52 protein-coding genes and 1 pseudogene (2 of these 53 only partly in view) are annotated in these 55,900 nt (G+C 71.4%); 34 read left to right on the top strand and 19 right to left on the bottom strand.

What is annotated here, in order from left to right; all coding sequences use genetic code 11:
• Positions 1 to 662, top strand: partial view of an ABC transporter permease gene (locus tag ACIRP7_RS16185; RefSeq protein ID WP_403658951.1) — the 3' portion only. 115 nt of this gene lie to the left of the window's left edge; only the last 662 of its 777 coding nucleotides appear in the window; the start codon falls outside the window, past its left edge; it ends in the stop codon at positions 660 to 662.
• Between the two features lie 106 nt (positions 663 to 768).
• Here ACIRP7_RS16185 and ACIRP7_RS16180 read toward each other — a convergent pair whose 3' ends face one another.
• Together ACIRP7_RS16180 and ACIRP7_RS16175 are read right to left on the bottom strand one after the other, a co-directional pair.
• Positions 769 to 1,614, bottom strand: a complete 846-nt coding sequence (locus ACIRP7_RS16180) for a siderophore-interacting protein (RefSeq protein WP_403658948.1) — start codon at positions 1,612 to 1,614, stop codon at positions 769 to 771.
• A 93-nt stretch (positions 1,615 to 1,707) separates the two neighbouring features.
• Positions 1,708 to 2,637: a 5'-3' exonuclease H3TH domain-containing protein gene (locus tag ACIRP7_RS16175; protein WP_403659575.1), complete on the bottom strand. Its 930-nt coding sequence runs from the start codon at positions 2,635 to 2,637 to the stop codon at positions 1,708 to 1,710.
• A gap of 194 nt (positions 2,638 to 2,831) precedes the next feature.
• Here ACIRP7_RS16175 and ACIRP7_RS16170 point away from each other — a divergent pair, with 194 nt between their 5' ends.
• The 4 genes from ACIRP7_RS16170 to ACIRP7_RS16155 all read left to right on the top strand — a co-directional run bounded on the left by ACIRP7_RS16170 (position 2,832) and on the right by ACIRP7_RS16155 (position 8,059).
• On the top strand, positions 2,832 to 3,881 hold the full coding sequence (locus tag ACIRP7_RS16170; RefSeq protein WP_403658945.1) for a glycine betaine/L-proline ABC transporter ATP-binding protein: 1,050 nt from the start codon (positions 2,832 to 2,834) through the stop codon (positions 3,879 to 3,881).
• Entirely contained in the window at positions 3,874 to 6,483 is a 2,610-nt protein-coding gene (locus ACIRP7_RS16165; RefSeq protein WP_403658942.1) for an ABC transporter permease/substrate binding protein, read from the top strand. Before ACIRP7_RS16170 ends, ACIRP7_RS16165 begins: the two co-directional genes overlap by 8 nt.
• Before the next feature lie 293 nt (positions 6,484 to 6,776).
• The gene (locus ACIRP7_RS16160; RefSeq protein WP_403658940.1) at positions 6,777 to 7,346 is read left to right on the top strand and encodes a helix-turn-helix domain-containing protein; all 570 of its coding nucleotides are present in this window, start codon (positions 6,777 to 6,779) and stop codon (positions 7,344 to 7,346) included.
• Complete coding sequence (locus ACIRP7_RS16155; protein WP_403658937.1) at positions 7,343 to 8,059, top strand: helical backbone metal receptor; 717 nt, start codon at positions 7,343 to 7,345, stop codon at positions 8,057 to 8,059. Before ACIRP7_RS16160 ends, ACIRP7_RS16155 begins: the two co-directional genes overlap by 4 nt.
• Here ACIRP7_RS16155 and ACIRP7_RS16150 read toward each other — a convergent pair.
• Positions 7,971 to 9,095, bottom strand: a complete 1,125-nt coding sequence (locus tag ACIRP7_RS16150; protein ID WP_403658934.1) for a TDT family transporter — start codon at positions 9,093 to 9,095, stop codon at positions 7,971 to 7,973. The two genes, ACIRP7_RS16155 and ACIRP7_RS16150, sit on opposite strands and share 89 nt — an antisense overlap.
• Positions 9,096 to 9,165: 70 nt before the next feature.
• Between ACIRP7_RS16150 and ACIRP7_RS16145 the strand changes: the two genes are divergently transcribed.
• Positions 9,166 to 10,092: a LysR family transcriptional regulator gene (locus ACIRP7_RS16145; protein WP_403658931.1), complete on the top strand. Its 927-nt coding sequence runs from the start codon at positions 9,166 to 9,168 to the stop codon at positions 10,090 to 10,092.
• A 66-nt stretch (positions 10,093 to 10,158) separates the two neighbouring features.
• Here ACIRP7_RS16145 and ACIRP7_RS16140 read toward each other — a convergent pair whose 3' ends face one another.
• Positions 10,159 to 10,848, bottom strand: a complete 690-nt coding sequence (locus ACIRP7_RS16140) for a gamma-glutamyl-gamma-aminobutyrate hydrolase family protein (protein ID WP_403658928.1) — start codon at positions 10,846 to 10,848, stop codon at positions 10,159 to 10,161.
• Positions 10,849 to 10,915: 67 nt separating this feature from the next.
• Complete coding sequence (locus tag ACIRP7_RS16135; protein WP_352390088.1) at positions 10,916 to 11,653, bottom strand: FCD domain-containing protein; 738 nt, start codon at positions 11,651 to 11,653, stop codon at positions 10,916 to 10,918.
• A 95-nt stretch (positions 11,654 to 11,748) separates the two neighbouring features.
• On the opposite strand from ACIRP7_RS16135, the gene ACIRP7_RS16130 reads away from it, so the two are divergent.
• From ACIRP7_RS16130 to ACIRP7_RS16115, 4 genes are read left to right on the top strand one after another with little or no spacing between them, the layout of a single operon-like run.
• Positions 11,749 to 13,107, top strand: coding sequence for a glutamine synthetase family protein (locus tag ACIRP7_RS16130; RefSeq protein ID WP_403658925.1), 1,359 nt, complete (start codon positions 11,749 to 11,751; stop codon positions 13,105 to 13,107).
• Positions 13,108 to 13,118: 11 nt separating this feature from the next.
• Positions 13,119 to 14,501 (top strand): aldehyde dehydrogenase family protein, encoded by a 1,383-nt coding sequence (locus ACIRP7_RS16125; RefSeq protein WP_403658921.1) that lies wholly within the window; start codon positions 13,119 to 13,121, stop codon positions 14,499 to 14,501.
• A complete protein-coding gene (locus tag ACIRP7_RS16120) occupies positions 14,498 to 15,289 on the top strand; it encodes a 3-oxoacyl-ACP reductase (RefSeq protein WP_403658918.1) in 792 nt (263 codons plus the stop codon). The genes ACIRP7_RS16125 and ACIRP7_RS16120 overlap by 4 nt, the downstream gene beginning before the upstream one ends.
• Before the next feature lie 21 nt (positions 15,290 to 15,310).
• Entirely contained in the window at positions 15,311 to 16,060 is a 750-nt protein-coding gene (locus ACIRP7_RS16115) for a DUF2510 domain-containing protein (protein WP_403658915.1), read from the top strand.
• A 1-nt stretch (position 16,061) separates the two neighbouring features.
• On the opposite strand, the gene ACIRP7_RS16110 is transcribed toward ACIRP7_RS16115, so the two are convergent.
• A complete protein-coding gene (locus tag ACIRP7_RS16110) occupies positions 16,062 to 17,264 on the bottom strand; it encodes an amino acid deaminase/aldolase (protein WP_403658911.1) in 1,203 nt (400 codons plus the stop codon).
• A gap of 414 nt (positions 17,265 to 17,678) precedes the next feature.
• On the opposite strand from ACIRP7_RS16110, the gene ACIRP7_RS16105 reads away from it, so the two are divergent.
• Positions 17,679 to 19,445: a hypothetical protein gene (locus ACIRP7_RS16105; RefSeq protein WP_403658908.1), complete on the top strand. Its 1,767-nt coding sequence runs from the start codon at positions 17,679 to 17,681 to the stop codon at positions 19,443 to 19,445.
• Positions 19,442 to 20,626, top strand: coding sequence for a type VII secretion-associated serine protease mycosin (gene mycP, locus ACIRP7_RS16100; RefSeq protein ID WP_403658905.1), 1,185 nt, complete (start codon positions 19,442 to 19,444; stop codon positions 20,624 to 20,626). The genes ACIRP7_RS16105 and mycP overlap by 4 nt, the downstream gene beginning before the upstream one ends.
• A 4-nt stretch (positions 20,627 to 20,630) precedes the next feature.
• Here mycP and ACIRP7_RS16095 read toward each other — a convergent pair whose 3' ends face one another.
• Positions 20,631 to 21,593, bottom strand: coding sequence for a serine hydrolase (locus tag ACIRP7_RS16095; protein ID WP_403658902.1), 963 nt, complete (start codon positions 21,591 to 21,593; stop codon positions 20,631 to 20,633).
• 150 nt (positions 21,594 to 21,743) lie between these two features.
• On the opposite strand from ACIRP7_RS16095, the gene ACIRP7_RS16090 reads away from it, so the two are divergent.
• A complete protein-coding gene (locus ACIRP7_RS16090; RefSeq protein ID WP_403658899.1) occupies positions 21,744 to 22,475 on the top strand; it encodes an SseB family protein in 732 nt (243 codons plus the stop codon).
• A 1-nt stretch (position 22,476) separates the two neighbouring features.
• On the opposite strand, the gene ACIRP7_RS16085 is transcribed toward ACIRP7_RS16090, so the two are convergent.
• Positions 22,477 to 22,842 (bottom strand): DUF1844 domain-containing protein, encoded by a 366-nt coding sequence (locus tag ACIRP7_RS16085; protein WP_352390079.1) that lies wholly within the window; start codon positions 22,840 to 22,842, stop codon positions 22,477 to 22,479.
• Positions 22,843 to 23,188: 346 nt separating this feature from the next.
• Here ACIRP7_RS16085 and infC point away from each other — a divergent pair.
• From infC to ACIRP7_RS16035, 10 genes and pseudogenes are all read left to right on the top strand, one after another.
• Positions 23,189 to 23,885: pseudogene (gene infC, locus ACIRP7_RS16080) on the top strand (translation initiation factor IF-3).
• Between the two features lie 109 nt (positions 23,886 to 23,994).
• A complete protein-coding gene (gene rpmI / locus ACIRP7_RS16075) occupies positions 23,995 to 24,189 on the top strand; it encodes a 50S ribosomal protein L35 (protein WP_003977225.1) in 195 nt (64 codons plus the stop codon).
• Between the two features lie 101 nt (positions 24,190 to 24,290).
• Positions 24,291 to 24,674 carry a 50S ribosomal protein L20 gene (gene rplT, locus ACIRP7_RS16070; RefSeq protein WP_352390078.1) on the top strand — a complete coding sequence of 128 codons (384 nt, stop codon included), beginning with the start codon at positions 24,291 to 24,293 and terminating at the stop codon, positions 24,672 to 24,674.
• A 95-nt stretch (positions 24,675 to 24,769) separates the two neighbouring features.
• Positions 24,770 to 25,615, top strand: coding sequence for an RNA methyltransferase (locus ACIRP7_RS16065; protein ID WP_352390145.1), 846 nt, complete (start codon positions 24,770 to 24,772; stop codon positions 25,613 to 25,615).
• Positions 25,616 to 25,664: 49 nt separating this feature from the next.
• Positions 25,665 to 26,783, top strand: a complete 1,119-nt coding sequence (locus tag ACIRP7_RS16060) for an ATP-binding protein (RefSeq protein WP_403658894.1) — start codon at positions 25,665 to 25,667, stop codon at positions 26,781 to 26,783.
• Positions 26,784 to 26,922: 139 nt separating this feature from the next.
• Positions 26,923 to 28,044, top strand: coding sequence for a phenylalanine--tRNA ligase subunit alpha (pheS, locus tag ACIRP7_RS16055; RefSeq protein ID WP_403658891.1), 1,122 nt, complete (start codon positions 26,923 to 26,925; stop codon positions 28,042 to 28,044).
• On the top strand, positions 28,044 to 30,542 hold the full coding sequence (gene pheT, locus ACIRP7_RS16050; protein WP_403658887.1) for a phenylalanine--tRNA ligase subunit beta: 2,499 nt from the start codon (positions 28,044 to 28,046) through the stop codon (positions 30,540 to 30,542). Before pheS ends, pheT begins: the two co-directional genes overlap by 1 nt.
• Positions 30,543 to 30,688: 146 nt before the next feature.
• Positions 30,689 to 31,828 carry a PP2C family protein-serine/threonine phosphatase gene (locus ACIRP7_RS16045; protein WP_403658884.1) on the top strand — a complete coding sequence of 380 codons (1,140 nt, stop codon included), beginning with the start codon at positions 30,689 to 30,691 and terminating at the stop codon, positions 31,826 to 31,828.
• Between the two features lie 47 nt (positions 31,829 to 31,875).
• Positions 31,876 to 33,216 carry a transcriptional regulator gene (locus ACIRP7_RS16040; RefSeq protein WP_403658882.1) on the top strand — a complete coding sequence of 447 codons (1,341 nt, stop codon included), beginning with the start codon at positions 31,876 to 31,878 and terminating at the stop codon, positions 33,214 to 33,216.
• A 75-nt stretch (positions 33,217 to 33,291) separates the two neighbouring features.
• On the top strand, positions 33,292 to 33,837 hold the full coding sequence (locus ACIRP7_RS16035; protein WP_352390072.1) for an NUDIX hydrolase: 546 nt from the start codon (positions 33,292 to 33,294) through the stop codon (positions 33,835 to 33,837).
• A gap of 23 nt (positions 33,838 to 33,860) precedes the next feature.
• On the opposite strand, the gene ACIRP7_RS16030 is transcribed toward ACIRP7_RS16035, so the two are convergent.
• Complete coding sequence (locus ACIRP7_RS16030) at positions 33,861 to 34,118, bottom strand: hypothetical protein (protein WP_031056219.1); 258 nt, start codon at positions 34,116 to 34,118, stop codon at positions 33,861 to 33,863.
• A gap of 209 nt (positions 34,119 to 34,327) precedes the next feature.
• Positions 34,328 to 35,227, bottom strand: coding sequence for a 3-hydroxybutyryl-CoA dehydrogenase (locus ACIRP7_RS16025; RefSeq protein ID WP_403658878.1), 900 nt, complete (start codon positions 35,225 to 35,227; stop codon positions 34,328 to 34,330).
• Between the two features lie 157 nt (positions 35,228 to 35,384).
• On the opposite strand from ACIRP7_RS16025, the gene ACIRP7_RS16020 reads away from it, so the two are divergent.
• The gene (locus ACIRP7_RS16020) at positions 35,385 to 36,647 is read left to right on the top strand and encodes a glycoside hydrolase family 10 protein (RefSeq protein WP_403658875.1); all 1,263 of its coding nucleotides are present in this window, start codon (positions 35,385 to 35,387) and stop codon (positions 36,645 to 36,647) included.
• Here ACIRP7_RS16020 and ACIRP7_RS16015 read toward each other — a convergent pair.
• Both ACIRP7_RS16015 and ACIRP7_RS16010 read right to left on the bottom strand, forming a co-directional pair.
• Entirely contained in the window at positions 36,616 to 36,816 is a 201-nt protein-coding gene (locus ACIRP7_RS16015) for a DUF1918 domain-containing protein (protein ID WP_352390068.1), read from the bottom strand. The two genes, ACIRP7_RS16020 and ACIRP7_RS16015, sit on opposite strands and share 32 nt — an antisense overlap.
• Positions 36,817 to 36,911: 95 nt before the next feature.
• The gene (locus tag ACIRP7_RS16010; protein WP_403658872.1) at positions 36,912 to 37,823 is read right to left on the bottom strand and encodes a DMT family transporter; all 912 of its coding nucleotides are present in this window, start codon (positions 37,821 to 37,823) and stop codon (positions 36,912 to 36,914) included.
• Here ACIRP7_RS16010 and ACIRP7_RS16005 point away from each other — a divergent pair.
• Entirely contained in the window at positions 37,822 to 39,255 is a 1,434-nt protein-coding gene (locus ACIRP7_RS16005) for a PLP-dependent aminotransferase family protein (RefSeq protein WP_403658869.1), read from the top strand. The two genes, ACIRP7_RS16010 and ACIRP7_RS16005, sit on opposite strands and share 2 nt — an antisense overlap.
• Here ACIRP7_RS16005 and ACIRP7_RS16000 read toward each other — a convergent pair.
• Together ACIRP7_RS16000 and ACIRP7_RS15995 are read right to left on the bottom strand one after the other, a co-directional pair.
• Entirely contained in the window at positions 39,252 to 39,734 is a 483-nt protein-coding gene (locus ACIRP7_RS16000; protein ID WP_403658866.1) for a DUF6461 domain-containing protein, read from the bottom strand. The genes ACIRP7_RS16005 and ACIRP7_RS16000 overlap by 4 nt on opposite strands.
• Positions 39,735 to 39,871: 137 nt before the next feature.
• Positions 39,872 to 40,162, bottom strand: a complete 291-nt coding sequence (locus tag ACIRP7_RS15995) for a DUF6461 domain-containing protein (RefSeq protein ID WP_403658863.1) — start codon at positions 40,160 to 40,162, stop codon at positions 39,872 to 39,874.
• Positions 40,163 to 40,256: 94 nt separating this feature from the next.
• Here ACIRP7_RS15995 and ACIRP7_RS15990 point away from each other — a divergent pair, with 94 nt between their 5' ends.
• Both ACIRP7_RS15990 and ACIRP7_RS15985 read left to right on the top strand, forming a co-directional pair.
• A complete protein-coding gene (locus ACIRP7_RS15990; RefSeq protein ID WP_403658860.1) occupies positions 40,257 to 40,697 on the top strand; it encodes a GNAT family N-acetyltransferase in 441 nt (146 codons plus the stop codon).
• A gap of 73 nt (positions 40,698 to 40,770) precedes the next feature.
• Positions 40,771 to 41,364, top strand: a complete 594-nt coding sequence (locus tag ACIRP7_RS15985) for a histidine phosphatase family protein (RefSeq protein WP_403658857.1) — start codon at positions 40,771 to 40,773, stop codon at positions 41,362 to 41,364.
• A 409-nt stretch (positions 41,365 to 41,773) separates the two neighbouring features.
• Here ACIRP7_RS15985 and ACIRP7_RS15980 read toward each other — a convergent pair whose 3' ends face one another.
• Positions 41,774 to 42,280, bottom strand: a complete 507-nt coding sequence (locus ACIRP7_RS15980; RefSeq protein WP_403658854.1) for a DUF6314 family protein — start codon at positions 42,278 to 42,280, stop codon at positions 41,774 to 41,776.
• Positions 42,281 to 42,428: 148 nt separating this feature from the next.
• Between ACIRP7_RS15980 and ACIRP7_RS15975 the strand changes: the two genes are divergently transcribed.
• A complete protein-coding gene (locus ACIRP7_RS15975; RefSeq protein WP_403658851.1) occupies positions 42,429 to 44,906 on the top strand; it encodes an alpha-L-arabinofuranosidase C-terminal domain-containing protein in 2,478 nt (825 codons plus the stop codon).
• Here ACIRP7_RS15975 and ACIRP7_RS15970 read toward each other — a convergent pair.
• Positions 44,893 to 45,330, bottom strand: a complete 438-nt coding sequence (locus tag ACIRP7_RS15970; RefSeq protein WP_403658849.1) for a carboxymuconolactone decarboxylase family protein — start codon at positions 45,328 to 45,330, stop codon at positions 44,893 to 44,895. The genes ACIRP7_RS15975 and ACIRP7_RS15970 overlap by 14 nt on opposite strands.
• Positions 45,331 to 45,513: 183 nt before the next feature.
• On the opposite strand from ACIRP7_RS15970, the gene ACIRP7_RS15965 reads away from it, so the two are divergent.
• From ACIRP7_RS15965 to ACIRP7_RS15940, 6 genes are all read left to right on the top strand, one after another.
• Positions 45,514 to 48,096 carry a YfhO family protein gene (locus tag ACIRP7_RS15965; RefSeq protein ID WP_403658846.1) on the top strand — a complete coding sequence of 861 codons (2,583 nt, stop codon included), beginning with the start codon at positions 45,514 to 45,516 and terminating at the stop codon, positions 48,094 to 48,096.
• A gap of 65 nt (positions 48,097 to 48,161) precedes the next feature.
• Complete coding sequence (argC, locus tag ACIRP7_RS15960; protein ID WP_403658843.1) at positions 48,162 to 49,190, top strand: N-acetyl-gamma-glutamyl-phosphate reductase; 1,029 nt, start codon at positions 48,162 to 48,164, stop codon at positions 49,188 to 49,190.
• The gene (argJ, locus tag ACIRP7_RS15955; RefSeq protein WP_403658840.1) at positions 49,187 to 50,338 is read left to right on the top strand and encodes a bifunctional glutamate N-acetyltransferase/amino-acid acetyltransferase ArgJ; all 1,152 of its coding nucleotides are present in this window, start codon (positions 49,187 to 49,189) and stop codon (positions 50,336 to 50,338) included. The genes argC and argJ overlap by 4 nt, the downstream gene beginning before the upstream one ends.
• Positions 50,335 to 51,243: an acetylglutamate kinase gene (gene argB / locus ACIRP7_RS15950; RefSeq protein WP_403658836.1), complete on the top strand. Its 909-nt coding sequence runs from the start codon at positions 50,335 to 50,337 to the stop codon at positions 51,241 to 51,243. The genes argJ and argB overlap by 4 nt, the downstream gene beginning before the upstream one ends.
• Positions 51,240 to 52,424, top strand: coding sequence for an acetylornithine transaminase (locus ACIRP7_RS15945; protein WP_403658833.1), 1,185 nt, complete (start codon positions 51,240 to 51,242; stop codon positions 52,422 to 52,424). Before argB ends, ACIRP7_RS15945 begins: the two co-directional genes overlap by 4 nt.
• A gap of 19 nt (positions 52,425 to 52,443) precedes the next feature.
• Positions 52,444 to 52,989 carry an arginine repressor gene (locus ACIRP7_RS15940; RefSeq protein ID WP_069761381.1) on the top strand — a complete coding sequence of 182 codons (546 nt, stop codon included), beginning with the start codon at positions 52,444 to 52,446 and terminating at the stop codon, positions 52,987 to 52,989.
• A 95-nt stretch (positions 52,990 to 53,084) separates the two neighbouring features.
• Here ACIRP7_RS15940 and ACIRP7_RS15935 read toward each other — a convergent pair whose 3' ends face one another.
• The 3 genes in view from ACIRP7_RS15935 to ACIRP7_RS15925 are tightly spaced (at most 28 nt apart) and all read right to left on the bottom strand, a layout consistent with a single transcriptional unit that may run on beyond the window.
• A complete protein-coding gene (locus tag ACIRP7_RS15935) occupies positions 53,085 to 53,885 on the bottom strand; it encodes an FAD:protein FMN transferase (RefSeq protein ID WP_403658830.1) in 801 nt (266 codons plus the stop codon).
• On the bottom strand, positions 53,878 to 54,666 hold the full coding sequence (locus tag ACIRP7_RS15930; protein ID WP_403658827.1) for an FMN-binding protein: 789 nt from the start codon (positions 54,664 to 54,666) through the stop codon (positions 53,878 to 53,880). Before ACIRP7_RS15930 ends, ACIRP7_RS15935 begins: the two co-directional genes overlap by 8 nt.
• A gap of 28 nt (positions 54,667 to 54,694) precedes the next feature.
• Positions 54,695 to 55,900: the 3' portion of a ferric reductase-like transmembrane domain-containing protein gene (locus tag ACIRP7_RS15925; protein ID WP_403658824.1), read on the bottom strand. The gene runs 177 nt beyond the window's last position; 1,206 of the gene's 1,383 nt are visible here — the last part of the coding sequence; its start codon lies off the right edge, out of view — the gene reads right to left on this strand; it ends in the stop codon at positions 54,695 to 54,697.

Genomic DNA, 55,900 nt, shown 5'->3' with positions numbered 1-55,900 from the left:
TGTTCGGCAGCCTCTTCCGGAAGGTCGTCGAGCTCGGTGGCTTCGGCACCACCTCGTACCTCGACTACCTGGTCCCGGGGGTGGTCGTGATGAGCGCGCTCAGCTCCAACATGTGGGCGGGGATGACCACCCTGGACGAGATCCAGCGCGGCACTCTCAACCGCTTCCTGACCACTCCGGTGAGCCGGGCAGCGCTGATGAACGGCAACGTCGTCAACAACGGCCTCGTCACCGCCTTCCAGTCGGTGGTCATCGTGCTGCTCGGGCTCCTCGGGGGCGCCGACTACCCGGGCGGCATCGCGGGAGTCGCCGTCCTGGTGCTCGCCTCGGTCCTGCTGGGCACCGTCTTCGGGGCGCTGTCCAACGCGCTCGGCATGCTGGTGCGGGAGCGGGAGTCGATCATCGGGATCAACACCTTCCTGCTGCTCCCGCTCACCTTCCTGTCCAGCGCCTTCATGGCGCCCTCGCAGATGCCCTCCTGGATGCGGCACGTCGCCGACTTCAACCCGCTGAACTGGGCGATGGTGGCGGGCCGTTCGGCCCTGTCCGCGGACCCGGACTGGGGCGTGGTGCTGGGCCGCGGGGGAGCGCTGCTCGGGCTGGCGGTCGTGGCGGTGTGGCTGTCGATCCGGACGTTCCGGTCGTACCAGCGGTCGGTGTGACCCCTGCCGGACGCAACTCCGGACATCGACTCCGGACACGGCGAAAGGGCGGCACCTTCGAAGGTGCCGCCCTTTCGCGTATGCATGAGCGACCGGGAACGTATGCCTACGCGGCCGGTGCCGCCCCCTCCTGCTCCGCCTCGATGCGCGCGTTCCAGTCCCGCTTGGAGGCCTGCCAGCCGTCCTCGTTGTGGCCCAGGCGCCAGTAGCCGGAGATCGACAGGTGCTCGCGCGGGACGGCGCGTTCGACCCGCAGGAGATGGCGCAGCTGCTTCACGAAGTGCGCCTCGCCGTGCACGAACGCGCACAGCCGGCCCGCCGGGAACTCCAGTGCGCGAACGGCCTCGATCAGGGCCTCGCCGACGGGGCGGGAGCCGCGGTGCAGCCAGACGACCTCCACGTCGGAGTCGATCTTCTGCTCCTCCTCGGGCCCGGAGACCTCGATGAAGGCGTGCGCCCGGGCGCCGTCGGGCAGCGACTCCAGGGAGCGGGCGACCGCGGGCAGGGCGCTCTCGTCACCGACGAGCAGATGCCAGTCGGCCTCGGGGTCCGGGGCGTAGGCGCCGCCCGGGCCCATGAAGCGCACGGTCTCGCCGGGCTGGACGCGCATCGCCCAGGGGCCGGCCAGGCCCTCGTCGCCGTGGATCACGAAGTCCAGGGTGAGCTCGCGGTGCTCGGCGTCCCAGTGGCGCACGGTGTACGTGCGGGTCACCGGCCACTGCTCGCGCGGGAACTCCTCGCGGATGCGCTGGATGTCGAAGGGTTCGGGGTAGGTCGCGCCCTCGGCCGGGAAAAGGATCTTGACGTAGTGGTCGGTGCAGGTGTCCGCCCCGAAGTCGGCGAGTCCGTCGCCGCCGAGCACCACGCGCTGCATGTGCGGGGTCAGGCGTTCGGTGCGGACCACCTGTACGGAGTGGGGCTTGCGCGGCTTGCGTCCCGGTCCTTCTGCCATGGCGGCCTCCCAGTTCCCTACGCTTAGGCTTACCTAAGTTAGCACCCGCCCCCTTGGCGACGGCGTGCCACTCGTGGAAAGCGAGGGCAATATTTACGCGCCGAGCGTCGCCACCAGTCGGTGCAGCGATCCTCCCAGTCCCCATCGCTCCGCCAGCTTCTCCAGCGCCACGGGATCGCGCGGCGCACGCGGAACCGCGGTCTCCACCTGCGGCAGCGGGACGTCGCCGGCCACCCGCACGACCTTCGGTGCCACGGCCAGGTACGGCCGCGACTCGTCCAGCCGCTTGCGCTGCGACGGCGTGAGCTTCGCCTTCGGATCGTCGACCGCGGCCATGATCCCCGCCAGGTCGCCGAACTCGGCGAGCAGCTTGGCCGCCGTCTTCTCGCCGATGCCGGGCACGCCCGGCAGACCGTCGCTCGGGTCGCCGCGCAGCAGCGCCAGATCCGCGTACCCTCGGCCGTCGACGCCATACTTCTCGCGCAGCCACGCCTCGTCGGTCAACTGGAGCGTGCCGACGCCCTTGAGTGGATACAGCACCCGGATCCGGCGCTCGTCGTCCACCAGTTGGTACAGGTCGCGGTCGCCGGTGACGATGTCGACGGGGCCCGTCGCCTGAGCGGTGAACGTGCCGATCACGTCGTCCGCCTCGTAGCCGGCCACTCCCACGCGCGCGATGCCGAGCGCGTCCAGGACGGCCTCGATGACCGGCACCTGCGGCGACAGGGTGTCCGGCACCTCCTCCTCGTCCGGGCCGCTCTCGTGCTCCTCGGCGACGCGGTGCGCCTTGTAGGAGGGGATGAGGTCGACCCGCCACTGGGGTCGCCAGTCGGCGTCCATGCAGGCCACCAGGAGGTCGGGGTGGTGGTCCTTGACCAGGCGGTCGATGAATTCGAGGAGGCCGCGCACGGCGTTCACCGGGGTGCCGTCGGGTGCCTTCACCGAGTCCGGCACGCCGAAGTAGGCGCGGAAGTAGAGCGAGGCGGTGTCGAGGAGCATCAGTCGTCCGGTCACGTCTCGCATCATGCCGTACCCCACTGACACCGGCCGTCGACCCTTGACTCGTTCGGCGGTGTGAGCGTCCTGTGAACCAGGACACGGGTGTGTTTGGCCCAGAGACGTATGGGCAGGCGCCGCCCCGGAGCGGGGCAGGTTGCACTTTCAACTGTTCGCGGCCCTTCGTCTCCCCCCAGTGGTCGAAGAGACGAGAGGCACGCGTGTCAGCAAGGCTTAAGGCAGAACAGCTGTACAAGGTCTTCGGAAGACGCCCGCACGAGGCGGTCGACAGGCTCCGCGAGGGCGCCGACCGGGAGGGACTGCGCGCCGAGGGCACCACGGCGGCGGTGATCGACGCCTCCTTCACCGTGGACCCGGGCCAGATCTTCGTCGTCATGGGCCTGTCCGGCTCCGGCAAGTCCACGCTGCTGCGCATGCTCAACGGCCTCCTGGAGCCGACCGCGGGCCAGGTCCGTTTCGACGGCCAGGACCTCACCGCGCTCACCGACCGCGAGCTGCGCGCCGTACGCGCGAAGAAGATCAGCATGGTCTTCCAGCACTTCGCGCTCTTCCCGCACCGCAGCGTCCTGGAGAACGCCGCCTACGGCCTCGCCGTCCAGGGCGTCCCCAAGGCCGAGCGCATCGAGCGGGCGACGAAGGCCCTGGAGCTGTGCGGCCTGGGCGGCTGGGCGAAGTCCTGGCCCGACGAGCTCTCCGGCGGCATGCAGCAGCGCGTGGGCCTGGCCCGCGCCCTCGCCACCGACGCCGACCTGCTCCTCATGGACGAGTCGTTCAGCGCGCTCGACCCGCTGATCCGCCGGGACATGCAGGACCAGCTCCTGCAGCTCCAGCAGACCTTGAAGAAGACGATCGTCTTCATCACCCACGACCTCAACGAGGCCATGCGGCTCGGCGACCGGATCGCCGTCATGCGCGACGGCAGGATCATCCAGACCGGCAGCGCGGAGGACATCCTCGTGCGGCCCGCCGACGACTACGTCGCCTCCTTCACCAAGGACGTCGACCGCTCCCGTGTCCTGACCGCGTCCGCCGTCATGGACACGGACGTCAGCGGCGTCGAGACCGACTGCGGCTGCGCGGGCGACTGCGAGACCGCGACACCCGAGACACCGTTCACCGAGCTCTGCGCGATGAGCGCCCGGTCGACGCACCCGGTGGCCGTCCTCGACGAGCACCGCACCCTCGTCGGCGTGGTCCCGCAGCAGCGACTGGTCGCCTTCATGGGCGACGCGGAGGTGGCCCATGCCTAGGATCCCGCTCGGCGACCGGGTCAACGACACCGTCGACTGGCTGCTCGACCACGTGGCCTGGCTCTTCGACTTCCTCAAGACCGTCTTCACCGGCACCTACGACGGTATCGACGCCGTCCTCCAGGCGCCCCACCCCCTGCTCCTCGCAGGGATCTTCGCCGTGATCGCCTTCTGGCTGCGCGGCACCCTCGCCGGGGTCCTCACCTTCGCGGGATTCGCCTTCATCGACTCCCTCGAACTGTGGGAGGACGCGATGACGACCCTCTCGCTGGTCCTCGTCGCCACGATCATCGCGCTGGTGACAGCCGTGCCCGTGGGTATCTGGGCGGCCCGCTCGAACCGGGTCAGCGGCATCGTCCGTCCTGTCCTGGACTTCATGCAGACGCTACCCGCGATGATCTACCTCATCCCGGCGATCCTGTTCTTCGGCACCGGCGCCTCCGCGGGCATCGTCGCCACCCTGATCTTCGCGCTCGCTCCCGGTGTCCGCATGACCGAGCTCGGCATCCGCCAGGTCGACAAGGAGCTCGTCGAGGCCGCCGAGGCGTTCGGCACCACCCCCCGCGACACCCTCCTGCGCGTCCAGCTCCCCCTGGCACTGCCCACGGTGATGGCCGGCGTCAACCAGGTCATCATGCTCGGCCTGTCGATGGCCGCGATCGCCGGCATGGTCGGCACCGGCGGCCTCGGCGGCGACGTCAACGAGGCCATCGGCCAGCTCAACGTGGGCCTCGGCTCCGAGGCCGGTGTCGCCATCGTGATCCTCGCGATCTACCTCGACCGCATGACCGGCGCGCTCGGCACCCAGGTCTCCCCGCTGGGCCGCCGCGCCGCCGCCAAGGCCCGCGCGTCCCAGGGCGGGCTGAAGATCTGGTCCTACCGTCCCAGCCCCCAGATCGCCGTGATCGGCGTCGTCGTCCTCGCCCTCGTGGCGGGCGGCATGGGGATCTTCGGCGGCACCTCGGGCCAGGCCACGGCCGTCTCCGGCGGCAAGGACGTCGGCCAGGGCAAGAAGATCAGCATCGGCTACGTCCCCTGGGACGACGGCGTCGCCTCCACCTTCCTCTGGAAGGAGATCCTGGAGGAACGCGGCTACCAGGTGGACGCCAAGCAGTTCGACGCCGGGCCGCTCTACACCTCCCTCGCCTCCGGCAACGCCGACTTCATGACCGGCGCCTGGCTGCCCACGACCCACGAGCAGTACTGGAGGAAGTACGGCGCCAAACTCGACGACCTCGGCGCCTGGTACGACAAGACGTCTCTGGAGCTGAGCGTCCCCTCGTACATGAAGGACATCAACTCCCTGGCCGACCTCAAGGGCAAGGCCTCGCGGTTCGGCGGGAACATCACCGGCATCGAGTCGAGCGCCGGCGAGATGGCCCTGCTCAAGAGCAAGGTCCTGAAGGCGTACGGCCTCGACAAGGAGTACAAGGTCGTCGACAGCTCCACACCCGCCATGCTGGCCGAGCTGAAGCGGGCGTACGCCAAGAAGGCCCCGGTCGTCACCACGCTCTGGTCGCCGCACTGGGCGTACAACGACTACGACCTGAAGAAGCTCAAGGACCCCAAGGGCGCCTGGGGCTCGGGCGACGGCATCCACACGGTGGCCCGCAAGGGGTTCACGGACGAGAACCCGGTCGTCGGACAGTGGCTGAAGAACTTCAAGCTGGACGAGAAGCAGCTCACCGGCCTGGAGGCCGAGATCAACAAGGCGGGCAAGGGCAGGCAGCAGGACGCCGTACGCTCCTGGCTGAAGCAGCATCCCGGCCTGGTCGACAAGCTGGCGCCCGTCCAGAAGACGGCGGCCGAGACCAGGCGCCCGGTGAATGTGGCCTGGTTCCCCTGGGACGAGGACATCGCCGTCACGTACCTCTGGAAGAACGTGCTCGAGAACCGCGGCTACCGGCTCAACCTCAAGCAGATGGACGTCGGCCCGGTCTACACCGGCCTCGCCTCCGGAGACCTGGACCTCAACTTCGACGCCTGGCTGCCGTACGCCCAGAAGAACTACTGGGACAAGAGCAAGGACAGCCTCGCCGACCTCGGCACCTGGTACGAGCCGACCTCGCTGGAGGTCGCGGTCCCGTCGTACGTCAAGGGCGTGAAGACGTACGAGGACCTCAAGGGCAGGGCCGCGGAGTTCGACGGGAAGATCATCGGCATCGAACCGGGCACCGGCGAGATGAACCTTCTCAAGAACAAGGTCCTGCCGGGGTACGGCCTCGACGAGGAGTACGAGGTCGTCGACGGCTCCACGCCCGCGATGCTGGCCGAGCTCAAGCGTGCCTACGCCAGGAAGCAGCCCGTCGCGGTCGTCCTGTGGTCCCCGCACTGGGCGTACAGCCAGTACGACCTGACCAAGCTGAAGGACGACAAGAAGCTCTTCGGCGAGGGCAACACGATCCGCACCATCTCCCACGAGAAGTTCCCCGGGCAGTACCCCCGGCTCACCAAGTGGATCAAGGGCTTCCGGATGAGTGAGGACGAGCTCGGTACTCTGGAGAGCGAGATCAACCGGTACGGCCAGGGGCGCGAGGAGCAGGCGGTCGCGGCCTGGTTGAAGAAGCACCCGGAGATGGTCGGGCGGATGACACCGTCATAACCGCTCCGGGCACACGGTAAGGATCCGGCCAACCACATAGAGCTACGCCCTCGCCCGAACTCTCATGCCGACGAGGGGACTTGGGCGGCCCGCAGCGGACGGGTGTCCGAAACCCGGCCCCCTGGCTCTCTCCAGGGGGCCGTTCGGCTGGCGCGAACTGTGAGGTACCGTCGCACGCCGTATGACATGGATGTGACGGCCGCGTGAAACGGTTTGCCGAACATGCGTAGGGTGCAGACAACTCATCAGGGGACGTGTCACAGGACCGACGAGCGGAGGAGGGAGCCGGAGCCATGGGCGACCACAAAGAACAGCCCCTTCGGGTCGGCGCGGCCGTGCGCCGCAGGCGCCGCGCGCTGGAGCTCACCCTCGCCGTCGTCGCCGAGCGCAGCGGCCTCTCGGTCCCCTTTCTGAGCCAGATCGAGAACGAGCGCGCCCGCCCCAGCCGCAGCTCCCTGGAGAAGGTCGCCGACGCCCTGCGCACCACGGCCGTCGAACTCCTCGCCGCCGCCGACCCGGCGTGCAGCGTCGACGTCGTCCACGCAGAGGACCCGGAGCCGGACGGTGAACCGCGGATGCGCTCCCTGGTGCGCGGTCACCACCAGATGCACGCTCAGGAGTTCACCGGCGACCATGACGCGGGCCGTGAATTCCAGTACCGCAACGACCAGTTGCTGTACGTCGCCGACGGCGCGGTGGACGTCGAGGCCGAGGGCCGCGCGTACCGGCTGGGCCGCGGCGACACCCTGTACCTCACCGGCGGGGTGCGGCACCGCTGGCGGGCGACCGTGGCGGACACCCGCGTGGTCGTCGTCGCCGTGGCCGAGCACGTCGAGGCGGCCTGGGACCGGCCCCGGCAGTGAGAGTCGTCTCCCTGGTCCCCTCGCTGACCGAGGCGATCGCCCGCTCGGCCCCCGGCGCCCTGGTCGGTGCCACCGACTGGTGCACCCACTCCGCCGATCTCGACGTCCCGCGCATCGGCGGCACCAAGAACCCGAAGCTCGACCGGATCGTCGCCCTCGCCCCCGACCTGGTGATCGCCAACGAGGAGGAGAACCGCGAGCCGGACCTGCTCGCTCTGCGCGAGGCGGGCCTGCGGGTCCTGGTCACCGAGGTCCGGGACGTCCCGCAGGCCTTCCGTGAACTGGCCCGGGTCGTCGAGGCCTGCGGCGCCGTACGGCCGCGCTGGCTGGACGAGGCAGAGGACGCCTGGTCGGCGCTCCAGCCCCCGGTGCGCCGTACGACGGCGGTCGTGCCGATCTGGCGGCGGCCGTGGATGGTGCTCGGCCGGGACACGTTCGCGGGCGATGTGCTGTCCCGGCTCGGTGTGGACCATGTGTACGCCGGTCACGCCGACCGTTATCCGCGGATCCCGCTGGAAGAGCTGCGGGCGGCGGCCCCGGACGTGGTGGTCCTGCCCGACGAGCCGTACCGCTTCACCCCCGACGACGGCCCGGAGGCCTTCCCCGGTCTGCCCTGCGCCCTCGTCAGCGGACGGCACCTGACGTGGTACGGGCCGTCGCTGGCCGAAGCACCACGGGCACTGGGCGAGGCCCTGCGAGCAGCGCTCCGCTGACGATCCCGCGCGCGGTGTGCAGGGCGGCCGTGGTCCAGGCGGCGACGAGAGCGACGTAGAGACCGGTGGCGAGCCAGTCGTAGACGACCAGTCCCGTGTGCCGGGCCAGTGCCTCGGCTCCCGTGACGCAGGTGCCGACCGGGAAGGTGAACGCCCACCAGGTCATCGAGAACCGCATCCCGTGCCGACGGGCGCGGACCACATGCGCGGTGGCGAGCCCCAGCCACAGCAGGGCGAACCCCATGACGGGAACGCCGTAGAGGACCGCGAGGACACCGAAGCCCTGGCTGTAGGGGGCCGGTACGACACCGGGGGCCACGTCCGCGAACTTGCCGACGGCCGTGGTGGACTGGCCGAGCGGGCCGAGCACCAGGAAGAGGGTCGGAGTGAGGGCGAGGGGGAGCGGGCCGCCGGTGACGATCCGGGTGAAGACGAGCGGCAGCATCAGCGAGGTGGCCAGAAGGCTGAGCCCGAACATCGCGAAGCAGGCGAGGAGAAGGGTCTCGCGCGGCTGACCGGCGGGGAGATACGGCACGAGGAGCGGCCCGAGGGCGGCGGACACCATGGGCGCGACGAGGGGCAGCAGCCACACGGGTGTGGCCTGCCCCGGCTCGGCCCGCTGTCGTACGGCCATGAGGTACGGCACGGTGATCGCGGCGGCCAGACCCACGGCCGTACCGGCGCTGAACAGCACGGCGTCGAGAGCGACCGCGGCCGTCGTCCCGATCCAGTACCGGCCGGCGGTGAGGGCACCGCCGCCGACGGCCAGCAGGGCCATGGCGAGGCAGCCGTAGAAGGGGGCCGTGGCGGGGTCGCGGAGGTGGGCGCGGGCCTGGTCGGCGTGGTGGCGCCAGTGCAGGGCGCGGGCGCCGAGCAGGGCGAGCAGCAGGGCGAGGGACAGGAGCCAGACGGCGGCGCAGATCGTGCGCAGGCCGGGGAGGTGCACGGGGAGCGCGGTGCCGGCGGTGGCGACGATCGCGGTGCCCATGACGCAGGCGTACCAGTTCGGCCCGAGGTGACGGACGGCGGTGACCATGACTCCACGGTGCCGCCGGGAAACGGCCGCGACCAGGGAGTACGGCTCTATGAGGGCATAAGCTGGTCTTATGAGCGGTGAGGAAGAGGTTCGGCCGGCATTGGGCGGGATGCTGGCGCACCGGGTACCGGATCTCGGGGGCCTGGAGCTGCTGCTGGCCGTGGCGCGGCTCGGGAGTCTCGGCGGGGCGGCGCGGGAGCTCGGCATCACCCAGCCGGCGGCGAGCAGCCGGATCCGCTCCATGGAACGGCAGTTGGGGGTGGCCCTGGTCGACCGCTCGCCCCGGGGCTCCCGGCTCACGGACGCCGGAGCGCTGGTGACCGACTGGGCGCGGCGGATCGTGGAGGCGGCCGAGGCCTTCGACGCCGGGGCACAGGCACTGCGGGTCCGCCGGGACTCCCGGCTCCGGGTGGCGGCGAGCATGACGATCGCGGAGTACCTGCTGCCGGGATGGCTCCTGGCCCTGCGCGCTGGGCGCCCGGACACCGCGGTGTCGCTGCACGCGGGGAACTCGGCGACGGTGGCGGAACGGCTGCTGTCGGACGAGGCGGACCTCGGCTTCGTGGAGGGCCTGACCGTCCCCTCCGGCCTCGACTCGGTGGTGATAGCCCACGACCACCTGATCGTGGTGACGGCCCCGGGGCATGCCTGGGCCCGCCGCCGACGTCCTCTGGAAGCCGCCGAACTGGCCGCGACGCCGCTGATCCTCCGGGAGAAGGGCTCGGGCACCCGTCAGGTCCTGGACGCGGCTCTGGGCGGCCTGGCCCGCCCCCTGATCGAGCTCTCGTCCACCACGGCGGTGAAGGCGGCGGTGGTGAGCGGGGCGGGTCCGGCGGTCCTGAGCGAACTGGCCGTGGGCGAGGAACTGTCGATGCGCCGGCTGGTGCGGGTGCCGGTGGACGGGGTGTCGCTGGCCCGGGACCTGCGGGCGGTGTGGCCCACGGGCCACCGCCCGGTGGGCCCGGCGAGGGACCTGCTGTCGCTGACGCGGGCCTAGGGTTCTTCTGAGGGGTCTCCGCAGAAGACGCAGCGGCGTTCGGTGCGTGCGATCGCCGTGCGGGGCCTAGGTACGGCCGGCCGCCGAGACCAGTCCCCGCATCACCCGCAGGTCCTCGCCCATCTCCGGATGCCACTGGACTCCCAACACCCAGTGCGGGCCGGGCAGTTCGACCGCCTCCACTGTGCCGTCCGACGCCTGCGCCGACACCAGGAGGCCGCTTCCGAGGCGGTCCACCGCCTGATGGTGGTAGGTCGGCACCGAGGTCTCCTCCGGGGCGAGGTCGCCGTAGACCGTGCCCGGTACCGGCTTGACCGGGTGCCGGCCGAAGACGCCCGGGACCTCCGCGTGGCCGTCGATGTGCTGGGTGAGGGTGCCGCCCAGGGCGACGTTCAGCAGTTGCATGCCCCGGCAGATCCCCAGCAGCGGGACGCGGGCCGCCAACGCCGCCTGGATCAGGGCCAGTTCCCAGGTGTCGCGGGCGCGAGCGGGTGGGCCGGTGCGGGGATCGGGGGTGGCGCCGTAGTGGACCGGCTCCACGTCCGGGCCGCCCGCGATCACCAGGCCGTCCAGGCGGGCCACCGTCGCCGCCGCGTGCTCCGGGGCGTCCGGCGGGAGCATCACGGCCAGACCGCCCGCCCGCTGCACCAGACGCGGATACCCCGCCGGCAGCAGCACCGCCTCCAGCTCCCAGACGCCCCAGCGCGCCCCGGCCTCCAGATACGTGCTGACGCCGATCAGCGGTCGTACGGTCACTCGGCCCTCCCAGGCTTGCAATGGCGCACACTCATACCTTTGCCCCCGGAGGCCACCGGCGGCAAGGTCACGCCAGAAATCCCCGCAGCAGCGCCGCCGTCCCCCCGCAGTGCTCCCGCATCATCTCCCGCGCCCCGTCGGCGTCCCCGTCCAGCACCGCCTCGACCAGCGCCGCGTGCTGCCGCTGGGAGTGCTCCAGGTTGCGCACCAGCAGCGGGATGCAGTCCAGGAGGTCGTTCACCGAGGCCCGCACCGCGGCGTACTGGGCGGTCAGCGTGGGCGAGCCGCACAGTTCCGCGAGCGTCAGGTGCAGCAGGGTGTCCAGGCGCCGGTAGTCCGCCAGCGGCGCCTCCTGCGTGGCCGCCAGTGCCTCGCGCAGCCGCTGTGCCTGCTCGTCCGTGAGGCCGTGCGCCGCGCACAGGCCCGCCGCGCCCACCTCCAGAACCTCCCGGAAACGCAGCACGTCCTCGATGTCCACCTCGGCGATCCGGCGCCGCAGCTCCTCCTCGCCGACCGCGGCCCGGGCGCGGGGCAGTACGAACGTGCCCCCGTACCGGCCCCGCCGCGACTCCACCAGCCCCTGGTCCTGGAGCACCTTCAGCACCTCGCGCAGCGTCACCCGGCTGATCCCGAGCCGCTCCGCGAGCTCCCGCTCGGCCGGCAGCCGCCCGCCCCCCGGCACCAGCCCGAGCCGCACCACCTGCAGGATCTGCTCCAGCGCCTCCTCGAAGCCGTTGCCCGCCCTGACCGGCCGCAGCACCGGAGTCAACCGGTCGTCCGGGCCGCCGTCAGCATCCACCGACATATGGCCGAGCCCCCTTCCCAAGCAATGGTTCAGAGCAATACCTTATGGCTCCCGGCCCGGTCGGAAAAACGCGCAGCAGCCGAAGGAGCTCTCCCGTGGCAGACCGCACACCCCCGCTCAGCGTCGAGGAGCTGCACACCCTCGTCGCGGGCGGTGAGATCGACACCGTCGTCCTGGCCTTCCCCGACATGCAGGGCCGGCTCCAGGGCAAGCGGTTCGCCGCCCGCTTCTTCCTCGACGAGGTACTCCACCACGGCACCGAGGGCTGCAACTACCTGCTCGCCGTCGACACCGAGATGAACACCGTCGACGGCTACGCGATGTCCTCCTGGGACCGCGGCTACGGCGACTTCGCCATGCGCCCCGACCTCGGCACCCTGCGGCGCGTGCCCTGGAACGCCGGTACGGCCCTGCTGATCGCCGACCTCGCCTGGGACGACGGCTCCCCGGTCGTCGCCGCGCCCCGCCAGATCCTGCGCCGCCAGCTGGAGCGGCTCGCCGAACTCGGCTACACCGCCCAGGTCGGCACCGAGCTGGAGTTCATCGTCTTCAAGGACACCTACGAGCAGGCCTGGGACGCCAACTACCGCGGGCTCACGCCCGCCAACCAGTACAACATCGACTACTCGGTGCTCGGCACCGGACGGATCGAGCCCCTGCTGCGCCGCATCCGCAACGAGATGGCCGCCGCCGGGCTCACCGTCGAGTCCGCCAAGGGCGAGTGCAACCCCGGCCAGCACGAGATCGCCTTCCGCTACGACGAGGCCCTGACCACCTGCGACCAGCACGCCGTCTACAAGACCGGCGCCAAGGAGATCGCCGCCCAGGAGGGCGTGTCGCTCACCTTCATGGCCAAGTACAACGAGCGCGAGGGCAACTCCTGCCACATCCACCTCTCACTCGCCGACGCCGCGGGCGACAACGCCATGGCCGGCCCGGACGGCATGTCGGACGTGATGCGGTACTTCCTCGCGGGGCAGCTCGCGGCCCTCAGAGACTTCTCACTCCTCTACGCGCCCAACATCAACTCCTACAAGCGGTTCCAGCCGGGCTCCTTCGCCCCCACGGCCGTCGCCTGGGGCCACGACAACCGCACCTGCTCCCTCAGGGTCGTCGGCCACGGCCGCTCCCTGCGCTTCGAGAACCGGCTGCCCGGCGGGGACGTCAACCCGTACCTCGCGGTCGCCGGACTGGTCGCGGCAGGGCTGTACGGCATCGAGCAGAAGCTGGAACTGCCGGAGGTCTGCACCGGCAACGCCTACACCGCCGAGTACGACCACGTCCCGACCACCCTGCGCGAGGCCGCCGAGCTCTGGGAGAACAGCCCGATCGCCCGGGCCGCCTTCGGCGACGAGGTCGTCGCGCACTACCGCAACATGGCCCGCGTCGAACTCGAAGCCTTCGACGCGGCGGTCACCGACTGGGAGCTGCGCCGCTCCTTCGAACGCCTGTGAGAGGTACTTCGTTGTCCCCGTCGTCCTACGAGCACGATCTGACCGTCCTCAACCCGGCCACCGAGGAGGTCGTCGCCACCGTCCCCGCCGCCACCGCGGCCGACGTGGACGCGGCGGTCGCCCGCGCGTCGAAGGCACAGGTCCGCTGGGCCGCCCTCGCCCCCGCCGACCGGGCCCGGCTGCTGCGTCGCTTCGCCGACGTCGTCGACCGGCACGTGGAGGAACTGGCCCGCCTGGAGGTCCGCGAGGCCGGTCACCTCCTCGGCAACGCCCGCTGGGAGGCCGGCAACGTCCGTGACCTGCTCGCCTATGCGGCAGGCGGGGTGGAACGGCTGAACGGCCGCCAGATCCCGGTCCCCGGCGGCCTCGACGTCACCATCCTCGAACCCCTGGGCGTGGTCGGCGTCATCGCGCCCTGGAACTTCCCCATGCCGATCGCCGCCTGGGGCACGGCACCCGCGCTCGCGGCCGGCAACGCCGTCGTCCTCAAGCCCGCCGAGACCACCCCGCTCACCGCCCTGCGGCTCGCCGAACTCGCCCTGGAGGCAGGGCTGCCCGAGGGTCTGTTCCAGGTGCTGCCGGGCCACGGGCCGGTCGCCGGCACCGCCCTCGTCGAGCACCCCGGCGTCGCGAAGATCGTCTTCACCGGCTCCACCCGCACCGGCCGCGACGTCATGGAGCGCTGCGCCCACCAGGTCAAGCCGGTCACCCTCGAACTCGGCGGCAAGAGCCCCAACATCGTCTTCGCGGACGCGGACCTGAAGACGGCCGTCGACCCCTTCTCCTTCCTCGACAACTCCGGCCAGGACTGCTGCGCCCGCACCCGGATCCTGGTCCAGGAACCGGTTTACGACGAGGTGCGCGAACTGCTCGCCGACGCGTTGAACGCCGTGGTCGTGGGCGACCCCGCCGACGAGAAGACCCAGATGGGCCCGCTGATCTCCCGCCGGCAACTGGACCGCGTACGGGCGTTGGTGCCGGACGACGCGCCCGGTCTGCGGGGCAGCGCACCCGACGGACCCGGCTTCTGGTTCGCGCCGACCGTCCTCACCGGCGAGGCGCCCGACTCCGAGGCCGCCCGCGAGGAGATCTTCGGCCCGGTCGCCGTCCTGCTGCCCTTCACCGACGAGGACGACGCGATCCGGCTCGCAAACGACACCCCGTACGGCCTCTCCGGCTCCCTGTGGACCCGCGACATCGGCCGCGCGCTGCGTGTCTCCCGGGCCGTCAAGGCGGGCAACCTGTCCGTCAACTCCCACTCCAGCGTCCGCTACTGGACCCCCTTCGGCGGCTACAAGCAGTCCGGACTCGGCCGCGAACTCGGCCCGGACGCCCTGACCGCCTTCACCGAAACCAAGAACGTCTTCATCAGCACGGAAGGCCCCGCCCAGTGACCTCTTCGACCGAGCAGATCGTGTGCCGCCGTCTCGTCGGCCGTACGGCCGTCATCACCGGAGCCGGCAGCGGCATCGGTCTCGCCACCGCCCGCCGGCTCGCCTCCGAGGGCGCCCATGTCGTCTGTGCCGACGTCGACGAGCCCCGCGGCAAGGCCGCGGCGGACGAGATCGGCGGGCTCTTCGTCAAGGTCGACGTCACCGACCCGGACCAGGTCGAGGCCCTGTTCAGGACGGCGTACGACACCTACGGCAGCGTCGACGTCGCCTTCAACAACGCGGGGATCTCGCCGCCGGACGACGACTCCATCCTGGAGACCGGCCTGGAGGCCTGGAAGCGCGTCCAGGAGGTCAACCTGACCTCCGTCTACCTGTGCTGCAAGGCCGCGATCCCTTACATGCGGCGGCAGGGCAAGGGGTCCATCATCAACACGGCGTCCTTCGTGGCGCGGATGGGCGCGGCCACCTCCCAGATCTCCTACACCGCCTCCAAGGGCGGCGTGCTCGCCATGTCCCGTGAACTGGGCGTGCAGTTCGCACGGGAGGGCATCCGCGTGAACGCCCTCTGCCCGGGTCCGGTCAACACCCCGCTGCTCCAGGAGCTGTTCGCCAAGGACCCCGAGCGGGCCGCGCGCCGGCTCGTGCACATTCCGGTCGGCCGGTTCGCCGAGGCCGAGGAGATCGCCGCCGCCGTCGCCTTCCTGGCCAGCGACGACTCCTCCTTCGTCAACGCCAGCGACTTCCTCGTGGACGGCGGGATCTCGGGGGCGTACGTCACACCGCTGTAGGTCTCGTCCTACAGTGCGCCTATGAGCAGGACGCTCCCGCCCGGCTGGTACCCGGACCCCGACGCTCCGCAGCTGGAGCGCTGGTGGGACGGGGCCGCCTGGACGGACCACCGGCGCCTCCCCGGGGCCCCCGGTCCGCCGCGCGCGGCCGGCGGGGCCTCGGGGCGGGCCAAGGCCGTCGCCCTCACGGCCTCCGGGATCGTCCTCGTCGCCGCGATCGTCAGCGGGGCCTTCGCCCTCGCCCGGGGCCAGGGCGACGTGGTGGCGGACACGGCACCGACCGTCACGAGCCCGTCGCCCACCACGGCCTCCGCGGCCCCGTCCCGCCTGGTCGACGAACTCGACGGCATCAGCCTGCCGTTGCCGGACGGCTGGATCCCCTCCAAGTACGTCACCCGCGACAACCTCGTGATGACCACCGGGGGCGGCCGGGTCTTCACCCGCACGCTGCCCGCGAACTCCGGGCCGGCATCCCTCGCGAAGAAGGACATACCGCGGGCCGCCGACAGTTCCTACGGCGGCATCCGCAGCCACCGGGTCGTCGGATCGGGGCGCGTCGCCGTCGCCGGATGCACCGGATACCTGGTGCGCTGGCGAGTGAAAACGGCCCGGGGAGCCGAGGGTTACGTCCAGTCGCTGGCCCTCACACCCGCCCCCGGCGGACCCCCGGACGCCGTCGTCGTCCGCTTCGCCTTCGACGCGGGTCCGGGCGGGCCGCCGCTGGCCGACATGGACCGGATCACCCACGGGATCCGGTCCGTCCGCCGTTGACCTAGAGGAACGTGTGGCCTTCCCCGCGGTACGTCGGGACGGTCGCCGTCACCGCGTCCCCCTCGATCAGATGCAGTTTCTCGAACCGCTCGCACAGCTCACCGGCCTTGGCGTGCCGGAACCACACCTTGTCGCCGAGCAGCAGGTCGTCGGCGGGGGCGCCGAGCAGCGGGGTCTGCACCTCGCCGGGCCCCTCCTGCGGGTCGTACTTCAGGCCCTCCGGTAGATACGGCACCGGCAGCCGGTCGGGTCCTGGCGCGCCGGAGGCCGGGTAGCCGCCGCCGAGGACGGTCACCACGCCGACCCCCGGCCTGCGCACGACGGGCATGGCGAACAGCGCGGCCGGACGCCCGCTGAAGGACGTGTAGTTGTCGAACAGCCTCGGCACGTACAGCCCCGAACCGGCACCGATCTCCGTGACCGCGTCCTCGGCGGCGGTGTGCTGGACGCTGCCCGTGCCGCCGCCGTTGACGAACTCCAGGTCCGGTACGACGGCCCGCACCGCGCGCACCACGGCGGCGCGGCGCTCGGCGAGCTCCTTGCGGGCCGTGGCCTGCATGAGACGGACGGCCCGGGAACGCAACGGCCGTCCGGCGACGGAGTCCCCGACCCCGGCGATGTGTCCCTCGTAGGCCATGATCCCCACGACCTCGAACCCGGGGCGCCGGGCCACCGCACGGGCCATGTCGGCGACCTGGGCGGGGGAGTGCAGGGGCGAACGTCGGGCACCGACCCGGACCTTGCCGCCGAGCAGCTTCAGCGAGGTGTCCAACTCCAGGCAGACCCGGATGACTTCGGTGCCGCCCGCGCGGGCGCCGTCGATGAAGGCGAGCTGCGCGGGGTCGTCGACCATCACGGTCACGGCGGCCGCGAGCTTGGGATCGGCGGCGAGTTCGGCGTAACCGGCACGGTCGGCGGAGGGGTAGGCGAGCAGGATGTCGTCGAATCCGCTCCGGGCCAGCCACAGGGACTCGGCGAGGGTGAACGACATGATGCCGGCGAATCCGTCCTTCGCCAGGACGCGTTCGAGCAGTGCCCGGCACCGCACGGACTTGCTGGCGACGCGGACGGGTTTCCCCGCCGCCCGGCGGACGAGATCGTCCGCGTTGGCGTCGAAGGCGTCCAGGTCCACGATGGCGAGGGGGGCGTCCAGATGGGCTGTGGCCCGGTCGTAACGGGCCCGGTCGGCGGCGCGCGCAGTCATGGACGAAGACTGCCAGACAGGATTACCGCAGGGTAGGGGGACGTTCCGGGCAGATGCCCCCGACCTGCTGGACTGGTTCCCGTTCGCCCAGGAACAACCCGTAGAGTGACGCGCACGCACGCAGGGCTGTTCGCCCCCCGTCGCCGCCGCGCCGGGATGCCGGCCCTTCCGTGCGGGTATGTGTGCCCGGACGGCTGTCTTCCACACCGACGACTCCGACGCGGGCCCGCGCACGACCGAACGGCCCGGACATGAGGAAACGGGGGGTGCATGAGCACGGAAGCACGCCGCGCCTCCATTCCTCCACGCCCGACCACCCCACCGAGGCCGGCCCAGCCGCCGACGGTGGGCGAGGGCGGGTCCGAGGAGCCGGGACATTCGGTCGAACGAGAGATTGTGGAGCCGGGCGGACGGATGAACGACGACTCCGACTGGCAGGCCTTCGGCGAACGGGCCCGCCGGGGCACCGGAACACCGTCCCGGCCGACGTTCGGCGGCTTCGACTGGCAGAGCTCGGGAGAGACAGCCACCCGCACACCGGCCGACATACAGGGACGTGAGCCGGCGGGGGCCGGCCGGGAGACGCCCGGTGGAGCGGGGCGGCAGGACGTCGGCCCTACCGCACCTCGCGCGACCGCCGCGGGTCGGCCACCGATACGCACGACGCACGGCACCGGTCCGGCGTCGACGCCGGACCGCGGCGAGGCGCACGCCATGTCTGACGGCCGTAGGACCGATGGGGAGACCCCCTCCGCGCCCGCGGACAACTCCGGCACCGCACCGGCGCAGTCCCGCACCGGCTCGGGTCCCGAAGCGAACGCGCGGTCCGCGTCCGGCGCCCAGGACACCCGGCGCCCGGAGTCCGCGAACTCGGGAGCGCCGTACCCCGGCAGCATCCCGCCCCCGCCTCCGGCCTCGGCCCGCTTCCCCGACACCCCACCGGCCTCCGGCGGCGCCGACTCGAGGACGGCCTCCGGCCATCGTGAACCGCGCGCGGGCAGCGGTGACCGGACCGTGCCGTCGTCCAGGCGCGGCACCGACGCCGACGCGCGCACGGCCGCCCCCGGTCCGATGCCGCCCGCGGCCAGGCCCCAGTCGCGCCCGACGGACTCCGGCACCGCGTCCGCGCCGCCCCGGCCGAGGTCTCAGCCGTCCGTGCCGCCGCGTCCTGCCCGTGCCCCCGCCGAGACCGCCTCGGAGACGACCTTCCGGATGCGGCCCGTTCCCACGGCGTCCGCGTCAAGGGCGCACCCTACCGCCGTACCGCCCAGGCCCGAGGCCCGTCCGGCTCCCACCGCACTCACCCCCGACCCCGCTCTCTCCTGGAGCGCCGCCATGCCCCCGCATGACGGAACTCCCGGCAACGGACGACCCGTTGTGTCGTTCGGAGAGCCCGAGGTCGGTTGCCAGGAGCGGTCGTGGGGGGTGCGGATTCCTCCCCGGATCGCCGCCGTGGCCGCGTGCGTCGTGCTCGGACTCGGACTCATCGGCGGTGCCGTGACCGGGAGTTGGCTGATCGGGGACGCCCGGAACGACGGTCCCGGCGACACCTTCGCCGCGGCCGGCGAACTGTGGCACAGCGTGCCCGTCGACAACCTGTTCCCGCCGACCGTGGACGGCCAGGGCGCCGGACCCGGCGGAGCCGACCGCACCTGGACGCGGATCGCCGTCGCCCCCGACAGCGGCTGCCAGGACGCCTTCGACCCCCTGCTGCGCAAGGCCCTCGCTCCCGTCGGCTGCGAACGCCTCCTGCGCGCCACCTACGCGGACGCCACCCAGAGCTACGTCACCACCGTCGGCCTCCTCTTCACCGACGCCGACGCCCCCGCCATGCGCGCCCTCGACACCCGCTTCACCAAAGAGGGCCTGGAGACCCGCACCGACCTGATGCCTCTCCCGTACGCCGCGAAGAACACCCTGGCGGCCGACTTCGGGACCCGGCAGCGGGCTTCCTGGACGATCTCCGTCCTCACCGACGCCCCCGTCGTCGCCTACGCCGTCTCCGGCTGGGCGGACGGCCGTACCGTCGACACCCCCGAGCCCGCCGAGCAGGCCATGGAGTCCGGCGACACCACCCCCGCCGCCCAGGCCGGCCTCGGCAACGAGGCCCAGGGCCTGGCCGACCGTGTCGAACGCGCCCTGCGCAAGACCGTCACCTCGCCCTCGGAGCAGCCCTCATGAGCGTCACCACCCGCAGGGCGGGTCTCCTGAGCGTGCTGCTCGCCGCCTCCGTGGCCCTCGTCCCGCCCACCGCCGCGCACGCCGACGGCATCCGCGCCAAACAGTGGGCCCTGGACGCCATGCACACCCAGCAGGCCTGGCAGACCACCAAGGGCGCCGGCGTCACCGTCGCCGTCCTGGACACCGGCGTCGAGAACGACCACCCCGACCTCGTCGGCAACGTCCTCACCGGCAAGGACATGATCGGCTTCGGGGCCGTGCGGGGACAGCGCCCCTGGGCCCGGCACGGCACCGCCATGGCCGGCATCATCGCCGGTCACGGACACGGCGTCGGCAACGGCGACGGGGTCATGGGCATCGCCCCCGAGGCCAGGATCCTTCCCGTCCGCGTGATCCTGGAGGACGGCGACCCGGCCCGCTCCAGGGCCCGCAACACCCGCGGCAACGCCCTGGCCGAGGGCATCCGCTGGGCCGCCGACCACGGCGCCGACGTCATCAACCTCTCCCTCGGCGACGACTCCGCCTCGGCGCACCCCGAGGCCGGCGAGGACGACGCCGTCCAGTACGCGCTCAGGAAGGGGGCCGTCGTCGTCGCCTCCGCGGGCAACGGCGGCGAGAAGGGCGACCACATCTCCTACCCGGCCGCCTACCCGGGCGTCATCGCCGCCACCGCCGTCGACAAGTTCGGCACTCGCGCCTCCTTCTCCACCCGCCGCTGGTACGCCACGGTCGCGGCCCCCGGCGACGACGTGGTCATCGCCGACCCCGACCACAAGTACTACGAGGGCTGGGGGACCAGCGCCGCCTCCGCGTTCGTCTCGGGCGCGGTCGCCCTCGTCAAGGCCGCCCACCCCGGGCTGACGCCCGCGCAGATCAAGCGCCTCCTGGAGGACACGGCCCGCAACGCCCCCGCCGGCGGCCGCGACGACTCCCGGGGCTTCGGCTTCGTCGACCCCGCGGCAGCGCTCAAGGCGGCGGCCCGCCTGAAGCCGGAGCGCCTGGAGCCGGCCGCCTACGGAGAGAAGTACTTCGGCCAGGGCCCGGACACCGCCGAGTCGCAGGACGACACGGTCAGTTGGGCTGCCCCGCTGGCGGGTGGCCTGGGCGTGGCCCTGCTGATCACCGCGGTGGTCCTGTGGCGCGGCCGCCGCGGCCCCCGCCGGTCCTACGAGGGCTTCTGAACCCTCAGCGCACCGCCGCACCCGTGAACACCGACACCGCCGCCTTCGCCACTGCCTCCACCAGCGAAATCCCCTTCGCCTGCGTGGTGTTGCCGTCCGACAGCACGGCCACCAGATAGGCGTGGCCGTCCACCGTCACCCGGCCGATGCTGTTGATGTCCCACAGCCCGGTCGTACTGCGCGGCAGCCACCCGTTCTTCAGAGCCCACCCCGACCCGTCGGCCACCGCCGACACGCCCCACCGCTGGTCGGCCTCTATCTGCCCCATCAGTTCCCGCAGATACGACCGCGAGGCCTCGCTCAGCTCCGAGTCGTCCCCGAAGGCCTGCTGGAGCAGGGTGAGTTGGTCGGCCGCCGTCGTCCGGGTCAGCCCCCACAGCGCCCCGTCGCCGCCCCGCGTACCGGTCAGCCCGAACTTCTCGTTGGCGGCGTCGAGCCCCGGGGCCTTCCCGATGATGGCCCACAGGGCGGACGCCGAGGTGTTGTCGCTGTTCTGGATCATCGTCGTGGCGTACGCCTTCTCCCGCGCGCTCAGCCGCGTACCCGCCTCCTGGTGCCGGAGCAGCAGCGCCGCCAGGATGTCGACCTTCACGATGCTCGCCGTGTCGAAGGCGCCGTCGCCGTGGACCGCGCTGTCGCCCGACTCCAGGTCGAGCACCGCCGCCGAGACCCGCTGCTCGCCCGTCACGCTCACCGACTTCATGGCATCGGCCAGCCGCTCGTCGAGATCCACCACCGGCTCCGCCACGGCCGCCTCCTGAGTCGTGGGCGTGATCGCCGACGAGGGCGAGGCCGACGACGTCGCCGCCGACGATACGACGCCCGCTCCCGAGTGCGCCTGCGCCTTCACGTACACGGTCCCGCCGGCCGTGGCGCCGACGACGGCGACGGAGGCGAGCGCGATGTACATCAAAGGCCGCCGGGGGAACCTGCGGGCGCGGCGTCGGGCGGCTCTGGAGGACTCCATGCCGCCGATGCTCGGGCCGCCGACTGTGCGGGCCGTTAGACGGACGTTAGAGCTGTGTCAGCGAACTCTGAAAAACCCGTGAAAGCCGTCACGGGCGGGTTTCCGGGCCCGCACAACCGCAGCAGCAAGTCCCCTATAGGGTCGGTGACCGTGGCGAACAAGAACATTCCCGACCCCGGCTTCTCCGACGACGACGGCTCCGCCGATCCCCGGCTGAGCGCGGCGCTCGCGGCCTGGGCCGAGGACCGGGCCGCCGTGGACCCCGTCCTGGAGGCCCTCAAGGGCGCCCGGCTGCTCGTCCCCGTGGTGGCCGTCCTCGGCGAGGTCGAGGAGGACGAGAACGGGCTGCGCCGCGAGAAGACCAGCGACATGGCCGTGCCGACGCTGAAGGCCGGATCCCGGACCGCTCTGCCCGCCTTCACCTCCACCGACTCCCTAGCCCGCTGGGACCCCGAGGCCCGCCCGGTCGCCGTACCCCTGCACCAGGCGCTGCAGGCCGCCGCGCACGAGAAGGCGGACACGGTCGTCCTGGACCTCGCCGGTCCGGTGCCCTTCGAGCTGACCGGTCCCGCGCTGCTCGCGCTCGCCGAGGGCCGCGCGAGCGCCGACCCGCTGGCCGACCCGGCCGTCGTCGGGGCCGTACGGGACGCCGTGGCCGCCGAGCCCGCCGTGCTCCGCGCCCACCTCGGGCCGGGGCAGGCCGACGGCACCCTGGCCCTCGTGCTGGAGCCCACCGCGTCGCCCGCGGACGCCGCGCGGGCCGTCGCCGAGCGCCTCGCCGCCGACGAGACACTGAGGGCCCGCCTGGTGCGGGGCCTCGACCTGGCACTGCTGCCGGCCGGGACCACGCCTCCGGGCGAGCCCTTGTACGTACGGGGATGAGCTAGCCGTAGATCGGCCCGGTGTACTTCTCACCGGGGCCCTGGCCCGGCTCGTCCGGGACCAGGGACGCCTCGCGGAATGCGAGCTGGAGGGACTTCAGGCCGTCCCGGAGGGGGGCCGCGTGGAAGGAGCTGATCTCCGTCGCGCTCCCGTCCAGCAGACCGGCGAGGGCGTGGATCAGCTTGCGGGCCTCGTCCAGGTCCTTGTACTTGTCGCCCTCCTCCGTCAGACCGAGCTTCACGGCGGCGGCGCTCATCAGGTTGACCGCGACCGTCACGATCACCTCGACGGCGGGGACCTCGGCGATGTCGCGGGTCATGTCGTCGAAGTCGGGGGCCCCGGCAGACGGGGGAGGGGTGTCACTCATGTCCCACACGATAGGGCCCGGTGCACGCCGGTTCGCACCACCCCCGGGTTGCTGCTAACCTTGTGTGACGACCGGCCGGACACACCTGTGTGTAAGTGTGACCGGCCCACAAGTGGAGGCTCCGATCTCCCACCTGACCGCCCCCAGGGCGGCGGGTCACCCCGGTCAGGCGGTCACCATCGTTCCGTACGGACGATGGAATCGCCCGAAAGCGCGCCCCGCGTCATCGCGGCGGTGCTCCGGCAGTGTTTTGGAGCCCCGTCTGTGATCGTCCGGGGCATTTTTTGTGCTTCGGCGCGGTTAGGTCAGTCTAAAAGAGACATACGCGGCTGTCCGCCAGACCGCCGTGTGGTGCTAACCGAGGAGGATCCATCAGCGCCGAGCCCCGCATCAACGACCGGATTCGCGTTCCAGAGGTGCGACTTGTCGGTCCCAGTGGCGAGCAGGTGGGCATCGTCCCCCTGGCCAAGGCACTGGAGCTTGCGCAGGAGTACGACCTGGACCTGGTCGAGGTGGCGGCTACCGCCCGTCCGCCTGTGTGCAAGCTCATGGACTACGGGAAGTTCAAGTACGAGTCGGCCATGAAGGCCCGTGAGGCGCGCAAGAACCAGGCGCACACGGTCATCAAGGAGATGAAGCTCCGGCCGAAGATCGACCCGCACGACTATGACACCAAGAAGGGTCACGTCGTCCGGTTCCTCAAGCAGGGCGACAAGGTCAAGATCACGATCATGTTCCGTGGTCGCGAGCAGTCCCGGCCCGAGCTGGGCTACCGACTGCTGCAGCGTCTCGCGGAGGACGTGGCCGACCTCGGGTTCGTCGAGTCGAACCCTAAGCAGGACGGCCGAAACATGATCATGGTTCTCGGTCCGCACAAGAAGAAGACCGAGGCGATGGCCGAGGCCCGCCAGGCGCAGGAAGCCCGCAAGGCAGACGCGAAGGCCAACCCCGGCAAGTCGCAGAACGCCGCGGAGGACGACCACGCCGAGGACGGGACCGAGGTCGAGGTCGAGGCCCCGGCAGAGGCTTCCGCCGAGGCGTGACCCCCGGGGACGCGAGTCCCCAGGACACCACCGATACAAGAGCGACGCTCACAGTGCCCGGTTTCAGGACCGGGCACCGGAGCGCCACCGACGAGGAGATAACGGCGCTATGCCGAAGAACAAGTCGCACAGCGGTGCCAGCAAGCGCTTCAAGATCACCGGCTCCGGCAAGGTGCTCCGTGAGCGCGCCGGCAAGCGCCACCTGCTCGAGCACAAGTCGTCCCGCGTGACGCGTCGCCTCACCGGCAACGCCGAGATGGCCCCGGGCGACGCCGCGAAGATCAAGAAGCTTCTCGGCAAGTGACGTACGCGGCGCCCTCACTGAGCGCCGTACGTCTGGACCGGGACCCCATCGATACCGGGCCGTGTGAGTCCAACCACGGCCCCGCTACAAGGAGTTAACAAGTGGCACGCGTCAAGCGGGCAGTCAACGCCCACAAGAAGCGCCGGGCGATCCTCGAGGCGGCCTCCGGCTACCGCGGTCAGCGTTCGCGCCTGTACCGCAAGGCCAAGGAGCAGGTCACCCACTCGCTGGTCTACAACTACAACGACCGCAAGAAGCGCAAGGGCGACTTCCGCCGGCTGTGGATCCAGCGCATCAACGCCGCTGCCCGCGCCAACGGCATCACGTACAACCGCTTCATCCAGGGCCTGAACGCGGCGAACATCGAGGTCGACCGCAAGATCCTGGCCGAGCTGGCCGTCAACGACGCGACCGCCTTCGCGGCGCTCGTCGAGGCCGCCCAGAAGGCGCTGCCGGCGGACGTGAACGCCCCCAAGGCTGCGTGACGCCGCGCCGGCCTCGGCCGACGTGACTGTGTGGACCCGCAGGCTGTGAAGCCTGCGGGTCCACTGTTTCCCGGACACTCCCGAAGGTGAAGAGCATGCCCCCCGGCACCCCCGAGCTGATCTCCCCCCGTTCCCCCCGCGTCTCCGCCGCCCGGCGGCTCGCCAAGCGGAACTTCCGGGGGAAGGAGCGGCTGTTCCTGGCCGAGGGGCCGCAGGCCGTGCGGGAGGCCGCCGGGCACGGGCTGGTCGAGCTGTTCGCCACTGTCGAGGCCGCGGAGCGGTACGCCGACATCATCGGAGCGGCCCGGGCCGTCGGGGCCCGTGTGCACCTCGCTTCCGAGGACGTCGTCGCCGACATCTCCACCACCGTCACCCCGCAGGGCCTCGTCGGGATCTGCGGGTTCCTCGACACCCCCTTCGAGGAGATCCTCGCCGCCCGCCCCAAGCTCGTCGCCGTGCTCGCGAACGTGCGCGACCCCGGGAACGCCGGCACCGTCCTGCGGTGCGCCGACGCCGCCGGCGCCGAGGCCGTCGTCCTGACCGACGCGTCCGTCGATCTCTACAACCCCAAGGCCGTACGGGCCTCCGTGGGCTCCCTGTTCCACCTGCCCGTCGCCGTCGGCGTGCCCGTGGAGGACGCCGTCGAGGGGCTCAGGCGGGCCGGAGTGCGGATCCTCGCCGCCGACGGGGCCGGCACCGACGACCTCGACGCCGAGCTCGACCAGGGCACCATGGGAGGGCCGACCGCCTGGGTGTTCGGCAACGAGGCATGGGGGCTCCCGGAGGAGACCCGCGCACTCGCGGACGCCGTGGTGCGCGTCCCGATCCACGGGAAGGCCGAGAGTCTGAACCTCGCCACCGCGGCCGCCGTATGTCTCTACGCGTCAGCCCGTGCACAGCGCGCCTCCGGAGGGTGCCGCTCCGTCACCGAGAACCAGTAGGGTGACCAGCTCGGGGGCCCCTCAGACGCCTGAGAGGTGGGGTGCGGGGATGAGTGTCGGCACGAGGAGCGCGCACGGCGTGTCCGAGGCCTGTGCCGGTGGACTCGCCGAGCTCGCCATCGATCCCGACCAGCTGCCCGACGGCCTCGTCGTCGCGGACGAGCAGGGCCGCGTGATCTGCTTCAACGCCGCCGCGGCCCGGATCACCGCTCTGCCCGCCGAGGACGCCCTCGGACAGCGGTTGGAGAAGGCCCTGCCGTTAGAGGACCTGGAGGGGCGGCGCTGGTGGCAGCTGACCGATCCCTACGGCGGGCTCGCCATCCGCAGGCGACAGCCCGAGCGCAACCTGCTGCTGCCGGGCGGCCGTGAGGTCCTCGTCTCCGCGCAGTACGTGCGCAGCGAGCCCACCGGACCCGTCCGCCGTGTCGTCGTCGCCCTGCGGGACACCGAGGCCCGCCGCCGCACCGAACGCAGCCACGCCGAGCTGATCGCCACCGTGGCCCACGAGCTCAGGTCCCCGCTCACCTCCGTCAAGGGCTTCACCGCGACCCTCCTCGCCAAGTGGGAGAGGTTCACCGACGACCAGAAGCGCCTGATGCTGGAGACCGTCGACGCGGACGCCGACCGGGTCACCCGCCTCATCGCCGAGCTGCTCGACATCTCGAGGATCGACTCCGGGCGGCTGGAGGTGCGCCGCCAGCCCGTCGACATCGGCGCCGCCGTCGGACGCCACATCCAGGCCTACGTCGCCGCGGGCCTCGCCGCCGACCGGTTCCTGCTGCGCCTGGAGCAGCCGCTGCCCGCTCTGTGGGCCGACCCCGACAAGATCGACCAGGTGCTCAGCAACCTGCTGGAAAATGCGGTGCGGCACGGCGAGGGAACCGTCACGATTGACATCACGCCCGCGGAGTCACCCCGTGAAGGGGAGGACACCGGCACGTCGGTCACGGTGAGCGACGAGGGTCCCGGCATCCCGGAGGAGTCCATGAACCGCGTCTTCACCCGCTTCTGGCGGGGCAGCAAGCGCGGTGGCACCGGCCTCGGGCTCTACATCGTCAAGGGCATCGTCGAGGCCCACGGCGGCACCATCACGGTCGGCCGCGGCCCCCAGGGCGGCGCCGAGTTCCGATTTACGTTGCCCGTGAGCGCTCCGGCCTATTTGAGCTGAGTGCCCGCGGGCGCATCCGAACATCCCCACCCCGTTAGACTCGGCCTTTGGCACCCATGTGTCCCATGGACGGCCCTCTGACAGCTGAGTGAGTCGGTGACGGGGACCTTCAGCCAGCCAATCGGAAGCACGGGAAGAGATGTCGGCACCGAACAAGTCGTACGACCCTGTAGAGGTCGAGGCCCTGAAACCGGAAGAGATCGAGCGCATGCGGGACGAGGCGCTCGCCGCCTTCGCCGCCGCGGACTCCCTCGACGCGCTCCAGGAGGCCAAGGTCGCCCACACCGGCGGAGCCTCCCCGCTGGCCCTCGCCAACCGCGAGATCGGCGCCCTGCCCCCGCACGCCAAGGCCGCCGCCGGCAAGCTCGTCGGCCAGGCCCGGGGCGCGGTCAGCAAGGGCCTCGCCGCCCGCCAGAGCGAGCTGGAGGCCGAGCGGGACACCCGCGTGCTGGTCGAGGAGGCGGTGGACGTCACACTGCCGTACGACCGCGTACCGGCCGGCGCCCGCCACCCGCTCACCACGCTCTCCGAGCGCATCGAGGACGTCTTCGTGGCCATGGGCTACGAGGTCGCCGAGGGCCCGCAGGTCGAGGCCGAGTGGTTCAACTTCGACGCGCTCAACATCGGCCCGGACCACCCGGCCCGCGGCGAGCAGGACACCTTCTTCGTCGAGGGCCCCCAGGGCGGCACCGAGTCCGGTGTCGTGCTGCGCACCCACACCTCGCCCGTGCAGATCCGCTCGCTGCTCAGCCGTGAGCTGCCGGTGTACGTGATCTGCCCCGGTGTCGTCTACCGCACCGACGAGCTGGACGCCACGCACACCCCCGTCTTCCGCCAGGTCGAACTGCTGGCCGTCGACGAGGGCCTGACCATGGCCGACCTCAAGGGCACCATGGACCACATGGTCCAGGCGCTGTTCGGCGAGGGCATGAAGACCCGGCTGCGCCCGAACTTCTTCCCCTTCACCGAGCCGTCCGCCGAGATGGACATGGTGTGCTACGTCTGCCGCGGCGAGTCCGTCGGCAACCCCGACCGCCCCTGCCGTACCTGCTCCTCCGAGGGCTGGATCGAGCTGGGCGGCTGCGGGATGGTCAACCCCAGGGTGCTGACCGCCTGTGGCGTGGACCCGCAGAAGTACAGCGGCTTCGCCTTCGGGTTCGGCATCGAGCGGATGCTGATGTTCCGCCACAACGTCGAGGACATGCGAGACATGGTCGAGGGTGACGTCCGGTTCACCCGGCCGTTCGGGATGGAGATCTGATGCGGGTCCCGCTTTCTTGGCTGCGGGAGTACGTCGACCTGCCGGCGACCGAAACCGGCCGTGACGTCCAGGCCAAGCTCGTTTCCGCGGGCCTCGAGGTCGAGACCGTCGAGCATCTCGGCGCCGACCTCAAGGGCCCCCTGGTCGTCGGCCAGGTGCTGACCATCGAGGAGCTGGAGGGCTTCAAGAAGCCCATCCGCTTCTGCACGGTCGACGTCGGCCAGGCCAACGGAACCGGCGAGCCGCAGGAGATCGTCTGCGGTGCGCGGAACTTCCAGGTCGGTGACAAGGTCGTCGTCGTGCTGCCCGGCGCCACGCTGCCCGGCGGTTTCTCGATCTCCGCCCGCAAGACCTACGGCAGGACCTCCCACGGCATGATCTGCTCCGGCGACGAGCTGGGCATGGGCGACGACGGCAGCCACGGCATCATCGTGCTGCCGCCGGAGACCGAGGTCGGCAAGGACGCCATCGAGCTCCTGGAGCTGGTCGACGAGGTCCTGGACATCGCCGTCACCGCCAACCGCGGCGACTGCCTGTCCATCCGCGGCGTGGCCCGCGAGACCGCCATCGCCTACGGCATCCCGCTGCGCGACCCGGCCCTGCTCGACGTCCCGGGCCCGAACGCCTTCGGCTACCCGGTCCAGGTCCTGGACCCGTTCGGCTGCGACCGCTTCACCGCGCGCACCGTCACCGGTCTGAGCCCCGAGGCCCGCTCCCCGCTCTGGCTGCAGCGCCGGCTCCAGAAGGTCGGCATGCGCCCGATCTCGCTCGCCGTCGACGTCACCAACTACGTGATGATGGAACTCGGCCAGCCGCTGCACGCCTACGACCGCTCGCTGGTCCAGGGCACCATCGGCGTGCGCCGGGCCGAGGAGGGCGAGAAGATCGTCACCCTCGACGGCGTCGAGCGGAAGCTGCACGCCGAGGACCTGGTCATCACGGACGACCGCGGCCCGATCGGCCTCGCCGGCGTGATGGGCGGTGCCAACACCGAGATCGCCGACCACGCCGAGGGCGAAGGCACCACCGACGTCGTGATCGAGGCCGCCCACTTCAACGCGGTCTCCATCGCGCGCACGGCCCGCCGCCACAAGCTGTCCTCCGAGGCGTCCCGGCGCTTCGAGCGCGGTGTCGATCCGCAGGCCGCCGCCGCTGCCGCGCAGCGCACGGTCGACCTGCTGGTGCTGCTCGCCGGCGGTACCGCCGAGGCCGGTGTCACCGAGGTCACCGCCCCGTCGGCCCCGCACACCATCAGCGTCCCCGCGGACCACCCCGACAAGGTCGCGGGTGTCTCCTACGGCCGCGAGACGGTCGTACGGCGTCTTCAGGAAGTCGGCTGCGACGTGTACGGGCAGGACGAGCTGATCGTCACCGTGCCGTCCTGGCGTCCCGACCTCCAGGAGATCAACGACCTGGCCGAAGAGGTCATCCGTCTGGAGGGCTACGAGAACCTGCCCTCCACGCTGCCCAGGCCGCCCGCCGGGCGGGGCCTGACCCACCGCCAGCGGCTGCACCGCCGGGCGGGCCGGGCGCTGGCCGGTGCCGGGTACGTCGAGGCGCCGAACTACCCCTTCGTCTCCGAGCAGGTCTTCGACCGGCTGGGCCTGGAGGCCGACGACCCGGCCCGCCGTGTCGTGAGGCTGACCAATCCGCTGAACGACGAGGAGCCCGCGCTGCGTACGTCGCTGCTGCCGGGGCTGCTCGGCGCGCTGCGGCGCAACGACGGACGCGGTTCGCACGATCTGGCGCTGTTCGAGACCGGGCTGGTCTTCCTGCCGCGCTCGGAGCAGCGGGTCGCCGCGGTGCTGCCGGTGGACCGGCGTCCCACGGACGCGGAGATCGCCGAGCTGGACGCCGCCCTGCCCGAGCAGCCGCGACACGTGGCCGCGGTGCTCGCCGGTGCCCGGGAGCAGGCCGGCTGGTGGGGCAAGGGCCGCCCGGCCGACTGGGCCGACGCGGTCGAGGCCGGTCGCCTGGTCGCGCGTGAGGCCGGGGTCGAACTGGTCGTCCGCGGTGGTCAGTACGGGCCGTGGCACCCGGGGCGGTGCGCCGAGTTCGTCGTCGGGGACACCGTGGTGGGGCACGCCGGTGAGCTGCACCCGCGGGTCGTGAAGGCGTTCGGGCTGCCCGCGCGTACCTGTGCGATGGAGCTCGACCTGGATGCCCTGGAGGCGGCCGGTGACGACACCCCGCAGGCGCCGAGCATCTCCACGTTCCCGGTGGCCACGCAGGATGTCGCCCTGGTCGTCGACACGTTCGTGCCGCACGCCGAGGTCGAGGCCGCGCTGCGTGCGGGTGCCGGTGAACTCCTCGAGGCCATCCGGCTGTTCGACGTGTACGAGAACGAGGAACAGCTGGGCGACGGCAAGAAGTCGCTGGCCTACGCGCTGCGGTTCCGTGCGGCGGACCGGACGCTGACCGTGGACGAGGCGTCCGCGGCTCGGGACGCGGCGATCGCCCTCGCGGGTGAGCGTACGGGGGCCGTGCTGCGCGGCTGAGTGGGCGGGACCTGCGGTCACCTCACTCGATAGGGTGAGATCCCCCAGCGATCCGGCCCATGTGGCCCATACGGCCGACAGAATCGGACCGGCCTCTCGAGGTCGGTCCGATTGCGTGTGCAGGGCCTGTTTGGGGGGCCATCGGCATGATGTGCGTCAAGGCTGCGGTTCCCCGGGCGGGGTCGCTGCGCCGTGTGCTCTCGACGGGGCTGCCCACCATGTGGGGTGCCGTCGCGATCACCTACAAGCTGACCCGCCCGCTCGCCCAGCAGAACGCCCTGGGCGCCCGGGTCGTCACCACCGCCGTGTTCTTCATGGTCGGCACCGGGCTGATCGTCCACGCCCGGCGCGCCCTGCTGCGGGAGCTCCGGCAGGCCCGCCAGGTCGCGAGCGCCGCCCAACGCGTGCTGCTGCGGTCCTTGCCCCCGCGCATCGACGGGCTCACCGTGGCCGCCGCCCAGATGTCCGCCGACCGGGGCGCCACCATCGGCGGCGACCTGTACGAGGCGGTCGCCACGGAACACGGCGTACGGGTCGTCATGGGGGACGTCCGCGGTCACGGCCTCGCCGCCATCGGTACGGCCGCCGCGGTCCTCGGCAGCTTCCGCGAGGCCGTCCATGACGAGCCCGAACTCGGGGGAGTGCTGCGCAGACTCGACCGTGCGCTCGCCCGGCACCTGCGCGAGCGCGCCGAACGGGACGGCACGGCCACCGAGGACTTCGTCACCGTACTGCTGCTGGAGATCGGTGCGGACGGCATGCTGCGCAGCCTGAACTGCGGTCATCCGTGGCCGTACCGGCTCAGTGGCTCAGGGGTCGAGCCGCTGTCCTGCGCCGACCCGCTGCCTCCCCTCGGGCCGTTCCCACTGCCCGGCGACTTGTCGGGGCTGCAGTGCGGCCCTCTGCTCCCGGGCGAGACCCTGGTCCTGCACACGGACGGCGCCGAGGACGCCAGGGATGCTGCTGGCCGGTTCTTTCCCCTGCCCGAAGTCCTGCAAGAGGCCGTGGAGGTCCCACCCCGGGCGGTAGTGGGCAGGGTCTTCACGGCGCTACTGGACCACACCGGCGGCACGCCCAAGGATGACGTCGCCCTGCTGGCAGTTCGGAACGACCGTCAGCACCCTCACCCTTCCCGGTCAGGTCCACGGCCGGGCCACCGCACTGTACGAGGGGGAGCCGGCGGCCCGGCCGTCCTCTTGCGAGGCATTTCAGTCAACCGGCTGGAAACTCTCCGCAACAGTGCGCGCACGCTGCGGATTCGGGCACTCCGTTCACACCCCGTGTGAAGGCGAACCCACTAATCTGACGGCACCGAGCCACCCGGGGGGCAAGGATGCAGCCCAACACTCTGCTCGACGCGATCCTCGACGAAGCCGGGATCTCGCACGCGGGGCTTGCCGCGCACGTGAATCAGGCAGGGAGGGCGCGCGGCCTCGCGCTCAGGTACGAACACACCGCCGTGGCACGGTGGTTGAAGGGGCAGCGCCCGCGCGGCCAGGTGCCCGACCTGATCTGCGAGGTGCTCGCGGGCCGGCTCCGACGCCCCGTCACCCTCGACGACATCGGCCTCGGCGTGCCCGGCGAACCGTCCGCCCCGCACGGCACCTCCCTGTCCGGCTTCGTCGAGCGGGCCACCGCCCTGTGGCGCTCCGACGAACAGCAACGCCCGCACATCCTGGGCGCCCCGGCGGTCACAGGCACGCCCGCCGTCATGCCCGTGTGGGAGTGGGAGAACCCGCCCGAGGACGTCGACGTCTCGCGCGGCGGCCGGCACCAGGTCACCCACGCCGACATCGATATGCTCCGCGCGGCCCGCACCCACTACGAGCAGATGTACCGCAAGGCCGGCGGGGTGGCGACCCGGAGCCGGATCGTCGGCTTCCTCAACGCCGAGGCCGCCCCGCTGCTGCGCGGCAGCTACACCGACGAGACGGGCCGCCAACTGCACCGCGCCACCGGCGGACTGGTCGCGGTCGCAGGCATCTGCGCCTACGACTCCGACGCCCACGGTCTCGCCCAGCGCTACTTCCACCAGGCCCTCAGGCTCGCCAAGGCCAGCGGCGACCGGGGTCTTGGCGCGTACGTCATCGCGCTGCTGGTCAACCAGTCCCTGTTCATGCGGGAGTACCGCCAGGCCGTCGCCTTCGCCGAGGCCGCGCTCCGGGCCGCCGGCAAGCACATCACCCCGGCGCTCGCCTGCGACCTCTACGCGATGCAGGCCAAGGCGTACGCCCACCTCGGCGACGGCACGACCGCGCTGTCCTGCATCCGGCGGGCCGAGCAGGCCGCCGAACGCATCCGGCGCGGATACGAGCCCGACGAGACCGGCTATGTCCAGCCGGGCCTCGTCAACGTCCAGGTGGCGGAGGCGCTTCTCAGCCTCGGCGAACTCGCGGCAGCGGCCGCGCACGCGGCGGCGGCCGTCGACAACCCGGCCCACGACCGGGGCCGGGTGCACCGGCTCGCCATGCTCAGCACGATCGAGTTGCGCCAGGGCAACGCCGACAAGGCGGTGGCCACGGCCGTACAGATGGCGGAACAGGCGCGCGGAATGGAGTCCCAGCGGCTGCGCGACAGACTCAGAGCGGTGCGCGAACACCTCGTCCGCAGTGGCTGCGCGGGCACGGCCGCGGCAGCCGAACTGATCGACGGCGCACTGCGCGTGCCCCTGTAGGCCGGCACACGGACGCCGACACCCCACAGTCCCTGCTGCGATATTGCCACTTACTCGACGGAAGGTGGCAGAACCGTGCAGTGGACGAAACAGAACGAACGAACTGTGTATGAAAACCGCTGGTTCCGCGTCAATCTCGCCGATGTCGAGCTGCCGGACGGCCGGCATCTCGACCACTTCCTGATACGGCTGCGGCCGGTCGCCGTCGCCACGGTGGTGAACGAGGCCAACGAGGTCCTGTTGCTGTGGCGCCATCGCTTCATCACCGACAGCTGGGGCTGGGAGCTGGCCGCGGGGGTGGTCGAGGACGGCGAGGACATCGCCGTCGCGGCCGCCAGGGAACTCGAGGAAGAGACCGGCTGGCGGCCGGGGCCGCTCCAGCACCTCATGAGTGTGGAGCCGTCCAACGGGCTCACCGACGCCCGGCACCACATCTACTGGGCCGACGAGGGCGAGTACGTCGGGCACCCCGTGGACGACTTCGAGTCCGACCGCCGGGAATGGGTCCCCCTCAAGCTCGTTCCCGACATGGTCGTCCGCGGGGAGGTCCCGGCCGCCAACATGGCGGCCGCGTTACTCCTGTTGCACCAACTGAGGCTCGGTCAGGACAGCTTGCCCTGATCCCCCACCGATGTCCCGGAGCCTCAGCGGCCGAGGGCCTGCCAGATCGCCACGACGAGCGCGCCCACGGCGGTGATCGCCGCGACTGCGGGAAGCGGCCAGCGGGCGTGCTCCAGGGCGATGATCCGGGCGCTCAGATCGTCGATCTCCTTGTCCGTCTCCTCCGTACGGTGACTGAGCAGAGCCAGTCCTCCCTCGACGCGTGCGTACGCGACATCGAGACGGCGTCGTAACTCTGCGAGTTCTCCATGGACCACGGGATGCTCCGGTTCGGCGGTCACAGGTCCGCTCCTTTCCGTAGTCGTCACATCCCTTGCATGCGCATGAAGAGTCAACTCGCCTGGTGAACGCGTGGGGAGAGTGTGCGACAGGCATATGCGGGCCCGCCGCGCACACGGTGTGTGAATGACGCGGGCCCGGCACTCGAAGGAGTGCCGGGCCCGCGTTCGTAGCACTGTGTCATCGGCACCTGGAACGGACAGGGTGCGGGTCAGCCGTAGGTGTAGAAGCCCGAGCCGGACTTCCGGCCCAGCCGGCCCGCGTCGACCATGCGCTGGAGCAGCGGCGGAGCGGCGTACAGCGGTTCCTTGTACTCCTCGTACATCGAGTACGCGACCGAGGCGACGGTGTCCAGGCCGATCAGGTCGGACAGCTTCAGCGGGCCCATCGGGTGGGCGCAGCCCAGCTCCATGCCGTTGTCGATGTCCTCGCGGCTGGCGATACCCGACTCGAACATCCGGATTGCGGACAGGAGATACGGGATCAGCAGCGCGTTGACCACGAATCCGGAGCGGTCCTGGGCGCGGATCGCGTGTTTGCCGAGCAGCTTCTCGGCGAACTGCTGCGCGCGGGCCAGGGTGCCCTCGGAGGTGGTGAGCGCCGGGATCAGCTCGACGAGCTTCTGCACCGGGGCCGGGTTGAAGAAGTGGATGCCGACGACCTGATCGGGCCGCGAGGTGGCGACCGCAAGGCGCACCAGCGGGATGGAGGAGGTGTTGGAGGCCAGGATCGCGTCCGGGCGGGTCACCACCTGGTCAAGGACCTGGAAGATCTCGGTCTTCACCTGCTCGTTCTCCACGACGGCCTCGATGACCAGATCGCGGTCCGCGAACTCGCCGAGGTCGGTGGTGAAGCTCAGCCGGGCCTGCGTCGCCGCCAGCTCCTCCTCGGTGATCTTGCCGCGTTCGGCGGCCTTCGTCAGGGAGTTGAACAGCCGGGTACGGCCGATCTCCAGGGCCTCGCCGGTGGTCTCGGCGACCCTCACGTCCAGACCGGCGCGGGCGCACACCTCGGCGATGCCCGCCCCCATCTGGCCGCAGCCCACCACTCCTACGCGCGCGATGTCTCCGGCCGGGAAGTCCGTCACTTCGTCCCTTTCGCTGATCTTCACCTGGGGGCAGGCCGGCCGTGGCCGGATCCTGCTCCGTTCGAGCACGTTACTCCCAAGTATCGATGATCGATCGTCTGGGTCCGCCATCGTTCGGGCATTCTGGGGCGCGGAAACGATCCGTGACCGAGCGGATCCATGGTGTTGGGGGAGTGTGCACATGGGACGTCTGTCACGCCGGGCCTTCGCGCTGGCCGCGCTGTCCACCCTGACGACGGCCTCGGGAGCGGCCGCCGCGCCGGGCCGCCCGAGGAGACGGGCGGCAACCGGGATGCGGGGCGTGTGGCTCGCCACCGTGTCCAACCGGGACTGGCCGTCGAAGCCGGGGCTGAGTGCCGCACAGCAGCGCGCGGAGCTGATCGCCCACCTCGACCGGGCGGCGGCGGACCGGCTGAACGCGGTGATGTTCCAGGTACGGCCCACCGCCGACGCCCTGTGGCCCTCGCCCTACGAGCCGTGGTCGCAGTACCTCACCGGGACGCAGGGCGTGAACCCCGGCTGGGACCCGCTCGGCACCGCCGTCGCCGAGGCGCACCGGCGGAGCCTGCAACTGCACGCCTGGTTCAACCCGTACCGCATCGCCAACCACGCCGACCCGACGCGGCTGGTCGCCTCGCACCCCGCGCGCATCCACCCGGACTGGGTCGTGCCGTACGGCGGGAAGCTCTACTACAACCCCGGGCTGCCGGAGGTCCGTGCCTTCGTCCAGGACGCGATCCTCGACGCGGTGCGCAAGTACCCGGTGGACGCGGTCCACTTCGACGACTACTTCTACCCGTACCCGGTGGCCGGCCAGACCTTCGACGACGACGCGGCCTACGACGCGTACGGCGGCGCCTTCTCCAACCGGGCCGACTGGCGGCGGGACAACATCGACAAGCTGGTCCTGGAGACCGCGGCCCGTATCAAGCGGATCCGGCCCACCGCACAGTTCGGCATCAGCCCCTTCGGGGTGTGGCGCAACGCGGCCACCGACCCGCTCGGCTCGGACACGCGCGCGGGTGTGCAGTCGTACGACGACAACTTCGCGGACACCCGCAAGTGGGTGCGGGAGGGCTGGATCGACTACCTCGTGCCGCAGCTCTACTGGAACATCGGCTTCGCGGCGGCCGACTACGCCGAACTCGTGCCCTGGTGGGCGCAGCAGGCACGCGGCAGCAGGACCAGGCTGTACCTCGGCGAGGCGCTCTACAAGGCGGGGGACCCGGCGCAGCCCGCGGCCTGGCAGGACCCCGCGGAGCTGTCCCGGCACCTCACGCTCGCGCGCGCGTACCCACAGGTGCGCGGGCATGTCTTCTTCGCCGCCAAGGAGGTCACCGCCGACCGCATCGGGGCGATGGCGCGGGTGGTCGCCGACCACTACCAGGGGCCGGCGGCTCCCCCGCGCCGGGTCACCGGGCGGTCTGCTGGAACCGGTGCCTGATCTCGGTGTCGGGGCCGGGTGAGCACACGCCCTCGTGCCCGTCCTCGAAGCGGACGCGGTACGGGGGATTGCCCTCCCGGCCCATCACCTCGACGATCTCGCCGATCTTGTCCTGCTGTCCGACCACCCTGCCGTGCTGGACAAGCTGGTCGCCCACGGTTGCACGCATCGTCTGGGGCCTCCTCATCACCAAGTGCGGGAGCAGCGGTCCGGGGCCCCGATTTTACGGCGCGGGGGCCCGGTTGAACCGGCGCGGGCGCGCCGTCAGCCCCGCGCCCGCTGGGTGACGGCGATGCACACGAGCACCGCCGCGGCCGTCAGCGGGGCGGCCACCGTCAGGTGCTCGCCGAGCAGCAGCACCGACCACACCAGTGTGAGCAGGGGCTGGGCCAACTGCAACTGGCTGGCTCTGGGGATCCCGATCGCCGCCATGCCCCGGTACCAGACGACCAGGCCGAGGAACTGCGAGCCCACAGCCACCCACAGCAGCCCGGCGACGCTGTGCGCGGTGAGGTGCACGGGCTCGTACGACAGCGCGAGAGCCGCCGCGGGCACACCGATCGGCAGGCACAGCACCAGCGCCCAGGCGATGACCTGCCAGCCGGGCATGACCCGGGCCAGCCGGCCGCCCTCGGTGTAGCCGGCCGCGCACACCAGCAGCGCGGCGAAGAGATACAGGTCGGCGGCGGTCAGGGCACCGCCGCTCTGCTGCACGGTGAAGGCGACCACCGCGGCGGCGCCCGCCAGCGCGGCCGTCCAGAAGGTGCGTGAGGGACGGGTGCCCATGCGCAGGGCGGAGAACAACGCCGTCGTCAGGGGGAGCAGACCCACCACGACCGCCGCGTGCGCGGTGGTGGACGTCTGGAGAGCGAGCGTGGTCAGCAGCGGGAAGCCGACGACGACCCCGGCGGCGACGACCGCGAGCCCCGGCCAGTCACGACGGCTCGGCATCCGCACGCGCAGGGCCAGCAGACAGCCCGCGCCGACGAGTGCCGCGAGCACGCTCCGGACGGCGACGAGGGACCACGGCCCGAAGCCCTCCAGACCCCACGACGTCGCGGGGAAGGTGAGGGAGAACGCGGCGACCCCGAGAGCGGCCTGGAGGGTGCCGAAGGTCCTGGCGGGGGTGGAAACCGCTATTCCGGTCGCTGCGATAGCGCTACTCTGTACTCTCATGCACGAGCGTAGCAGCGTCACCGAACTGGCGGAACAGCTGCGGCGGGAGCTGAACCGCTACTCTCCCGGTGGGAAGCTCCCGTCGAGCCGAACTCTCGTCGACCGGTTCCGAGTCAGCCCGGTGACCGTCGCCCGGGCCCTCGCCCAGCTCGCCGCCGAGGGCCTGGTGGTCACCCGCCCCGGCGCCGGCGTCTTCCGCGCACAGCCGCGCACCACCGCCACCGCGGCCGGGGACACCTCCTGGCAGGAGGTCGCGCTGAGCGCCGACGGCGCCGCCGACCTCGTACCGCGCTCGGTGGACGCGTCCGGTGTCCTGGTCTCGCTGGCGGCCCCGCCGCCCGGGGTGGTCGAGTTCAACGGCGGTTATCTGCACCCCACTCTCCAGCCCGAGCGCGCGATGTCCGCGGCCCTGGCCCGTGCGGGACGCCGCCCGGGGGCCTGGGGACGGCCGCCGACGGAGGGGCTGCCGGAGCTGCGCGAGTGGTTCGCGCGGAACATCGGCGGGGCGGTCACGGCCGCCGAGGTGCTGATCACCGCGGGCGGACAGTCGGCGCTCACGACCGCGCTGCGCGCACTGGCCCCGCCCGGCGCGCCCGTACTCGTCGAGTCGCCCACCTATCCCGGCATGCTGGCGATCGCGCGCTCGGCGGGCCTTCGCCCCGTCCCCGTCCCGGTGGACCCGGACGGGGTGAAGCCGGGCCTGCTCGCCGACGCGTTCCGGGCGACCGGCGCCCGGGTGTTCGTGTGCCAGCCGCTGTTCCAGAACCCGACCGGGGCGGTGCTGGCCCCCGAGCGCCGGGGCGAGGTGCTGCGGATCGCCCGCGAGGCCGGCGCGTTCGTCGTCGAGGACGACTTCGTACGACGGCTCGTGCACGAGGACGCGGGCCCCTTGCCGCGTCCGCTGGCCGCCGAGGACCCCGACGGAGTCGTCGTCCACGTGAGTTCGCTGACCAAGGCGACCTCGCCGAGCTTCCGGGTGAGCGCGCTCGCCGCGCGTGGCCCGGTGCTGGAGCGCCTGCGCGCGATCCAGATCGTCGACACCTTCTTCGTCCCCCGCCCCCTCCAGGAGGCGGCTCTGGAACTCGTCGGCTCGCCGGCCTGGCCCCGCCATCTGCGCACGATCTCGGCGGAGTTGAAGACGCGCCGGGACACCATGACCACCGCCCTCCGCCTCGACCTCCCCGAACTCGCCCTCCCGCACATCCCGTCGGGCGGCTACCACCTCTGGCTCCGCCTCCCGGACGGTACGGACGAGACCGCCCTGACCGCCGCGGCCCTCCGCGCGGGCGTCGCGATCACCCCTGGCCGCCCGTACTTCAGCGCCGAACCCCCCGCCGGTCACGCCCGGTTGAGCTTCGCGGCGGTGGCGGGGGCGGGGGAGATCGCGGAAGGGGTACGACGGCTCCGAACGGCCTGTGACGAGGTGTTCTAGCCGCGCGGCACCGGCGCGACCCCGCACAGGAACTCGGCGGTGGCGAAGAGCTCCGGGGTCAGGCGTATGCCGGTGAGGCGGTGGGCGAGGGCGAAGGAGGCCCCGGTCAGGGTCGAGTCGTACGCGTCGTGATCGCCGTCCTCCTCGCGCTCGGTCAGGTCGAAGCCCGACTCCCGCATCTCGGTGAGGAGTTCGTCGGGGTGGCTGCCGTAGCGGGCGTCGGCGAAGAGGGGTTGTAGCTGCTGGCCGGAAAATGTGCACGAGGTCGAGTTAGCTCGATCGAGTGATCGCCTGCTTGCGGGCTTGCGGGCTTGCGGGCTTGCGGAGTTACGGGCCGATCGGGTTAACGTGATCGTGCGACTTGGTACACCGGGTACGGCGTCAGCGTGCGGGGCCCCTGCTCCACCAGAGGATGGTTCAGGACCTCCCCGTCGCCTTTGGCCGTATCCAACTGGCCAGGTCGTGAGGGCGGCGTCCATCAGCGGCCTCCGGCCGCGGGGGCCTCCCGGGCCCGGACCACGCACACGATGCGTGTCGCCACCCGGGGTCGAGTACGCCGGGGACCAGCTCGCCCAAGACCGTTCGGGGCGCGCGGCTGACGGGCTCACTCCCCCCCTCAGCCCACAGGAACGGTTCGAAGTGCAGCCGGAGATCGGTAGCCGTTGAACTCCACCATCAGCGTCCGGCCGTCGATCGCCGTGGCTCCGACGAACAGGCGGAAGGGGGCGGCGAGCTCGTACGACGGCCCGCTCAGTCCGGCCACGCCGACGACCCGGCCGCGTCCGTCGGCACCCAGCTCCTCCAGTAGCTCCTCGGGCGTGATGTCCCGGACCAGCGTGACGCAGTACGCCTCCATCAGGAGTTCGTACCGGTCCTTCAGCCACGCGTAGTCCGTGGCGGTCGTCATCCCCGTCACGCTCCGCAGCATCGCACCCGGCACTGACAACGCCTCTCGGGAAAACAGTTCGACGGCGGCGACCGGGGCCTGCGAACCTCCCGGCATGAACGACACCCCGCCCCTCGCCGAGGGCTACGAGATCTCCACCGACCCCGACCGGATCGACGCCGGACGGGTGCACCACTGGCTGTCGACCGACGCGTACTGGGCCATGGGGCGGCCCCGGGAGAAGCAGGACCGGGCGATCGCCGGGTCGCTCAACTTCGGGGTGTACGCGGTGGAATCAGGCGATCAGGTGGCCTATGCGCGGGTCATCACCGATCTGGCCACTTTCGCCTGGCTGTGTGATGTGTACGTCGACCGGTCGGTGCGGGGCGAGGGGCTCGGCACGGCGTTGGTGGGGGCGGTGTGCGAGCACCTGCGGCCCTGCGGCCTCCGGCGCATTCTGCTCGCCACCCACGACGCCCACGGAGTGTACGAGAAGCTGGGGTTTGCGCCGCTCGCCGAGCCCGATCGGTGGATGGCGCTGGTCCCCGGGCAGTGAGCCCCGGAACTCCCTCGGTAACTCCCCGGTAACACCTCTTGACCTGCGCACTTTCGCGGCTCACGATCGCCGCATGCAACTTCGGGTCACGTTCGTCGCCGCCGCGCGCAGTTCCTCGCTGCTCGCCGAGCGGTTCGAGGACGACCGTCCGCTCGACCAGGCCGGCTGGGACGAGGTGCTGGGTGTGGCGCGCGAGCTGCTGCCCCTCGCGGCGGCCGAGCTGCGGTACTGCTCGCCGACGCCCCGCAGCCGCGCCACCGGGGACGCCCTCGGCTACTCCCCTCTGGTCCAGCTCGCCCTGCGCGACTGTGACATGGGGCGCTGGCGCGGGCTGACCCTCGGCGAGGCGATGGCCCGCGAGCCGGAATCCGTGGACGCCTGGCTCGCCGACCCGCGGGCGACCCCGCACGGCGGCGAGTCACTGCTGACCTTCATCTCGCGGGTGGGGGAGTGGCTCGACACCCGGCCGGTCGAGGACGGCGGCCGGGTCGTCGCCGTCGCGGAACCCGCCGTGATCCGGGCCGCGCTGGTCTACGCGCTGAAGGCCCCGCCGTCGACCTACTGGAACATCGACGTACGACCCCTGTCGGCGACCACCGTGACCGGCAGGTCCGGCCGCTGGAACCTACGTTTCGAGGGGGTCCCTACTCAGCCTGCGCGGGCGTAGCGGAGGTCGCGGACGGTCTGGCGGGGGCGGTCGGGGTTCGGCGCGGCCGGGTCGCGGGTGGTCTCGTGCGGGTGGCGGCGGGGTGTTCTGGCTGTGGGGGGCCGCAGACGATTTCGTGCGGGGGCAGCCGGGGGCTTGGCGTGGTGGGGCCCTCGCGGGGTGGCCGACGCTGGGTTCGGGGTGGGTTGCTGAGGGTCACTCGTGTCGGCCGGACGCAGGCTGGTGTGGTGAGGTCCTGCCTGCCCCGGGCGGGCATGCCGGCCGGGGGCTTGGGTGGCCGCCAAGGGCTTGCGCTGTGGGGCGCTGCCGGTCTCGTGCGCCTGGCTGTCGGCGTCGCGGGGTGGATTGCCGACTCTCTCATGCCGGGGGCTCGCGTGGTGGGTCGTCGGCCCTCTCGCGTCGGCGGCTGTCAGCCATTCCGGGTGTTCAGGCGCCGGGCGTAGCCCGTCGGCCCCTCTGCGTCGTCCGTGTCCGTCGTCTCGCGTGTGTAGTCGGTCGTCAGGGCCAGGTCCTTCGCCGGGCCGCCGACCCGCCACACCGTGCGCCAGTGGTCCGCGTCCAGGAGGGTGAAGTCGCCGCGGTAGAGGTCCGCCGCGCAGGGGTGGTCGGCGACATGGTGGCCGGACGTCAGGTCGAGGTCGTGGAAGGGGCGCCCGTCGGAGAAGTGGACGTGTGCCGTGCCCGGTGTCCCGCCCGGCAGGAAGCGGAGGGTCCGTTCCGCGGGGCGCGGGACGCCCTGCCAGACGAAGACGCCGGACTCCTGGGACAGCAGTCCGCCGCCCTTCAGTCGGCCGAAAGTGGTCGTACCGGAGAACCGCCCCTCGTCTCCGCTCGCCAGATCCCGCACGGTTCGCTCGGTCCGCCAGCTCCCGGCCAGATACCCGAGCACATCCGTCACTGGCCAGAACCCGCTCATCCGCCCCGCCCCTCCGATCCCTTCCGACACTTTCGAAGCCGCGCGACCCGTTGACGCTCGGGATCACCCTCCCTATCTTGCCGTTCGAAGTGCTGATCATCGTTTGATATTTCGAACGTCACTGTCGACAGAGAGCCGCGGAGCATCCATGTCACGCACCCGCTGGAGACTCGGTCTCAGCGCCACCGCCTTCCTGGTGGCCGCCGGTCTGGTCCCCGCCCCCGCCCATGCCGAGGACGTCACCGACTACGCGATCACCGTCGACCCGGCCGCCAAGGGCGCGAAGATCGACGACACGATGTACGGCGTCTTCTTCGAGGACATCAACCGGGCCGCCGACGGCGGTCTGTACGCCGAGCTCGTGCAGAACCGGTCCTTCGAGTACTCCACCGCCGACAACTCCTCGTACACCCCGCTGACCTCGTGGACGGTGCAGGGCACCGCCCAGGCGCTGAACGACGGCGGGCGCCTCAACGAGCGCAACCGCACCTATCTCTCCCTGGCCGCCGGTTCGTCCGTCACGAACGCCGGATACAACACCGGCATCCATGTCGACGAGGGCAAGAGGTACGACTTCTCGGTGTGGGCCCGCGCGGACGCCGGTACGACCCTCACGGTCTCCTTGCAGGACGCCGACGGCACGCTCGCCACCGCCCGCAAGGTGGCCGTGACGAAGAGCGGCTGGGCTCGGTACAAAGCCGCCTTCACCGCGACGAGGACCAGCAGCGACGGCCGCCTCACCGTGGCCTCCGCCGCCGCGGCGGCCCTCGACATGGTCTCCCTCTTCCCCCGCGACACCTACCGCGGTGAACCCAACGGGCTGCGCAAGGACCTCGCCGAGAAGATCGCCGCCCTGCACCCGGGCTTCGTGCGCTTCCCGGGCGGCTGCCTGGTCAACACGGGCTCGATGGAGGACTACAGCGAGACCTCCGGCTACCAGCGCAAGCGCTCGTACCAGTGGAAGGACACCATCGGCCCGGTCGAGCAGCGTGCCACCAACGCCAACTTCTGGGGTTACAACCAGAGTTACGGCCTCGGCTACTACGAGTACTTCCGCCTCTCCGAGGACATCGGCGCCATGCCGCTGCCCGTCGTCCCCGCCCTGGTGACCGGCTGCGGCCAGAACAAGGCCGTCGCCGACGAGGCACTGCTCAAGCGGCACATCCAGGACACCCTCGACCTCGTCGAGTTCGCCAACGGTCCGGCGAGCTCCACGTGGGGCAAGGTGCGGGCGAGGATGGGCCACGCCAAGCCCTTCCACCTCACCCACATCGAGGTCGGCAACGAGGAGAACCTGCCGGAGGAGTTCTTCACCCGGTTCAAGGAGTTCCGCGCCGCCATCCAGGCGAAGTACCCGGACATCCAGGTGATCTCCAACTCCGGCCCGGACGACTCGGGTTCGACCTTCGACACGGCCTGGCAGCTCAACAAGGGCGCCAAGGTCGACATGGTCGACGAGCACTACTACAACAGCACGCGGTGGTTCCTCCAGAACAACGACCGCTACGACTCCTACGACCGCAGCGGCCCGAAGGTCTTCCTCGGCGAGTACGCCTCCCAGGGCAACACCTTCAAGAACGGCCTCACCGAGGCCGCATTCATGACCGGCCTGGAACGCAACGCCGACGTCGTCAAACTCGCCTCCTACGCCCCGCTGTTCGCCAACGAGGACTACGTCCAGTGGCGCCCGGACCTGATCTGGTTCAACAACCACGCCTCCTGGAACTCCGCCAACTACGAGGTCCAGAAGCTGTTCATGAACAACGTCGGCGACCGCGTGGTGCCCTCCACGGCCACCGGCACGCCCTCGCTGCAAGCCCCGATCACCGGCGCCGTGGGCCTCTCGACCTGGGCGACGACGGCGGCGTACGACGACGTGTTGGTCACCGGTGCCGACGGGAACACCCTGCTCGCCGACGACTTCAGCGGCGGTGCCTCGCGGTGGACCCACACCGGCGGCGGCAGCTGGAGCGTCCAGGACGGGCAGTACGTGCAGAGCGACGTGAACGCCGAGAACACCATGGTCTCGGCCGGCGACCCGGCCTGGCACGACTACGACCTGAAGGTGAAGGCCACCAAGAAGGCAGGCAAGGAGGGCTTCCTCGTCGCCTTCGGAGTGAAGGACACCGGCAACTACTACTGGTGGAACATCGGCGGCTGGAACAACACCCAGAGCGCCGTCGAACAGGCCGTGGACGGCGGCAAGTCGACGCTGATCTCCAAGGCCGGATCGGTCGAGACCGGCCGCACCTACGACATCGACGTCAAGGTCCGCGGCCGTCAGGTGACCCTCTACCTCGACGGGCAGGAGTGGGGCAGCTTCACCGACGACAAGCCGGCCGAGCCGTTCCGCCAGGTCGTGACCAAGGACCAGAAGACCGGTGACCTGATCGTCAAGGTCGTCAACGCCCAGGACGCGGCCGCCCGTACGGCGATCGACCTGGGCCGGGCCAAGGTCGCCTCCAGGGCCCGGGTCACCACCCTGGCGGCCGACCCCGACGCCGTGAACAGCGAGACGTCGACCGCGGTCGCCCCGGTGACCTCCACCTTCGACGGGGTCGCCGGGAAGTTCTCGTACACCTTCCCGGCGAACTCGGTCACCTTCCTCAGGATCAGGCAGAGGTAGCCGACGGGTCGGCGGGCTGCTGTCCGACGGGCAGCAGCCCCCGCTCGCCGAAGACCTTCTTCGCCACGGCCGTGGCGTTCAGGGCCCTGGGGAATCCGCAGTACCCGGCCGACTGCAACAGCGCCTCGACGATCTGCTCGGGGGTCAGGCCCACGTTCAGGGCCGTGTTGATGTGCACCTCCAACTGGGTCTCACAGCTGCCGAGCGCGGTGAGCATGCCCAGGGTGACCAACTGGCGGTCTCGCGGGGCGAGTTGTGGCCGTGAGTAGATCTCGCCGAACCCCCAGGCGATGATCTGGTGGCTCATCTCCGGGCTGATGTCGGCGAGCGAGTCGACGACCAGCTGCCCTACCTCGGGGTTGACGCTGCCCAGCATCTCCAGGCCGCGCGCGAAACGTTCCTCGCGGGTGGTGCTCTCGCTCATGTCGGCTCCCTCCGCCCGTACGTCCCCCTCGGCCGCCGTTGGCCTCCGGGTCGTACGGAGTTCACTTCACCGCCATCGGCGGTCGGACAACCAACCGTATGCACCCATGGTCTAAATCGGCGCAGTGACAACGCACGGGGTGAACACCCCGGACGGGGGCCTGAATTGACCAGTCAACAGGGCGTGCGACCGACCGTCCCGCCCGAACCGAAGACAGCGAACGACCTCACGGGGGAGCGACCACAGCCCGGACCGGGGCAGGCCGCCCTGCTGGCGGCGGCCATCACCGTCGTCGTGCTCTGCGCGGCCGACGCCGTCGCCCGCAGTTACCCCTTCGGGCCGCGCACCCGGAACGTCAACGACCTGGGCAACCAGTACGTGCCGTTCCACGCGCACCTGTGGGACCTGCTGCACGGGCGGGCCACCGGCGGCCTCCTCGTCAACTGGCAGTCGGGATTCGGCGCCGGCTTCCTGCCCGACCTCGGCACCTATCTCACCAGCCCGTTCGCGCTGCTCGTGGCGGTGTTCCCGCGGGACGAGATCGATCTCGCGGTGTACGTGATCACCGTGCTGAAGATCGCGTGCGCCGGCGCCGCCATGGCCTGGCTGCTGCTGAGGCTGCGACCCGGGCGCTGGTGGGCGGCGGGCCTGCTGGGCGCGTCCTACGCCCTCTGCGGCTGGACGGTGGCGAGCGCCTCGTACAACCTCATGTGGCTCGACGGGCTGATCGCCCTGCCGCTGCTGTGCCTGGTCGGCGAGTGGGTCCTGAGCGGCCGGCGCCCGCTTCTCGGGGTGCTGGTGGTGACGGCCGCGTGGATCGCCAACTTCTACACGGCCTACATGGCCACGCTCGCCGCGGCTGTGGTGTTCCTGCTGCGGCTGTGGCTGGCCGACCTGCCCCGCCGCCGCAGGCTCACCGCGACGGGCCGGGCCGCCCTGACCTACGCCCTCGGCATGGGCCTGGCCGCACCCCTGGTGACGGTCGTGTACTTCGGCAGCGCGCACGCCTCCGAGGGCCGGTTCACCCGGTTCGCTCCGGTGGGCACGCAGGACCTGCTGGCCCGGCTGCTGCCGACGACGTACAGCTTCGGCTCCCCGGCGCTCTTCGTCGGCACCACGGCCCTGCTGTTGGCTCTGGCCCTGCCCTTCCACCGGGCGGCGCCCCGCCGGGTGCGCGCGGGGTGGACGCTTCTGGTGCTCGTCGTGACCCTGTCGATGCAGTGGGGCCCGACCCATCTGCTCTGGCACGCCTTCGCCGCCCCGCAGGGCAGTTCGTACCGCCAGACCTTCGTGGTGTGCGCCCTGCTGGTGATCGCCGCCTGGCACACCCTCTCCTACGGTCCCCTCGACCGGCGGGCCCTGGCAGCGGCGGCCGGGCTGCTCGCGCTGATCGCGGTCGTCGCGAGCGGCAGCCAACTGGTCCGTTCCTTCGCCTGGCCGGTGTTCGTGACGGCGGCCGTGGGCGCGCTGCTCGGGCTGGTCCTGCTCGGCCGTGAGCGACCCGTCCTGCGCATGGCCCCGGCAGCGCTCGCCGCCGTCCTGCTCGTCGGGGCCCAGCTCGGTGAGGCCACCGCCACCTCCGCCGTGGCCACCCGGACGCGGTTCGGGCACATGGACGACTACGCCCCCTGGGGCGACCGGCAGCGGGACCAGGCGGACGCGATCGCACAGGCTGACGGCTGGCCCCGCTACCGCACCGACCCGGGCCGGGAACAGACCGTCGGCAACGACCCGCTGGAGGTCGGGGGACAGGGCGCCCAGTACTACAGCAGCCACACCTCGGCCGTGCTCAGCAGCACGCTCACCGCCCTGGGCGGCGGCTGGACCTCGGGCGGCCGCAGTCTCCAGAGCCTGGACAACGCGGTCACGGACGTCATCTTCTCGGTGGGCGCCCGGGTGCACTCCCCACCGGACCCGCACCAGAACTGGTTCCCGCAGGACGGCACGGGGCAGACCGTGACCCGCGAGGACGTCCCGCCCCTGGTGACGGTACGGCCGTCCGCCGCGACCGGTGCCTTCGGGCCGTCGCCGTACCGCAACCAGGAACTGCTGCTGGGCGCCCGCGTCTACACCCTGCCGCACATCACCGTGCTCAACAGCGCCGGAAAGCCACCGGACCGCAGTACCGACCGGCGCCGGGGCGTGCGGGTAGGGGGAAAGGCGACGCTCACCGCCCGATGCCGGGCGGGCAGCGAGGTCTACCTCTGGGCGCCGCACTTCGCGGGCACCGCGCGGCTCAGCGGCCCCTCCGCCCATGGTCTGATGGGACGGTTCCGGGCCGACTGGCGGCCCCTCACCAAGATCGCCGCCATGCAGCGGCTCGGCACGGTCCCGGACTCCGGGCGCCTGACGATCGAGCTGTCCCCGAACCGGCTGGGCGTCGTGCCGGACCAGGCGGTCGGCTGTCTGGACACCGGCCGTCTGCACGCCGTCGTACGGCAGCTCAAGGCCTCCGGTGCCACGAAGGTGACCGTCTCCGGCTCCGGCAGCACGCTCCGGGCCGAGCTCCCGGCGGGCAGCAAGGGCGTCGCCGTGGTGGCCGCGCCCCGGATCGCCGGCTGGCGCTGCGCCGCCGGTGACCAGGCCGCCGTACCCGCGAGGGAGTACCACGGCCTGGTCGCCGTCCCCCTCGACGGCACCTCGACCCGCGTCACCTGCGCTTTCCATCCACCCGGGTTGCGACTGGGCACGGCGGTCGGGGGCGGTTCGCTCGTGGCGCTCGCCGGATTCGGTGTGTTCGGAGCCGTGCGCAGGAGGGGGGCGTGAGTATGCATTCGGTTGCATAAACGTGCAGCGAAACGTATAGTCATGCCATCCAGGAGGAGGATGACATGGCGGTACGTGCGGCGGTGGCCGGAGCGAGCGGGTACGCGGGCGGTGAGGTCCTGCGACTGCTCCTCGCGCACCCCGAGGTCGAGGTCGGCGCGCTGACCGGCAACTCCAACGCCGGGCAGAAGCTCGGCGCGCTCCAGCCGCACCTTCTGCCGCTGGCCGACCGGGTACTCCAGGAGACCACGGCCGACGTCCTCGCCGGACACGACGTCGTCTTCCTCGCCCTGCCGCACGGACAGTCCGCCGCCGTCGCCGAACAGCTCGGCCCGGACGTCCTCGTCGTCGACATGGGCGCCGACTTCCGGCTGAAGGACGCGGCCGACTGGGAGAAGTTCTACGGCTCCGCGCACGCCGGCACCTGGCCCTACGGCCTTCCCGAACTGCCGGGCGCCCGCGCCGTGCTGGAGGGGACCAGGCGGATCGCGGTGCCCGGCTGCTATCCGACCGCCGTCACGCTCGCCCTCTTCCCGGCCTACACCGCCGGCCTCGCCGAGCACGAGGCCGTGATCGTCGCCGCCTCCGGCACCTCCGGCGCGGGCAAGGCGCCCAAGCCGAACCTGCTGGGCAGCGAGGTCATGGGCTCCATGTCGCCGTACGGCGTCGGCGGCGGCCACCGGCACACCCCCGAGATCGTCCAGAACCTCAGCGCGGCGGCCGGTGCCGAGGTGAGCGTCTCCTTCACCCCGACCCTCGCGCCGATGCCCCGCGGCATCCTGGCCACCTGCAGCGCCAAGGCGAAGTCCGGCGTCACCGCCGAGTCCGTCCGCGCCGCCTACGAGAAGGCCTTCGCCGACGAGCCCTTCGTGCACCTGCTGCCCGAGGGCCAGTGGCCCGCCACGGCGTCCGTCTACGGTTCCAACGGCGTTCAGGTGCAGGTCGTCCTCGACGAGGCCGTGGGCCGCATCATCGCGATCAGCGCCATCGACAACCTGGCCAAGGGCACCGCGGGCGGTGCCGTCCAGAGCATGAACCTCGCCCTCGGTCTCCCCGAGGAGCTCGGTCTTTCCACGATCGGAGTCGCACCGTGAGCGTCACGGCAGCAAAGGGATTCCAGGCGGCCGGTATCGCCGCCGGAATCAAGGAGAACGGCAACCCGGACCTGGCCCTCGTGGTCAACACCGGGCCCCGCCGCGCCGCCGCCGGCGTCTTCACCTCCAACCGCGTGAAGGCCGCGCCCGTCCTGTGGTCCGAGCAGGTCCTCAAGAGCGGTCAGCTCTCCGCCGTGGTCCTCAACTCCGGTGGCGCCAACGCCTGTACGGGCCCCAAGGGCTTCCAGGACACGCACGCCACCGCCGAGAAGGCCGCCGAGGTGCTGGACATCGGCGCGGGTGAGGTGGCCGTCGCCTCCACCGGGCTCATCGGCCTGCTGCTCCCGATGGACAAGCTCCTGCCGGGAGTCGAGGCCGCCGCGGCTCACCTGTCCGAGCACGGCGGTGAGAAGGCCGCCATCGCCATCAAGACCACCGACACCGTCCACAAGACGTCGGTCGTGACCAAGGACGGCTGGACCGTCGGCGGCATGGCCAAGGGCGCCGGCATGCTCGCTCCCGGCCTCGCCACCATGCTGGTCGTCCTCACCACCGACGCGGACCTGGAGAGCGAGGCCCTGGACCGGGCCCTGCGGGCCGCGACCCGGACCACCTTCGACCGCGTCGACTCCGACGGCTGCATGTCCACCAACGACACCGTGCTGCTGCTCGCCTCCGGCGCCTCCGAAGTCACCCCGGAGTACGAGGAGTTCGCCGAGGCCGTACGGACCGTCTGCGACGACCTCGGACAGCAGCTCATCCGGGACGCCGAGGGCGCCAGCAAGGACATCAAGGTCGAGGTGGTGGGCGCCGCGAGCGAGGACGACGCCGTCGAAGTGGGCCGGTCCATCGCCCGCAACAACCTCCTCAAGTGCGCGATCCACGGCGAGGACCCCAACTGGGGCCGCGTCCTGAGCGCCATCGGCACCACGAAGGCCGCCTTCGAGCCCCACCGGCTCAACGTCGCCATCAACGGCGTCTGGGTCTGCAAGAACGGCGGCGTCGGCGAGGACCGCGACAAGGTCGACATGCGCTACCGCGAGGTGCACATCGTCGCCGACCTCGCCGCCGGCTCCGAGACCGCCACCATCTGGACCAACGACCTCACCGCCGACTACGTCCACGAGAACAGCGCCTACTCGTCATGAGCACTGGATCCACCCGTAAGCACACCGCGCTCCCCAAGGCCCAGATCCTCATCGAGGCGCTGCCCTGGCTGGTCCGGCACAACGGCAAGACCGTCGTCATCAAGTTCGGCGGCAACGCCATGATCGACGAGGACCTCAAGGCCGCGTTCGCCCAGGACGTCGTGTTCCTGCACCACGCCGGGCTCAAGCCGGTCGTCGTGCACGGCGGCGGCCCGCAGATCAGCGCCGCCCTCGACAAGCACGGCATCGTCAGCGAGTTCAAGGCCGGCCTGCGCGTCACCACCGAGGACGCCATGGACGTCGTACGGATGGTGCTCGCCGGGCAGGTGCAGCGCGAGCTGGTCAACCTGCTCAACCAGCACGGGCCCCTCGCCGTCGGGTTGACCGGCGAGGACGCGCACACCATCAGCGCCACCAAGCACCAGCCCGAGATCGACGGCGAGTTGGTCGACATCGGGCGGGTCGGCGAGATCACCGCGATCGACACGGGCGCGATCCAGGCGCTGCTCGCCGACGGCCGGATCCCGGTCGTCTCCTCGATCGCCCGTAGCCAGGACGACGGACATGTCTACAACGTCAATGCTGATACGGCGGCTGCGGCACTCGCTGCTGCTCTTGACGCCGAAACCCTCATGGTCCTCACGGACGTCGAGGGCCTCTACGAGGACTGGCCCCACAGCGACGAGGTGATCAGCCGCCTCACGGCCTCCCAACTGGAGAAGCTGCTACCGGAGTTGAGCTCCGGCATGGTCCCGAAGATGGAGGGCTGCCTGCACGCCGTACGCAACGGCGTGAACACGGCCCGGGTCATCGACGGGCGGGTCCAGCACTCGATCCTGCTGGAGATCTTCACCGACGAGGGCATCGGCACGATGGTCGTGCCGGACGGACAGGGGGATTCATGAGCAACGCGGAACTGACCGAGCGGTGGCAGGGCTCGCTCATGAACAACTACGGCACCCCGCGCCTCCCTCTCGTCCGCGGTGAGGGCCTCAAGGTCTGGGACAGCGAGGGCAGGCAGTACTACGACTTCGTCGGCGGCATCGCGACCAACGCGCTCGGCCACGCCCACCCGGCGATCGTCGAGGCCGTCAGCAAGCAGATCGCCTCCCTCGGCCACATCTCCAACTTCTTCATGGCGGAGCCCACCGTCGCCCTCGCCGAACGGCTGCTCCAGCTCTTCGGCCGGGACGGCAAGGTCTTCTTCTGCAACTCCGGCGCCGAGTCCGTCGAGGCCGCCTTCAAGATCGGCCGGCTGACCGGGCGCACCCACATGGTCGCCACCGACGGCGGCTTCCACGGCCGGACCATGGGCGCCCTCGCACTCACCGGCCAGCCCGCCAAGCGGACCCCCTTCCTACCGCTGCCCGCCGACGTCACGCATGTGCCGTACGGCGACGCACAGGCCCTGGCCGCTGCGGTCACCGAGGACACCGCACTCGTCGTCATCGAACCCATCCAGGGCGAGAACGGTGTCGTGGTGCCCCCGGCCGGCTACCTCAAGGCGGCCCGGGCGATCACGGCGGCCAAGGGCGCGTTGCTGGTCCTGGACGAGGTGCAGACCGGCATCGGCCGTACCGGGCACTGGTTCGAGTACCAGGCCCACGAGGGCGTGCTGCCGGACGTGGTCACCCTCGCCAAGCAGCTCGGCGGCGGACTGCCGCTCGGCGCGACCGTCGCCTTCGGTCGGGCCGCGGAGCTGCTCCAGCCGGGGCAGCACGGCACGACCTTCGGCGGGAACCCGGTCGCGTGCGCGGCGGGACTCGCCGTCCTCGACACCATCGCGAACGACGGGTTGCTGGAGAACGTCAAGCGGCAGAGCGAGAAGCTGCGGGACGGAATCGAGTCACTGGGGCACCCCTTGATCGCCCATGTCCGGGGTGCGGGCCTCCTCCTGGGTATCGTGCTCACCGAGCCGCTCGCGCCGCAGGTGCAGCAGGCGGCTCAGGACGCCGGTTTCCTGGTGAACGCGCCCGCCCCCGATGTCGTACGGCTGATGCCGCCGCTGAACCTCGGCGACGACGAAGTGGACGCGCTTGTTCAGGCTCTCCCCGGCATCCTGGGTGCCGCCGAGGGAGACGGATGATCCGGAGAATGAGACGACGATGAGCCATGCGCAGGATCACGAGCACAACGGGGTCGCGGGGCCCGCGGTGCCGCAGACGCGTACCGCGCGCCACCGCCGGATCGTGGACATCCTCAACCGGCAACCGGTGCGGTCGCAGAGCCAGTTGGCGAAGCTGCTGTCCGACGACGGGCTGAGCGTCACACAGGCGACGCTCTCCCGGGACCTCGACGAACTGAACGCGGTGAAGATCCGCAACAACGACGGGGACCTCATCTACGCGGTGCCGAGTGAGGGGGGTTTCCGGACCCCTCGGGCGCCGTTGGGGGAGTCCGCCAAGGAGGAGCGGATGCGGCGGCTCTCACAGGAGCTGCTGATCTCCGCGGAGGCTTCGGCGAATCTCGTGGTCCTGCGGACCCCTCCGGGGGCTGCGCAGTTCTTGGCGTCGGCGATTGATCAGGCCGAGCTGCATGACATCTTGGGGACGATTGCCGGTGACGACACGTTGATGCTGATCAGCCGGAACCCTACGGGGGGTCAGGCGCTCGCTGAGCATTTGTTGCGGTTGGCTCAGAACGGCCACTGACGGTTGTTCGTCGGGCGCGGGTGAGTGGGGGCTGGTCGCGCCCACGCGGCGGAGCCGCAGATCGACACAGCCCCGCGCCCCTAAAAGCACAAAACTCACCCGAGTCGAGCCGCCAAGCCCCCCGTGATCAGCACCTCGTCGCCCGCCGTGATCAGTAGGGCCTCCGTGTCCGGCAGCGCCTCCAGCCAGGCCAGGCCCTCCCGTGACCCCATCGCGAAAGCCGCCGTCGCCCAGCAGTCCGCCCAGGTGATCGTCGGGGCCACGACCGTCACCGCCACCAGGTCCGTGACCGCCGAGCGGCCCGTTCTGGGGTCGACGATATGGGCGCCGCGCTCGGCTGAGCCCGATGTCGCGACCGCCAGCTCCGCCGCTCCCGCCGCCGAGACCACCGCCGCCAGGCCGCCGGGACGCAGGGGGTCCGAGACGCCTACGCGCCAAGGGCGTTCGGGGCCCGGTACGCCCAACAGCTGTACGTCTCCGCCGCCGTTGACGCTGACGCCCGTCGCGCCCGACTCGGCGACACGGCGGGCCGCGCGTTCCACCGCCCAGCCCTTGACGATGCCGGTGGGGTCGAGGCGGCCCTCGTAGCGCAGACTGAACCAGCCGTCACTCGACCGCTCGGCCTCGGCGCCGAGTTCGAGGACCTCGGCGACCTCGGGATCGCAGTCGTCCAGGGCCAGTTCACCGCGGGCCAGGCGGGAGACCTGGCTGTCGTCGCGGTAGGTGCTGAACACCTCGTTCACGCGGTGCAGCCCCGCCACCGCCTCCCGCAGTGCCGCCTGCACCGCAAGGGGTTCCCCGCCGCGGACGTCGAAGGAGAAGACCGTCCCCATGACCTCCTCCGCGTGACGTACCGCGGCGGGAGCTTGTGCCGACTCGGCCACCGTGTCAGCCACCGGCCTGGTCCAGCGCGGACTGGAGCGACTTCTTGTAGCCCTCGCTGGTGTAGGTGGCACCCGACACCGAGTCGATGTCCGCGCTGCCGGCCGCCACGGCCTCCTGGTTGAGCTTCGGGATGGACAGCGCCGTCTTCTGGTCGCTGGTCCCGCCCTTGGGGGCCTGCACGGCCTCGGCCTTGGTGACCTTGCCGCCGCTGACCGTGATCCGGACCTGGACCGGCCCGTACTGGGTCTGGGAGACCGCACCGGTGACCGTCTTGGCGGCCGCCCCCGCGCCCCCGCCGGACGGCTTGGAGGGCTGAGCCGACGGCTGGGCCGGGGCGGCCGCGTTCGCCTTGTCGATCGCCGACTGGAGCGACTTCTTGTAGCCCTCGCTCGTGTATGTCGCCCCGGAGACCGTGTCGATCTTCGGGCTCTGCTTGGCGACCACGTCCTGGTTGAGCTTCGGAACGGACAGGGCGGTCTTCTGGTCGCTGGTCCCGCCCTTGGGGGCCTGGACCGCCTCTGCCTTGGTGATCTTGTTGCCGCTGACGGTGATACGGACCTGGACGGGACCGTACTGGGTCTGGACCACGTCGCCGGTGACCGCGCCGCCGGCGGCCGCCCCGGCGCCGCCCTGGGCCGACTCCTGCGCCGCCGCCGTCTGCTGCGGAACCGTTCCGCCCGCCTGGGCGGACGCAGGGTCCGAGGACGGCTTCAGCGACAGCAGCAGCACGACACCGGAGACGGTGGCGGCGGTCGCGAGCACGACTCGACGGACGGGGTGACTCTTCCTCATCGCTTCAACAGCTCCTGAATTCCCGTCGTCACATCTCGAACGACTCGTGATGGATGCGGCGGGCGGGCACACCCGCGCCGCGCAGTGCTTCGTACACGGACTGCGCGAAACCGTTCGGCCCGCACATGAACACGTCGTGCTTGTCGATGTCGGGGAGCTTGCGCTGGAGGGACTCCGCGGAGATGTCCGGGCGCTCCCCGTCCGGGCTGTTCACCGCGTACATCAGGCGGGCGCCGCGCTCGTCCGCGATGGCGGAGAGCTCGTCCCACAGGGCCAGGTCCTGGGTGGTGTTGGCCCGGTACAGCAGGGTGATGTCACCGGCCGCGCCCGGCAGCGTCTCGAACAGGGCCCGCATCGGCGTGATGCCGACACCGCCGGCCACCAGCAGCACCTTGCCGCGGCTGCGGCGCTGGGCGGTCAGGGCGCCGTACGGCCCCTCGGCCCACACCTTGGTGCCGGGCACCAGCTCGCGCAGCCGCTCGCTGTGGTCGCCGATCGCCTTCACCGTGATCCGCAGCATGCCCGGCCGGGGCGCCGCGGACAGCGAGTACGGGTGGGAGCTGAACCGCATGCCCGGCGCGAGGAACCGCCAGCGGAAGAACTGGCCTGCCTCCGCGCCCATCCGGTGCAGCTTGCGCCCGCCGATCAGCACCGACACCACGCCGGGCGTCTCCTCGACGACCGCCTCGACGTACATCCGGTGCCGCAGGTTCAGCCGGATCGGGGTGAGGATCCGGTACCAGAGCACCAGCGCGGTGACCGAGCCGTACAGCGCGTACCAGACGGTCTTGGCGACCGGCTCGACCGCGAAGTCGTTGCCGGTGGTCAGCTGGTGCCAGAAGGTCAGGAAGACCGCCGCGTACGTCAGCAGGTGCACGTGGTACCAGGTGTCGTACGGGATCCTGCGGCGGACCCCGCCGATCGACATCAGGCCGATGACGAACAGCAGACCGGTGCCGATGGCCGCCTTGCCCATGTCCGGCAGCTGGTTGATGGAGTCCGTCGTCTGCTGGACGATGTCGCCGAGCCCCTTGCCGGCCTGCAGGGCGTAACCCCACATGATCAGGAAGACGTGGGCGACGACCAGACAGAGCGTGTAGCGGCCGGTCATCGCGTGCCAGCGGGCGACCCGGTCGGAGCCGACGCGGCGTTCCAGTGCGGGCACCCGGGCCATCTGGAGCACCACGAGCGCCATCAGATAGCCGGCCAGCAGGCCGGTGATCCGGCCCGCATT

The organism is Streptomyces sp. NPDC102270, from assembly GCF_044766405.1.
Taxonomy (GTDB): Bacteria; Actinomycetota; Actinomycetes; order Streptomycetales; family Streptomycetaceae; genus Streptomyces.
The sequence above is the reverse complement of the archived record's forward strand: the minus strand, read 5'-3'. Positions and strand labels throughout refer to the sequence as shown.

What these genes read in the sequence shown, in the direction of transcription:
- ACIRP7_RS16180 (WP_403658948.1), bottom strand. Translation starts at nt 1,614, where the DNA reads ATGGCAGAAGGACCGGGACGCAAGCCGCGCAAGCCCCACTCCGTACAG.
- ACIRP7_RS16175 (WP_403659575.1), bottom strand. Translation starts at nt 2,637, where the DNA reads ATGCGAGACGTGACCGGACGACTGATGCTCCTCGACACCGCCTCGCTC.
- ACIRP7_RS16165 (WP_403658942.1), top strand. Translation starts at nt 3,874, where the DNA reads ATGCCTAGGATCCCGCTCGGCGACCGGGTCAACGACACCGTCGACTGG.
- ACIRP7_RS16160 (WP_403658940.1), top strand. Translation starts at nt 6,777, where the DNA reads ATGGGCGACCACAAAGAACAGCCCCTTCGGGTCGGCGCGGCCGTGCGC.
- ACIRP7_RS16150 (WP_403658934.1), bottom strand. Translation starts at nt 9,095, where the DNA reads ATGGTCACCGCCGTCCGTCACCTCGGGCCGAACTGGTACGCCTGCGTC.
- ACIRP7_RS16145 (WP_403658931.1), top strand. Translation starts at nt 9,166, where the DNA reads ATGAGCGGTGAGGAAGAGGTTCGGCCGGCATTGGGCGGGATGCTGGCG.
- ACIRP7_RS16135 (WP_352390088.1), bottom strand. Translation starts at nt 11,653, where the DNA reads ATGTCGGTGGATGCTGACGGCGGCCCGGACGACCGGTTGACTCCGGTG.
- ACIRP7_RS16115 (WP_403658915.1), top strand. Translation starts at nt 15,311, where the DNA reads ATGAGCAGGACGCTCCCGCCCGGCTGGTACCCGGACCCCGACGCTCCG.
- ACIRP7_RS16110 (WP_403658911.1), bottom strand. Translation starts at nt 17,264, where the DNA reads ATGACTGCGCGCGCCGCCGACCGGGCCCGTTACGACCGGGCCACAGCC.
- ACIRP7_RS16105 (WP_403658908.1), top strand. Translation starts at nt 17,679, where the DNA reads ATGAACGACGACTCCGACTGGCAGGCCTTCGGCGAACGGGCCCGCCGG.
- mycP (WP_403658905.1), top strand. Translation starts at nt 19,442, where the DNA reads ATGAGCGTCACCACCCGCAGGGCGGGTCTCCTGAGCGTGCTGCTCGCC.
- ACIRP7_RS16095 (WP_403658902.1), bottom strand. Translation starts at nt 21,593, where the DNA reads ATGGAGTCCTCCAGAGCCGCCCGACGCCGCGCCCGCAGGTTCCCCCGG.
- ACIRP7_RS16085 (WP_352390079.1), bottom strand. Translation starts at nt 22,842, where the DNA reads ATGAGTGACACCCCTCCCCCGTCTGCCGGGGCCCCCGACTTCGACGAC.
- rpmI (WP_003977225.1), top strand. Translation starts at nt 23,995, where the DNA reads ATGCCGAAGAACAAGTCGCACAGCGGTGCCAGCAAGCGCTTCAAGATC.
- ACIRP7_RS16065 (WP_352390145.1), top strand. Translation starts at nt 24,770, where the DNA reads ATGCCCCCCGGCACCCCCGAGCTGATCTCCCCCCGTTCCCCCCGCGTC.
- ACIRP7_RS16060 (WP_403658894.1), top strand. Translation starts at nt 25,665, where the DNA reads ATGAGTGTCGGCACGAGGAGCGCGCACGGCGTGTCCGAGGCCTGTGCC.
- pheS (WP_403658891.1), top strand. Translation starts at nt 26,923, where the DNA reads ATGTCGGCACCGAACAAGTCGTACGACCCTGTAGAGGTCGAGGCCCTG.
- pheT (WP_403658887.1), top strand. Translation starts at nt 28,044, where the DNA reads ATGCGGGTCCCGCTTTCTTGGCTGCGGGAGTACGTCGACCTGCCGGCG.
- ACIRP7_RS16045 (WP_403658884.1), top strand. Translation starts at nt 30,689, where the DNA reads ATGATGTGCGTCAAGGCTGCGGTTCCCCGGGCGGGGTCGCTGCGCCGT.
- ACIRP7_RS16040 (WP_403658882.1), top strand. Translation starts at nt 31,876, where the DNA reads ATGCAGCCCAACACTCTGCTCGACGCGATCCTCGACGAAGCCGGGATC.
- ACIRP7_RS16020 (WP_403658875.1), top strand. Translation starts at nt 35,385, where the DNA reads ATGGGACGTCTGTCACGCCGGGCCTTCGCGCTGGCCGCGCTGTCCACC.
- ACIRP7_RS16015 (WP_352390068.1), bottom strand. Translation starts at nt 36,816, where the DNA reads ATGCGTGCAACCGTGGGCGACCAGCTTGTCCAGCACGGCAGGGTGGTC.
- ACIRP7_RS16005 (WP_403658869.1), top strand. Translation starts at nt 37,822, where the DNA reads ATGCACGAGCGTAGCAGCGTCACCGAACTGGCGGAACAGCTGCGGCGG.
- ACIRP7_RS16010 (WP_403658872.1), bottom strand. Translation starts at nt 37,823, where the DNA reads ATGAGAGTACAGAGTAGCGCTATCGCAGCGACCGGAATAGCGGTTTCC.
- ACIRP7_RS16000 (WP_403658866.1), bottom strand. Translation starts at nt 39,734, where the DNA reads ATGGACGCCGCCCTCACGACCTGGCCAGTTGGATACGGCCAAAGGCGA.
- ACIRP7_RS15995 (WP_403658863.1), bottom strand. Translation starts at nt 40,162, where the DNA reads ATGACGACCGCCACGGACTACGCGTGGCTGAAGGACCGGTACGAACTC.
- ACIRP7_RS15990 (WP_403658860.1), top strand. Translation starts at nt 40,257, where the DNA reads ATGAACGACACCCCGCCCCTCGCCGAGGGCTACGAGATCTCCACCGAC.
- ACIRP7_RS15985 (WP_403658857.1), top strand. Translation starts at nt 40,771, where the DNA reads ATGCAACTTCGGGTCACGTTCGTCGCCGCCGCGCGCAGTTCCTCGCTG.
- ACIRP7_RS15980 (WP_403658854.1), bottom strand. Translation starts at nt 42,280, where the DNA reads ATGAGCGGGTTCTGGCCAGTGACGGATGTGCTCGGGTATCTGGCCGGG.
- ACIRP7_RS15975 (WP_403658851.1), top strand. Translation starts at nt 42,429, where the DNA reads ATGTCACGCACCCGCTGGAGACTCGGTCTCAGCGCCACCGCCTTCCTG.
- ACIRP7_RS15970 (WP_403658849.1), bottom strand. Translation starts at nt 45,330, where the DNA reads ATGAGCGAGAGCACCACCCGCGAGGAACGTTTCGCGCGCGGCCTGGAG.
- argC (WP_403658843.1), top strand. Translation starts at nt 48,162, where the DNA reads ATGGCGGTACGTGCGGCGGTGGCCGGAGCGAGCGGGTACGCGGGCGGT.
- argB (WP_403658836.1), top strand. Translation starts at nt 50,335, where the DNA reads ATGAGCACTGGATCCACCCGTAAGCACACCGCGCTCCCCAAGGCCCAG.
- ACIRP7_RS15945 (WP_403658833.1), top strand. Translation starts at nt 51,240, where the DNA reads ATGAGCAACGCGGAACTGACCGAGCGGTGGCAGGGCTCGCTCATGAAC.
- ACIRP7_RS15940 (WP_069761381.1), top strand. Translation starts at nt 52,444, where the DNA reads ATGAGCCATGCGCAGGATCACGAGCACAACGGGGTCGCGGGGCCCGCG.
- ACIRP7_RS15930 (WP_403658827.1), bottom strand. Translation starts at nt 54,666, where the DNA reads ATGAGGAAGAGTCACCCCGTCCGTCGAGTCGTGCTCGCGACCGCCGCC.